Below are 55404 nucleotides of genomic sequence, written 5' to 3' on the forward strand. Positions count from 1 at the left end.
CGCTATGTGGTCCGGCTCCCTGGCGCCGCTATGTGGTCCGGCTCCCTGGCGCCGCTATGTGGTCCGGCTCCCTGGCGCCGCTATGTGGTCCGGCTCCCTGGCGCCGCTATGTGGTCCGGCTCCCAGGTGCCGCTATGCGGTCCGGCTCCCTGGCGCCGACATGTGTTCCGGCTCCCTGGCAACGACATGGTTCCGGGCTCCCGCCTCCGACGCTCAGTCGTCGACCGCCCTTGCCCGGCCGATCTCGAACCCGAGCTAGCCACCACGCACCACGGTCAGTCGCCGCGCAGCCCGCACCAGATCTTGGAATGCAAAACCGATCTAGAGTCTTTTGCATGGCTGTTGTGATGATCGATCGCCATCCCCGGACGGGCGACACGCTTCTGCCGCGCCGAACGGCCGCGCCAAGCATTGCCGGAGGCCTGCCCACCGCCGAACCCGCAGCACCGGCCCACATATTGAGCAGGATTCTCACACCGCAGGAATCCTCAGGGAACAAAGGGCGTAAAAGTCACGAAGCGGGCAGCGAATTGTCAATCTTGTGGACTTAAGGTTCGGAGCTCACCCCACATCAACAAGATCGAAATCTTGCGCGTCGGTAGCGGTCGGCGCGCGGCCCACGTCACTCCGGCGGGCTATTGCCATCGCCCGATACACCAACCACGCAAAAGACTCTCTAGCAGCACCTCAACTCACCAAGATCCGCAATCAGAGCCCTCGTCGACGAGTCCGAGCCCCGGCACGTGCTGTGGCAGTGGCTCCTGGCCAGCGCCCGAGTCCCCACAAGACACACAGGTCGGGCGAAAGTGGCATAACGAGACCTGCAAGTCGCGCAAAAGGGGCAGAGCGAACCAAGGCGCTGCGAGCGGGTGTGGCGGGCGGACATCGGCAGGCGGGCGAGGTGGGGCAGGGCGAGGTGGGGCAGGGCGAGGTGGGGCAGGGCGAGGTGGGGGGTTGCTAGGCAGGGCGCGGCGGGGCAGGGCTGGGCAGGGCAGGGCAGGGCGCGGCTGGGCTGGGCAGGGCTGGGCAGGGCTGGGCAGGGCTGGGCAGGGCGGGGCTGGGCAGGGCGGGGCTGGGCAGGGCGGGGCGAGGCGGGCGCTCCACCAAGGCGGGAGAGTTCGGGGGCTGGGCGAGCCGAGGCAGGGTGGAAGGGGCGGCGCGGCAGGGGTAGGGCGCGGCGGGCGGGACTGGCGCGACAGCGCGCGGCGAGGCAGAGCGCGGCGGGTGGAGCGCAGGCGCGGCAGGGCGTGGCGGGGCAGGGCAGGGCGGGGCGACGCGAGGGCGTGGCGGACTGGAAGAAACGGCGAGCTGAGGGCTGGACAAGGCGGGGCGAGGACGAGACGGCGGCTGCGGCGTGCGCTGATAAGCAACCCGCAGGAGGCGTCCAGGTGAAACTCATCGCGAGTCGGTCACGCCCAGCGTGACAAGACCGCTGGCCGATCAGCGACCCGAGCCGGCGGAGAGGCAACAAAGCTGACCACAACGGGCTTGGGGGCGGGGATGACCCACGCAGGGACCAAGCCTGACCGCCCGGAGTGGGTTATCCCCGCCCCCAAGCCCCCCATGCAACCACCAGGCAGCGGATAGAACATGCAACCACCCTGCGTTCGGCGGGAGCGACGGTCAGCACCATGCAACCAGGCACGACCGCAATAAAATTCAGACCTTGTCGCCCAATTCCACCTGAGGCTTAGGGACGCGCATCCGGCGGAAGGTCAGCCCGCGCATCATCCCGTAGAGATAAAGCGACCCCATCCGCTGCGAAGTATCCGGGAACCGCTCCGTGACCAGCTTCTTCACCTTGCGGGAGATCAGCACGCTGTCGATGACCACCGCGATGGCCAGGATCGCCCAGAGCAGATTGGCGCCCAGCTGCACCACCGTCGGCATGGCGCCCGTCGAGCCGATGAAGACGATGATCGCGCCCGCGAAGAACCAGGTGCCCGCCGTGCGCTTGGCGTCGACGATGTTGCGGACCAGGGCGCGTTCCGGGCCTCGGTCGCGGGCCAGCAGGTAGCGCTCGTCGCCCGCTCGCATGCCCGCCGCGGACTCCGCCCGCTCGACCTTCTGGCGTTCGCGCATCTGCTTGTACGCCTCGCGCCGGTTGGCCGGGGCCTGCGCCTTGTCGTGCCGGCGCTGGGCGCTCGTGCGCTTCGGCGTGGCGACGCCGAGTTCCTTCTTCGAGGGCGTGTAGGCCTTGGGCTTGGACGTGGCCGAGTGCTCGGGCTCGGCGGTCACCGTGGCGGTGGCGTCGGAGACGAGGTCGGTGGACTTTCGGCGAAACAGCGAGGGCACGTGAGCAGCGTAGCCAAGTCGGCCGGAAAACCTGAAACCGCGCCGACCAGCGGCCGGCGCGGTTTCGGGAAAAGGGAACTCAGACGCGCTCGACCAGGGCGCCGAGGGCGGCCAGCTTGCCCTCGAAGTCCTCGTAGCCGCGGTTGATCAGGTCGACGCCGTAGACCCGGCTCGTGCCCTCGGCGGCCAGCGCCGCGATCAGGTGGCTGAAGCCGGCCCGCAGGTCCGGGATCACCAGGTCGGCCGCGTGCAGCTTGCTCGGGCCGGCGATGACCGCGGAGTGCTTGAAGTTGCGGCGGCCGAAGCGGCACGGGGTGCCGCCGAGGCAGTCGCGGTAGACCTGGATGGTCGCGCCCATCGCGTTCAGCGCGTCGGTGTAGCCCAGGCGCTGCTCGTACACCGTCTCGTGCATGATCGACAGGCCGCGGGCCTGGGTCAGGGCCACCACCAGGGGCTGCTGCCAGTCGGTCATGAAGCCCGGGTGCACGTCGGTCTCCAGCGCCACGGCGTTGAGCTCGCCGCCCGGGTGCCAGAACTTGATGCCGCCCTCGACGCCGGTCACGCCGGTGCGGGCCACCCGGGCGTCGGTGATCTCGAACTCGCCGCCGATGGAGCGGAAGACGTTCAGGAACGTCATCATGTCGGCCTGCTGGGCGCCCAGCACCTCGATCTCGCCGCGGGTGGCGAGCGCGGCCGCGGCCCAGCTGGCGGCCTCGATCCGGTCCGGGATCGGCTTGTGGTTGTAGCCGTGCAGCTTCGGTACGCCGAGGATCTCGATGACCCGGTCGGTGTGCACCGTGATGATCGCGCCCATCTTCTGCAGCACGCAGATCAGGTCCATGATCTCCGGCTCGATGGCCGCGTTGCGCAGCTCGGTCACGCCCTCGGCGCGCACCGCGGTGAGCAGCACCTGCTCGGTGGCGCCCACGCTCGGGTACGGCAGCTCCAGCTTCGTGCCGTGCAGCCCGTTGGGCGCCGTCAGGTGCATGCCCTCGGGCGTCTTGTCGACGACCGCGCCGAACTGGCGCAGCGCCTGGATGTGGAAGTCGATCGGGCGCGGCCCGATGTGGCAGCCGCCCAGGTCCGGGATGAACGCGTGCCCGAGACGGTGCAGCAGCGGGCCGCAGAACAGGATCGGGATCCGGCTCGAGCCGGCGTGCACGTTGATCTCGTCGCTGCTGGCGCTCTCCACGTTCGTGGGGTCCATGACCAGCTCGCCGTCGTCGGCGCCATCGGTGACGATGACCCCGTGCAGGCCGAGCAGGCCGCGGACGACCTCCACGTCGCGGATGCGCGGCACGTCGAAGAGCCGGCTGGGGGTCTCGCCCAGCAGGGCGGCCACCATGGCCTTGGAAACCAGGTTCTTGGCGCCACGGACCCGGATCTGCCCGTGCAGCGGCGTACCGCCGTGTACGGCCAGGACGTCGTCGGTCAACGCAACCTCCAGAGGCGGGCGCGTCAGCGCGCCCGGATGCGGTCAGGGGGTGCAGCCGACGATGGGGGACCGGCGGCTGCCGCCCGGGCAGCATAGCCCTGCGTGACCAGAGCAGAAATCATCACAACGCCCAAGGCGGCACGAATTGCTGATGATTAAGCCAAGAAAAAGGTACGGCCGTGCGCTCGGCTCATCGACAGTTACTCAGAGTGAGTTTTTACGGGAGCGCCAGCATCTTGTCGAGGGCCACCCGTGCGTACTTCGTGGTCTCCGGATCGACGGTGATCTGGTTCGGCACGCGGCCCGCGACGAGCTCCTCGAGCGCCCACACCAGGTGCGGCAGATCGATGCGGTTCATCGTCGAGCAGTAGCAGACCGTCCGGTCCAGGAAGGTGATGTGCTTGTCCGGATGGGCGAGGGCCATTCGGCGTACCAGGTTGAGTTCGGTGCCGACCGCCCAGGCCGAGCCGGCCGGCGCCGCGTCGAGGGCCCGGATGATGTATTCCGTCGAACCGACCTCGTCGGCCGCGCGGACCACCTCGTGCTTGCACTCGGGGTGGACCAGCACCCGCACGCCGGGGACCCGCTCGCGCACCTCGCGCACGCTGTCGATGGTGAACCGGCCGTGCACCGAGCAGTGCCCGCGCCAGAGGATCATCTTGGCGTCGCGGAGCTGCTCGGCGGTGAGGCCGCCGTCCGGCTTGTGCGGGTCGTAGAGCACGCAGTCGTCGAGCTCGAAGCCCATGTCGAGCACCGCGGTGTTGCGACCCAGGTGCTGGTCGGGCAGGAAGAAGACCTTCGGGCTGCCTTCAGTCCGGTCAAGGGCGGTGGTGGGGTGGTCGGACGGGCCCCGCTCGAAGGCCCAGTCCAGGGCCCGCTTGGCGTTGGACGAGGTGCACACCACGCCGTTGTTGCGCCCGACGAAGCCCTTGATGTCGGCGGAGCTGTTCATGTAGGTGACCGGGACGATGTCGCCGGCGATGCCCAGGTCGGTGAACTGCTCCCAGGCCGTCTCCACCTGGCCCAGCACGGCCATGTCGGCCATCGAGCAGCCGGCCGCCAGGTCGGGCAGGATCACCTGCTGGCTCGGGCCGGTCAGGATGTCCGCGCTCTCGGCCATGAAGTGCACGCCGCAGAAGACGATGAACTCGGCCCCGGGCCGGGCGGCGGCCTCGCGGGCGAGCTTGAACGAGTCGCCGGTGACGTCGGCGAACTGGATGACCTCGTCACGCTGGTAGTGGTGGCCCAGCACGAAGACCCGGTCGCCGAGCGCGGCCTTGGCCGCCGTGGCGCGGGCGACCAGGTCGGGGTCGCTGGGCGCCGGCAGATCACCGGGGCAGTCGACGCCACGCTCGCTGGCGGGATCGGTGCCGCGGCCGAGCAGCAGCAGCGCCGTGGCGGTGTTTCCGGGTTCGGTCCAGGTCGACGTCACGGCAACCATGTTTCCACAAGGTTGCCGCGCCGTCGGCCGAGGAGAGAGTGTCCTAGGGCACTCAGCGCCGGCGGCCCTGGAACTTGGTCGCGAGCCGGCGCAGCTTCTCCTGGTTCTCCGGCTTGGCCAGCTGACGCTGGCCCTGCTGGACGATCTTCTGCCCCTTCGGGCTGCGCAGGAACATCTGCAGTCGCTGCATGAGAGTGGCCATGCCACCCAGCGTGACACCGCCACCTGTGCGATACCTGTACTTTCGCAGCGTGCGCGTATTGATCTGCCCCGACAAGTTCGCCGGCACGCTGACCGCCTCCGAGGTCGCCACCGCGGTGGCCGAGGGCTGGCACGCCACCGCGCCCGGCGACGAGACCGTGCTGCGCCCGCTCTCCGACGGCGGCCCCGGCTTCGTCGAGGTGCTCGGCACCGCGCTCGGCGGCCGCCGGCTCCCGGTCGACACCGTCGACCCGCTGGGCCGCCCGGCCCGTGGCGAGGTGCTGCTGGTCAACGGCACGGCCTACGTGGAGAGCGCCCAGGCCTGCGGCCTGCACCTGCTGAGCAAGCAGGAGCGGGACGTCAACACCGCTACCTCGTACGGGCTGGGCCTGCTGCTCGCCGCCGCGGTGGAAGCCGGCGTCGCCGAGATCGTGGTGGGCCTCGGCGGCTCCGCGGTCAACGACGCCGGCGCCGGGATGCTGGCCGCGCTGGGCGCCGCCCCGATCGACGGCAACGGCTACGCGCTGCCGTACGGCGGCCGGCCGCTGATCACCGCGGCCGCGATCGACGGCACCCCGCGGCTGCGGAACGCCCGGATCGTGGCCGCCACCGACGTCGACAACCCGCTGGTCGGCCTGCACGGCGCCAGCAACGTCTACGGCCCGCAGAAGGGCGCCACCCGCGAGGACGTGCTGCGGCTGGACGCGGCCCTGGACCACTTCGCCGGCGTGCTGGAGCAGGCGTTCGGCGTGCCCGACCTGCGGACCCTGCCCGGCGGCGGCGCGGCCGGCGGGATCGGCGCCGCCCTGCTCGCCCTCGGCGGCCGGGTGATCTCCGGCATCGGCCTGGTCACGGCGTTGATCGGGCTCGAGGAGCAGCTCGACGCGGCGGACCTGGTGATCACCGGCGAGGGCTCGTTCGACCACCAGTCGCTGCGCGGCAAGGTCGCCGCCGGCATCGCCAACGGCGCCCGCGACCGCGGCCTGCCCTGCGTGGTCATCGCCGGGCGTAACGAGACCGGCCACCGCGAGGCTGCCGGCGCCGGCGTCACCGAGACGTACGCGCTGGTCGAGCACTTCGGCTCCGAGGCGCAGGCGCTGGCCGAGCCCGCCCGTGGCCTGCGTGAGGTCGCCGCGAGCCTGGCGCGGCAGTGGAGCAGGTGACCCGTGGGCGACATCTCGGCCCCGGCAATTGGGAATACACCCGAACAGAGTTAGCGTTGGCCGGTACGGCACATCACCGGACCGGCAGGAGAACCGCACCGTGACCACTGAAGCGCACACCGAGTCGACCGAGGCCACCACGGCCGCGCCGACCGGCGTCATCTTGACCGACGTCGCGGCCGCCAATGTCAAGCGTCTCATCGCGCAGGAGGGTCGCGACGACCTGCGCCTGCGCATCGCCGTACAGCCCGGCGGCTGTTCCGGCCTGCGGTACCAGCTCTTCTTCGACGAGCGGTCGCTGGACGGCGACATCGTCGCCGACTTCGACGGCGTCGAGGTCGTGGTGGACCGGATGAGCTCGCCGTACCTGGCGGGTGCCACGATCGACTTCGCCGACCGTATCGACGCCCAGGGTTTCACCATCGACAACCCGAACGCGCAGAACTCCTGCGCCTGTGGTGATTCGTTCCACTGATCCGCTTTCCCAACGGCCGTCCCCTCGCTGGAGGGGGCGGCCGTTGCGCATGTCCGCCAGGTGACGCCCGGATGTCGGCGGAGTCGACGGCCGGTAGGCTCACCCGGTAATCGCACCCGACCTCGAGGGCCGACATGAAGATCGCCGTTACCGGCTCGATCGCCACCGACCACCTGATGCACTTCCCCGGCAAGTTCGCCGAGCAGTTGATCGCCGACCAGCTGCACAAGGTCTCGCTCTCGTTCCTGGTCGACGACCTGGTCGTGCGGCGCGGCGGCGTGGCGTCGAACATCGCGTACGGCATGGGCAAGCTCGGCCTGCGCCCGATCCTGGTCGGCGCGGTCGGTGCCGACTTCGCCGACTACCGGTCCTGGCTCGAGCGGCACGGGGTCGACTGTGACTCGGTGCACGTCAGTGAGGTCGCGCACACGGCCCGCTTCGTCTGCACCACCGACGACGACCTGAACCAGATCGCGTCGTTCTACGCCGGCGCGATGAGCGAGGCGCGCAACATCGAGCTGGCCCCGGTCGCCGAGCGCGCGGGCGGTCTCGACCTGGTGCTGGTCAGCGCGAACGACCCGGCCGCGATGATCCGCCACTCGCAGGAGTGCCGGACCCGCGGCTACGCGTTCGCCGCCGACCCGTCGCAGCAGCTCGCCCGGATGGAGGGCACCGACGTGCTGACGCTGATCAGCGGCGCGGAGTACCTGCTGACCAACGACTACGAGCGCTCGCTGCTGGAGACCAAGGCCGGCCTCACCGGCGAGCAGGTCCTCGAGCAGGTCCGGGTCCGGGTCACCACGCTGGGCAAGGACGGTGTGGAGATCACCGGCCGGGGGATCGAGCGGATCCACGTGCCGGTCGCCCGGGACGTCGTCCCGGACGACCCGACCGGCGTCGGCGACGGCTTCCGGGCCGGCTTCTTCGCCGCCCTGGGCTGGGGCGTCGGCCTCGAACGGGCCGCGCAGGTGGGCTCGCTGATCGCCGCGCTGGTGCTGGAGACGGTCGGCCCGCAGGAGTACGACGTCAAGATCGACTACTTCCTCAAGCGCCTCGCCGACTCCTACGGCGACGAGGCCGCCGCCGACGTCCAGCCGCACCTGCCGGCCGCGAACTAGCCGCATGCAGGTCCTCGCCGTCTTCGCCGGCCTGCCGGGCGTGGGTAAGAGCACGCTGGCCGAGCAGGTGGGGACGGTGCTGCCGGCCGCCGTGCTGGCGGTGGACACGGTCGACTTCACGATGGGCGCCTACGACGTCACCGAACCCCGGCCCGGCTACGCCGCGTACGGGGTGGTGGCGGCCCTCGCGGAGACCCAGCTGCGGATGGGCCACCACGTGATCATCGACGCGGTGAACCCGGTGAAGGCGGCCCGGCAGCTCTGGGTCGAGCTGGCGGAGCGCCTCGGCGTGCCGTTGCGGGTCGTCGAGGTGGTCTGCGGCGACGACGCCGAGCACCGCCGCCGGGTCGAGACCCGGTATGCGGCCCGCACCCACGATCGCCATCCAACCGCCCCGCCCGCCACCCTAGAACGGACTAAAGGCGACATCCCGGACTGGGTGCGGGTGCTGGAGCGCCAGACCGAGTACGAGCCCTACCTGGGCCCGCGCCTGGTGGTGGACACGCACCTGGCCACGGACCCGGTCGGCCCGGTCGTCGACTACCTGACCCTGCGCACCTCGTAGACGTCCGGGGCCGGGCTGCCCACGTACTCCTGGCCCTTCAGCCGGCACCACGCCGGGATGTCGTTGGCCGCCGCCGGGTCGTCCGCCAGCACCCGGACGACCGCGCCGACCGGCACCGACGGCATCCGCCGGGCCAGGTCGATGATCGGCAGCGGGCAGCGCCGGCCGCGCGCGTCCACCTCGATCACATCCCCGCCTCCCGCCGGATCGCGGCGACCGTGCCGGGCAGGACCGTCAGGAACCGGTCCACCTCGGCCTCGGTCGTCCGCCGGTGCAGCGACACCCGCACGTTGCCGTGGCTGAGCACCCCCATCGCCTCCAGCACGTGACTGGGCCGCAGCGTCGAGGCCGTGCAGGAGGAGCCCGACGAGACCGCGAAGCCCTGCCGGTCGAGCGCGTGCAGCAGGGCCTCGCCGTCGACGTACAGGCAGGAGAACGTGACCAGGTGCGGCAGCCGCCGCGCCGGGTCGCCGACCACCTCGACGTCGGGCACGGTGGCCGCGACGGTCGCCCGGATCCGGTCCACCAGCGCGGCCAGCCGGACGGCCTCGGCCGGCGCCTCGGCCAGCACGGCCCGCAGCGAGGCCGCGGCCGCGACCACGGCCGGCAGATCGAGCGCGCCGACCGGCCGCGGCCGGTGACGATCATCACCCGGGTACGGCGACAGCCACCGCACCCCCTTGCGCACCACCAGCACGCCCACCCCCGGCGGCCCGCCCCACTTGTGCGCGCTGGCCGTCAGCAGTGACCACCCCGGCGGCACCGGCACCCGGCCGACCGACTGTGCGGCGTCGACGAGCAGCGGGACGCCGTGCTCGGCGCACGCCTCGGCGGCGGCGGTGACCGGTTGCACGGTGCCGACCTCGTGACTCGCGCTGATCAGGGCGGCCAGGGCCACCCCGTCCGCGCCGACGGCCGCCCGCCACGCGTCCACGTCGAGCCGGCCGGCGAGGTCGACCCCGACCGGCACCGCCGTGCCCGCCCGCGCCGCGGCGTGCAGCACCGCCGAGTGCTCGATCGCCGAGTGGACCAGGGTGCGGCCGGCCCGGGCCCGCCCCGCGAGCCCGCCCAGGACGGCGGCGTGCACCGCGGCCGTGCCCGAGGACAGGAAGGACACCTCGTCGGGGCGTACCCCGAGGGATTCGGCCATGCTGGCGTGCGCCGCCTCGCGAAGCTGCTGGGCCCGCCGGCCGGCGGCATAGAGCCGGTCGGGATCGGCCCAACCGTCGGCCAGGGCGGCGAACAGAGCCTCGCGGGCGACCGGATGCAGCGGAGCCGCACTGGCCGCGTCGAGGTACGCAGGATCGGGCGTGTTTTCCACCCTCCGAACGGTATCGTCCACATGATCAGGGGTTTCGGGGGCAGCCCGAAGATCCGACCCCCGGTCCCCGGGGGACCCGGCCAGGTCGAGTAGTGTGCGACCGTCGGTGACACCTTGCCGCTGGTGTCCGGATTCGGCGCACCGGGCGGTGCTTCAGGGAGGCAGGAGCAGGTGGTCTCAAGGAGTTCGGTCGCGCGACCGCGTGTCGTACGGCTCGCCGGGCTCGGTGTCGGTGGTGCCATGCTGCTGGCCCTGCTGTCGGGCTGTTCGCTGAACGGCGTCGGCGGAGCCTTCGGCGGTTTCGGCTGGCCCGAGGGCGGCATCAGCCTGCAGGCCCACAAGATGTACGACCTCTGGATCGCGTCGACGATCGCGGCCCTGGTGGTCGGCGTCTTCGTCTGGGGCCTGATCTTCTGGTGCGTCATCCGGTATCGCAAGCGCGGTGACAACCTGCCCGTGCAGACCCGGTTCAACATGCCGCTCGAGGTCCTGTACACGGTGACCCCGGTGCTGATCGTCGCGGTGCTCTTCTACTACACGGCGATCGTGCAGACCGACGTGGACAAGCTGTCGGCCAAGCCGGACATGACCGTCGAGGTCGTCGCGTTCAAGTGGAACTGGCAGTTCAACTACCGCGACGCGCCCGGCGCGGAGGCGAAGACGGTCGCGTCGACGCTCGGCTCGACCGACGTCATCCCGCTGCTGGTCCTGCCCACGGGCAAGAAGATCCGCTTCGAGGAGACCAGCCGCGACGTCATCCACTCGTTCTGGGTGCCGGAGATGCTCTTCAAGCGTGACGTGTTCCCGGGCAACGTGCGCAACACCTTCGAGGTGACCCTCGACAAGGAGGGCCGCTACGTCGGTCGCTGCGCCGAGCTCTGCGGCACCTACCACGCCTTCATGCAGTTCGAGCTGGTGGTCGTCTCCCCGGAGAAGTTCGACCAGTTCCTCGCCGCCAAGGTGGCCGGCGGCTCCACCCAGGACGCCATGGGTGCGATCGGCTACACCGGCGACCAGAGCTTCGCCACCACCACGCAGCCGTTCGACAGCCGGCGGACCGACCAGGGCTGGAACCAGTCCGGCGCCACCGCGGCGGGGAAGTAGGGGCCCGAGTTGAAGACCGAATACAAGATCTTCGCCGGCGTCGCCCTGTTCCTGTTCGGCGCGGCCGTGGTCTACGCCTTCTACACCCGCGCCGAGGTCGGTCAGCTCGAGTGGATCGGCTTCATCGCGCTGTCTCTCTCCGCCCTGCTCTGCGCGATGTGCGGTGGCTTCTTCTGGTTCGTGGCCCGGCGCATCGACCTGCGGCCCGAGGACCGCGAGGACGGCGAGATCGCCGAGGGCGCCGGCGAGGTCGGCTTCTTCAGCCCGGGCAGCTACTGGCCGTTCGGCCTGGCGCTGGCCGCCTCGACCGCCGCTATGGGCCTGGTGTTCTGGCAGTGGTGGCTGGTCGCGTTCGGGTTGGTCCTGGTGATCTTCGCGGCCTGCGGCCTGCTGTTCGAGTACTACTCGGGCACCCGCCACCCGGCCGAGCACTGAGCGGCCCGCAACGTCCGGAAGGCCCGCACCCCTCGGGGGTGCGGGCCTTCCGTTTTGCCGTTGAGTGCTGCGATCCGCTCAGCACGCCGCTGCCGGTCCGCTCCCGCCGACCGGCACTCCGGGTGTGGGTCAGGCCGCCCGGCGCTGCTGGGGGGCCACCCGGGACCCGCCCGCGGACAGCAGCACGCGGATGGTGACCGGGGCGACGATCTCCGCCGCGCCGCAGCGTGTGCAGAGCAGCTCGGGGCACTCCTCGTCGTGGCCGTCGACGCAGGGTGGCGTCTCGAACGGCAGCTCGATGTCGCAGATGACGCAGCGCAGTTCGCGATCTCGCACGGGTGGCTCCTCTTCGCCGGAAGGTGGATTGACCCGAATGTCGTTCAAACGTTGTCACGGGCCCGCCGCGGACCGGAGGAACCCGGCCCGGCGTGTCAGGAAAATTTTGGCCGGCCGCCGGACCGGTCAGGCGGGCTCGGCGGCCTTCGCGGCCTGAGCGGCCTCGACCCAGCGGCCCAGCAGCGCGGTGGCCGCTCCCGAGTCCACTGTCTGCGCGGCCCGGTCGATGCCGGCCCGCATGGCGTCGGCGAAGGCGCCGGGGAAGCCCGCGTGCGCCGTGAACGCGGCCGCCGCGTTGAGCAGGACCGCGTCGCGGACCGGGCCCTTCTCGCCGGCGAACATGCGCCGCGCGGCGTCGGCGTTGAAGGCCGCGTCGCCGCCGCGCAGGTCGCCCGGGTTGCTGCGGGGCAGGCCCAGATCAACCGCGTCCACGACGGTTTCGGTGACCACGCCGTCCTTGGCCGTCCAGACCCGGGTCGGCGCCGCGGTGGTGAACTCGTCCAGGCCGTCCTCGCCGCGCATCACCAGCGCGGAGTCGCCGCGCCGGGCGAAGACCTCGGCCATCACCGGCGCCATCCGCCGGTCGAAGCAGCCGACCGCGGCGGCGCGCGGCCGGGCCGGGTTGGTCAGCGGGCCCAGCACGTTGAAGAACGTGGGATGGCCCAGCTCACGCCGGGTCACCGCGGCGTGCCGCATGCCGGGGTGGAAACGGGCGGCGAAGCAGAAGCCGATCCCGGCCTCGCGGACCGTCCGGGCCACGCCCTCGGGGCCGAGGTCCAGCGGGATGCCGAAGAACTCCAGCAGGTCGGCGGTGCCGCAGGCGGACGAGGCGGCACGGTTGCCGTGCTTGACCACGGTGACCCCGGCGGCCGCCGTGATGATCGCGGCCATCGTGGAGATGTTGACCGTGTGGGCCCGGTCGCCGCCGGTGCCGACCACGTCCACGGCGCCGGCCCGGACCTCCTCGGGCAGGTCGACCACGGTGGCGTTGGCCAGCATCGCCTCCACCAGCCCGGCCAGCTCACCGGGCGTCTCGCCCTTGGCCCGCAGCGCGACCGCGAAACCGGCGACCTGCACCGGGGTGGCGTTGCCGGCCATGATCTCGCCCATGGCCCAGGCGGTGTCCTGCGCGGTGAGCTCCTCCGCCCGCAGCAGGACGCTCAGCAGGTTCGGCCAGGTCGGTGCTCCCATCCGGGGCACTCCTTCGGGGGGAGGTTTTGATCAGCCTTCGAGGGAGGGGTTCATCAGCCCAGCGTGCCCATGGTGCCCAGCGGGACGACGCCGTTGCGGCGGCCGCGGAGCATGCCGGCGATGGTCTGCCCGGTGGTCACCGGGTCGAGCGGGTGCACCAGGGTGGCGTCCACCTGGGCGAACGCGGCCAGCCAGCGATCGGCGGCGCGGGCGATCACCACGCAGGTGGGCGGCGGGGTCGCGTACTCGTCCTTGGTCTGGCGGGCGATGCCCAGACCGCCGGCCGGGGCCGCCTCGCCGTCGAGGACCATCAGGTCGATCTCGTAGGTGTCCAGCAGGATCCGGCACTCCTCCCAGGTGGAGGCGTCGACGAACTCCACGGACAGGTCGGCGGCGGGGCGGACGCCGATCGCCAGCCTGAGCTGGTCGCGGACCGCGAGGTCGTCGCTGTACAGCAGGACTGTGTACTTGTCCGGCTGCGGCTTGTTGTCGTCGCTCATGTATGCCCCGGTTCCCACGCTGGTAGGTGCTCGCTGATGGTACCGAACCGGCTATCGCGCGTCCGGCTGTGGTCGTACCGTCGGGGCCGGCTCTGTGATCTTGGTCGCCGCCGCCGGGCCCGCGGCAGCCGGGTGACCCTCCCCGGCCTCGGCGCCGGGCTCGCCGCGGCGTTCCTGTTCGGCCTCCGCGCGGTCCAGCGCCCGGTCGATCCGCCGGGCCTCGCGCTCGGACTGCTTGATCCACTGCAGCACCAGGATGCCCAGCATGGTGACGCTGACGATCTCGCCGCCGGCCCACAGCACGCCGCCCGCCACCACCTGGTCGTTCCACGGGTCCGACCAGGCCAGGTTCAGGCTCGGGTACCAGTCGCCGCCGAGCAGCGTGCGGCTCTGCATGATGGTCAGCCCGAGCACCGTGTGGAACGGCACGGACAGCACCATGAGCAGCGCCCGGGCCGGGTACGGCCAGCGGTTCGGCAGCGGGTCCAGCCCCAGCAGCGGCCAGAAGAACAGACATCCGGTGACGATGAAGTGCACGTGGATGAACTCGTGCAGCCAGGCGTGCTCCAGGGTGGCCCGGTAGAGCCCGGTGAAGTAGAGGACGAACGGGTTCGCGACGAAGATCCCGAACGCGACCAGCGGGAACGTCAGCACCCGGGCGACCCGGCTGTGCAGCACCGCCAGCAGCACCTTGCGGTTCGCGGCCGGCAGCGTGCGCAGCGCCAGCGTCACCGGCGCGCCCAGGGCCAGGAAGATCGGGCCCACCATGGACAGGACCATGTGCTGCACCATGTGCACGCTGACCAGCGCGGTGTCGTAGGCCTCCAGGCCGGTCACGGTGACCGCGGCGATCGAGCCCAGGCCGCCGGCCAGGAACGCGACCGTGCGCCCCCGGGACCAGTCGTCGCCGCGCCGGCGCAGCCGGTGCACGCCGTACAGGTAGACGGCGCCGGCGATCACCAGGAACAGGGCGAGCAGGCTGGTCAGCCGGACCTGGGTGAAGATCTCGGCGACGCTGAACGGCGGCAGGACAGTATCCCCCGCGGCCGCCGCGAGCGTGGTGGATTCGACGGGCTGCACCCTTCGAGGCTAGGCCCCCGGGGGCGGCCACCAGCGCACGGGGAGTGGAGTCGCACCGGATTGGGCCCCCCGCGACATCTTCGAGTGATCGCGGGGCAATAATGAGCCCGTGACTGCGGCAGCCATCGACAAGAGCCGGATCCACTCGCTGACCCGACCCAACATGGTCAGCGTGGGGACCATTGTGTGGCTCTCCAGTGAACTCATGTTCTTCGCGGCCTTGTTCGCCATGTACTTCTCGATCCGCGCCGCGGCTCCCGAGATGTGGGCGGAGCACACCGAGGTACTCAACGTCCCGTACGCCACCGTGTTCACGGTGGTCCTGGTTCTCTCCTCGGTCACCTGCCAGCTCGGTGTCTTCGCGGCGGAGAAGGGCGACGTGTTCGCGCTGCGGCGCTGGTTCACGCTCACCTTCGTGATGGGTCTGATCTTCGTGCTGGGCCAGGCGAACGAGTACCGGACGCTGGTGCACGAGGGCGTGACGCTCAACGGCGACGGGTACGGCTCGATGTTCTACCTGACGACCGGGTTCCACGGTCTGCACGTCACGGGCGGTCTGATCGCCTTCATCGTCTACATGATCCGAACCACCATGGGCCGGTTCACCCCGGCGCAGGCGACCTCGGCGATCGTGGTGTCGTACTACTGGCACTTCGTCGACGTCGTGTGGATCGCGCTGTTCGCCATGATCTATTGGCTGCAGTAGTCGCCCGCCGCCCGTGAGTTTCAAGGTCGAGAACCCAGAGGACACAGCCCATGACTTCTGACACCCCCGCCGGCCGGCGTTTCCGGGTGTTCAACCGGCGGCGGTCGGCGCCCAGCCGGGTGCGGCGCCGGCTCGGCGCCGCGGCCCGCATGCTCGCGGCGCTCGCGCTCGCCGGTGGCGTCTACACCGCCTTCGCCCCGGGTGCGTTCGCCGACGACGACCGCCAGCTCTCCGCGTCCGCGCAGGAGGGCAAGGCGCTCTTCGACAACAGCTGCATCACGTGCCACGGGCGCAACGCCGAGGGTGTCGAGGGCCGCGGGCCGAGCCTCATCGGCGTAGGTTCGGCGTCGGTCGAGTTCCAGGTGGGCACCGGCCGCATGCCGATGACCCGCCAGGAGGCCCAGGCCGAGCAGAAGCCGCCGCAGTTCGACAAGGCGCAGACCAAGCAGCTGGGCCAGTACATCCAGGAGCTGGGTGGCGGCCCGCAGGTGCCCAGCGGTGACCTGACCGTCACCCTCGAGGAGAACCCCGAGGCGCTGGCCCGCGGCGGCTCGCTGTTCCGGGTCAACTGCACCTCGTGCCACGGCTTCGGCGGCGGCGGCGGCGCCCTGTCCTCGGGCAAGTACGCACCGAGCCTGCACGACGCGACGACCGAGCAGATGTACGCGGCGATGCTCTCCGGGCCGCAGAACATGCCGGTCTTCGGCGACAACGAGCTCAGCCCGGATGAGAAGCGCGAGATCATCACGTACGTGAAGATGCAGCTCCAGGATGAGAAGGACCCGGGCGGCCTGTTCAACCTGGGCCGGTACGGTCCGGTCACCGAGGGGCTGGCGATCTTCGTCGTCGGCATCACGATCCTGGTCTTCGCGGCGCTGTGGATTGCGGGGAAGTCATGACCGTTGTGAAGGAGCCGCACGGCGCGCACGGGACCGGCACCGAGCCGGTCGACGTGAACGATCCCCGGCTGACGCGCTTCGACATCGTCCGAGAGGGCGCGCGGCGCGACGACATCGAGATCGTCACGTACGAGTCGCAGTTCGAGGGCACGAACAGCAAGGCCGAGAAGCGCGTCGTGCGCAACATCGCCTTCCTGTTCCTGTTCTCGGGCGCGGCGGCGCTGGTCTTCCTGGTCTTCTACATCGTCTGGCCGTGGGAGTTCGAGCTGGGCCAGGCCCGGAGCGACTACTTCACCCCGATCCTGGGCATCTCGCTCGGCCTGTCGCTGCTCGCGCTGGGCTTCGCGATCCTGGCCTGGGCCAAGAAGCTGCTGCCGCACGAGGTCTCGATCCAGGACCGGCACAACACGCCGTCCAGCGACGACGACCGGCTGATCACCGGGCAGACCATCGCGTACCTGGGCGACGAGCTCAGCGTGGCGCGCCGGCCGCTGCTCAAGGGCGCGATCGGCCTCGGCCTGGCGCCGCTCGGCCTGGTCGCGGCCGCGCCGCTGATCGGTGGCCTGATCGAGAACCCGCACAAGGGCGACGAGCCGATGATGTTCCACACCGGCTTCGACCCGGTGGCCAACGACGGCAAGCTGGTCCGGCTCACCCGCGACGACGGCACCCCGATCCGGCCCGAGGACGTCAGCGCCGGCGGCCAGATCACGGTCTTCCCGGGCATCCCGCACGGCGCCACCAACGAGTACGCGGACTCGCCGACCCTGCTGATCCACCTGCGGCCCGACGACGCCGCGGACGCGCAGGCCAAGAACGCGGGGGATACGATCAACCGGGACTCGATGTGGGGCAACTACATCGCGTACTCCAAGATCTGCACCCACGCCGGCTGCCCCGCCAGCCTGTACGAGCAGCAGACCAACCGGTTGCTCTGCCCGTGCCACCAGTCACAGTTCATGATCACGGACAATGCGCGCCCGATCTTCGGTCCGGCCAGCCGCCGCCTCCCGCAACTGCCCATCCAGGTGGACGCCGAGGGGTTCTTCGTGGCAGCTTCGGACTACAAGGAAACCGTTGGGCCAGACTTCTGGGAGCGGCCATGAAGCGCCGAAAGCTCGACCTCGCGCAAGTTCCCGCTAACGTCGGCAAGGGGCTGGACGACCGCTACAAGGCGGCCACCCCGCTGCGCGGCCTGCTGAACAAGGTCTTCCCGGACCACTGGTCGTTCCTGCTGGGCGAGATCGCGCTGTTCTCGTTCATCGTCCTGCTGCTCACCGGCGTCTTCCTGACCCTCTTCTTCGATCCGTCGATGAAGGAAGTCGCCTACGACGGCTCCTACCCGGCGCTGCGCGGCACGATGATGTCCGCGGCGTACGAGTCCTCGCTGAACCTCTCGTTCGAGGTGCGCGGCGGCCTGTTCATGCGGCAGATGCACCACTGGGCGGCGCTGCTGTTCATGGCGTCGATCGTGATCCACATGGCCCGCGTCTTCTTCACCGGCGCGTTCCGCAAGCCGCGCGAGGCGAACTGGGCGATCGGCGTCGCGCTGTTCCTGCTCGGCTTCCTGGCCGGCTTCACCGGCTACTCGCTGCCGGACGACGGCCTGTCCGGCACCGGCCTGCGCATCGCCTCGGCGATCATGCTGTCGATCCCGGTCATCGGCACCTGGGTCTCCGCCTCCATCTTCGGCGGCGAGTTCCCGGGCCACCTGATCATCGGCCGCTTCTACATCGCGCACGTGCTGCTGATCCCGGGCGGCCTGCTCGCGCTGATCAGCGTGCACCTGGGCCTGGTCTTCGCGCAGAAGCACACCCAGTGGCCCGGCCCCGGCCGGACCAACGACAACGTCGTGGGCGAGCGCATGTTCCCGCGCTACGCGCTCAAGCAGGGCGGCTTCTTCATGGCCGTCTTCGGCGTGATCGCCCTGATGTCGGGCCTGTTCCAGATCAACCCGATCTGGCTGTTCGGCCCGTACCGCGCCTCCGAGGTGTCGTCGGCGAGCCAGCCGGACTGGTACGTCATGTTCATGGACGGCCTGGTCCGCCTCATGCCGGCCTGGCAGATCGACATCCCGATCGGCGACGGCTACGTGATCCCGCCGCTGTTCTGGCCGGCGGTCGTCGGCCTGGGCGCGCTGATGATGGTGCCGATGTTCTACCCGTTCATCGAGGCCCGCCGGCTCAAGGACAAGACGTCGCACCACCTGCTCCAGCGCCCCCGGGACAACCCGGAGCGCACCGGCCTGGGCGCGATGGCCTTCACGTTCTTCATCATCGCCACCCTCTCCGGCGGCAACGACGTGATCGCCGACAAGTTCCACATCAGCCTGAACGCGATGACCTGGGGAGGCCGCATCGGCCTGGTGATCCTGCCGCCGCTGGCGTACTACCTGGCGGTCCGGATCTGCCTGGGCCTGCAACAGCACGACCGCGAGGTGCTGGCCCACGGCGTGGAGACAGGCATCATCAAGCGCGCCCCGGACGGCCGCTTCTACGAGGTCCACCAGCCGCTGGGCCCGGTGGACGACCACGGCCACCCGCTGCCGCTGGACTACGCGGGCTGGGTCGTCCCGAAGAAGATGAACCGCCTCGGCGCGTTGGCGCCGGCGGTGAAGGGCTTCTTCTATCCGGTGGAGAAGCCGGCCGAGGCGCCGGTTTCGCCTGGCATGCCGCCGGTGACCGCGCGCGAGGAGCGCGAGGAGATCACCTCCGGTCGGTAGTCGGTCTTCTGCGGGGAAGGGGTCCTTCGGGGCCCCTTCTTTTTTGTTCTTTGGTCGTGCCTGGTTGCATGGTGCTGACCGTCGCTCCCGCCGAACGCGGGGGTTCTGTGGCGCTGCTTTGCAGGCTGCCTCGTTCGCGCAGCGCGGCTTGGCCTTGCCTTACTCGGGTTCGGCTCGGCCGGCGTGGTTTCGCTCCGTCTTGGCGTCATTGTCGTCGTGGGCGTGTTGCTCGACGGTGCTTGCAGCGCTCGGGGCCGGTGCCGCGGGGAGGGCGTTGTTGATGAGGACGGCTGCGATGGTGGCGGCGGTGGTGAACGTTTCCGTGTTGAGGACTCGGCTGCGGGCCGAGGCGCCGTCCAGGAGCAGCGCCAGCTGCTCGCCGAGTTGTTCGGGGCTGGTGGCTCCGGCCTCGCGGGCGGTATCGGTGAGCCGGGCGGCAAAAGCTTTCTTGTAGTCGCGGGCGTATACGCGTGCCGGGTGGTCCGGGTCGGGGATTTCGACGGCCGCCGCGATGAACGGGCACAGCGGCGCGTGCACCTCGAACGCGGCGAGAAGGCGTTCGCGAGGTGTGAGGTCGGTGCGGTCGAACACCTCGGGCAGGATGTCCGGATCGAATCGGCGCAGGCATTCGGCGATCAGCTCGTCCTTGCCGGCGAAGTGCTGGTACAGCGTGCGCTTGGACACCTCGGCCACCGCGCAGAGCTGGTCCATGCCGGTGCAGTTGATGCCCTGGTCGCGGAACAGTTGTTGGGACGCGCCGACGATGCGCTCCCGTGCGCCCCGGCCGCGGCGCAGGCCACGCGGCCCCTTCTCCAACTCTGTCACGGGCCCAGCGTAGCCCACTTGGGTACCGACCGGTGTGCATAGCTTGCGCCCGGCGTCACCGGTCGGTACGTTAAGCAGGCAGATCGGTGTACATAACATCGGCACGGCGGGTGGACGGAGCGGTTGTGGGAAAGCTCGATGGCAAGGTTGCGGTGATCACCGGCGCGACAAGCGGGATGGCGCTGGCGGGTGCGAAGTTGTTCGTCGACGAAGGAGCTCACGTCTTCATCTCGGGCCGGCGGAAGGACGCGCTGGACGAAGCCGTCAAGCTGATCGGCCGGAACGTGACCGGGGTGCAGGCCGACTCGGCCGACCTCGATGACCTGGACCGTCTGTTCGAGACGGTCAAGCAGGAAAAGGGCGCGGTCGACGTGTTGTGGGCAAGTGCTGGGACGGGCGAGCAGGGCAGGCTCGGTGAGATCACCGAGGAGCAGTTTGATGGCGCCTTCTCGCTGAACGCGCGCGGCACGCTGTTCACGGTCCAGAAGGCGCTGCCGCTGTTCAACGACGGCGGCTCGATCTTCCTGACCGGGTCGAACGCGTCGCTCCGGGGCTACCCCGACTGGAGTGTCTACGCGGCGAGCAAGGCCGTGCTGCCCGCCTACGCGCGGGTGTGGGTGTCCGAGTTGAGGGACCGGAAGATCCGGGTGAACGTGCTGACCCCCGGCCAGGTCGCCACGCCGATTCTGGCGGAGGTGATGGACGAGCAGATGAAGGCGCAGTTCGAGTCCGTGATCCCGCGGCGGGAGATGGGCCGCCCCGAGGAGATCGCGTCGGTCGCGTTGTTCCTCGCCTCGGACGACTCGAGCTACGTCAACGGCATGGAACTGGTGGTCGACGGCGGCACCACAGTGATCTGAACTTTCGCCGATCCACACCCAACAAAGGGGCACACCTCATGAGCACCATCAGCATCATCGGCTCGGGCACCATGGCCGCCGCCATCGGCACCCGGGCGGCGAAGCACGGCCACACCATCGAGTTCATGAGCCGCAACACCGCCAAGGCTCAGGCGCTCGCCGACCAGATCGGCAACGGAGCCACCGTCGGCACGTTCGGCGCCCGGCCGGCGGGTGACATCGTCATCGTGGCCGTCCTGTACGCCGGCGCGGTTGACGTTGTCACGCACTACGGCGATGCGCTGGCCGGCAAGATCCTGGTCGACATCACCAACCCGTTCAACGCCGACGCGAGTGGACTCGTGACCACCCAGGGCAACTCGGTGTCGCAGCAGATCGCCACCGCCGCCGCCGAGGGCGCACACGTCGTGAAGGCCGTCAATTCGATCTTCGGCGGCGTCCTTGCCGGGGACGGGCCCCTGGACGCGTTCTTCGCCGGCGACAGCGCCGAGGCGAAGACACGTGTCGCGGCGTTCCTGGTGAGCCTGGACATGCGGCCTCTCGACGCGGGAGGGCTCGAGATGGCCCACGCCCTGGAATGGGCCGGCATCCTCCTGGTGGGCCTGGCCCGCAACGGTGCCGGCTTCGACATCGCCCTGGGCGCCGCGGTCCGCTGACGATCCCGCCAGGGGTGATCAGCCCGGCGGGGACGTCAGTCGGCGGTGGGGAGGCCGATGGCGAACGCGTCTTCCAGGTCGTGCTTGGAGTAGGCGCGGAAGGCGATGTGGGATTCCGTGTTCAGGACGCCCGGGGTCTTGGAGATACGGCCCGCGATCACCTCGGCGATCTGGTCGAACTGGGCGACCCGGACGATGGCGATCAGGTCGACGTTGCCCGCGACCGAGTAGACCTCGCTGACGCCGGGCAGGGCGGCCAGGGCCTCGGCGACTTCCGGAATCGAGTCGGTGGCGCAGTCGATGTGCACGATCGCGGTGTTCACGCGGTCTCCTCGGCGATGAGGCGGATGGGTGTGGTGAGTCGGTTCATGCTATCCACGCGGGCGGGGACGGTGAGGTTTTCGCCGGCGCGGACGGCGTCGTGCAGGGTTTCGCCCTCGTGCACGGTTGCGCCCGGCCAGATCACGCAGCGGGTGACGGTGCCGTGGACCGCGGCGTGGGCGCCGATCACGGATTCGGTTGCCCGGCCGGTCAGGGTGGCCGTCGGGTCGGTCAGGCCGGCCGCGGCGTGCAGGTTGGCCGTCAGGTAGTCGGCCGGGGTGCCGGTGTCGACGTAGAGACCGTCGTAGGTGATCAGTTCCAGCTCGCCGGCCGCCTCCGCCGGGCGCCAGGCCGTACGGACCAGGTTGCCGGGCTGGTCGGGGAGGACGCGGACGTACCGCCAGGGCAGCAGGGAGAAGCCGGCGAAGCGGTGGCCGCTGAAGCCGCCGGTCGCGCCTTCGGGCATGGGGCGGGTCAGCATCCGTACCGTGTCGCCGGTCCAACCCTCCAGCAGTGCCGCGATGTCCTTGCCCGGCTCCCGCCGGGGGTCCGCCAGGTAGGCGTCCGCGTTGCCGATCAGCGCGCCGCGGCCGTCGATCCACCCGCGCAGCCGGCCGATGCCGCCGGAGGTGCCCAGCGGGCCGTCCGGCTCCACGGACAGGTGCGCGCGGTCACCGACGTGTGCGACGACCTGCTCGGCCAGGTAGGCCGCGTTCACGGCGACCCGGGCCGGTCCGGTCAGGCCGAGCCCGGCGATCCGGGTCAGCGCGCGATCCAGCAGGGCGACGTTGCCGACCGGGCAGAGCGCCTTGGGGAGCAGCTCGGTCAGCGGTCGCAGCCGCTGGCCCTCGCCGGCCGCCAGCACGACCGCGCAGACCTCAACGCCGGTCACGACGTCAGCCGGCCCGCGAGCAGGCCCATGCCGTAGCGGCCGGGCGCGACCTCGACGGCGGTCACGACGGCACCCGGCCCGCGAGCGGGCCCATGCCGTAGCGGCCGAGCACGACCTCGGTGTTCGGGGTGAGCCGGGGCAGGTCGTCCAGCGGGAACCAGCGTGCCTCCAGGACCTCGCCGCCGTCCACGATCAGCGGGGTCGTCGACGCCGGCACCGAGCCCAGGAAGACCGTGTCCACCCAGCCCTTGGGGTGCACTATCGCGTTCGGGACGGCCGGTTCCAGCTCCTCCGGGGCGATGGTGACGCCCGACTCCTCCTGCAGCTCGCGGGCCGCGCCCACCACCGGCGCCTCGCCCTTCTTCAGCAGGCCGGCCGGCAGGCCCCAGCCGCGGCCGGGCGGCTGGCGCAGCAGCAGCAAGCGGCCGGGCTCCGGCGCCTCGGCGTCCCGGACGATCGTCACCGCGCCGACCAGATACTTGGGCACGATCAGGCGGACGATGCGGCGGCGCACGGGGTGCGGCAGCCGGTAGAACGTCTGGTACGCGACGCCACGCAACCGCCGGTGGATGTTCACCCCGCCAGGCTATCGGCCGCTCGCGATGCGCTCGGTGCGGGTGGTCAGTCCGGGTGATCGACGAGCGCGATCAGCTGCTCGACCACCTGGTCGGGCTCCAGATTGCGTTCGGTGACCGCGACCAGCATGGTCTCCAGGTCGGGATAGCCCAGCTCCTCGGCCAGCCGGCGGAGCGGGACCTCGCTGGCCAGGCCCCGGTCGTGCTTGCGCAGGGTCAGCCCGATCGTCGCGCGGCCCAGCCGGACCTTGTCGGCGATGCTGATGCCGGGGGAATTCTCCTCGGCGAAGTAGCGGTTGATCTGCATCTGCGCCTGGGTCGACTTCACGAAGCCGAGCCACTCCTTGCGCGGCCCGCGCGGCGCGGTGCCCGGCGCGACCTCGACCGGGCCGTCAGTCTCGGTGAAGATCTCCACCACGTCGCCGTCGCGCAGCGGTGAGCTCAGCGGGGCGAGCCGGCCGTTGATCGTCGCGGCGAGCGTCTGGTCGCCCTTGGCGGAGCTGACCTCGTACGCGAGGTCGACCGGTGTGGAGCCGGCGGGCAGGTCGAAGGTGTTGCCGTGCGCGAACACCTGGATCTGGCCCTCGGCGAGGTCACAGCGCAGCGACGCGAGGAACTGGCCGGCGTCCGTGGTGTCCTGCTGCCAGTCCAGCACCCGTTTGAGCCAGGTGAGCTGGTCGGCGCCCGGAGCCTCGGCGCCCTCCGGTGACTTCGGGTAGCGGTAGCCGGTGGCCACGCCGTACTCGGCGCAGCGGTGCATCGAGACCGTCCGGATCAGCACCTCGACCAGACGTCCCTCGGGGCCGGTGACCGTGGTGTGCAGGGAACGGTAGAGGTTGTTCTTGGGTGAGGCGATGAAGTCCTTGAACCGGCCGGCGACCGGGCGCCACTGGCCGTGGATGGCGCCGAGCGCGGCGTAACAGTCGGTCTCGGGCCCGTCCACGATCACCACGATCCGGGGCAGGTCCAGCGGGACCGCGTGGCCACCGGCGACGGTGTCCTTCCAGATCGAGTAGTAGTGCCGGGGGCGCGGGGCCACCTCGGCGTCCACCCGTGAGCGGCGCAGCGCGGCCTTGGCCTTGACCCGGACGTCGTCGAGGTATTCCGACCAGCCGGGGCGGTTCTTCACGTGCTCGTCGATCCGGGCGAACGAGTCCGGCTCCAGGTGGTAGAGCACCACGTCGTCGAGGTCGCGCTTGAGCGCCTGGATGCCGAGGCGGTCGCAGAGCGGCACCAGCACGTCGAGGGTGGCGGTCGCGATCCGGGCCCGGGAGGCGGGGGAGCGGGCGTCCAGGGTGCGCATGTTGTGCAGCCGGTCGGCCAGCTTGATCACCAGCACCCGGACGTCCTTGCCGGCGGCGACGATCATCTTGCGGATCGTCTCGGCCTCGGCGACCTTGCCGTAGAACGCCTTGTCGAACTTGGTCACGCCGTCGACCAGGTGGGTCACCTCGGGGCCGAAGTCGCCGTTGAGCGTCTCCAGCGTGTAGCTGGTGTCCTCGACCGTGTCGTGCAGCAGCGCCGCCACCAGCGTCGTGGTGTCCATGCCCAGCTCGGCGCAGATCTGCGCGACCGCGAGCGGGTGGGTGATGTACGGGTCGCCGCTCTTGCGGAACTGGCCGCGGTGCATGTTTTCCGCGACCGCGTAGCTGCGGCGCAGGACACCCGCGTCAGCCGAGGGGTGGATGTGACGGTGGGTGCGCGTGAGCGTGGTCACCGGGTCGTCGTCGTTGCCCTGAAAGCTCAGGAACGAACGCAGCCGGCGCGAAAGTGGGATCTCCCCGGGAGACGGGGACAGGGCACGTCCAAGGGCGGCGCCGTGGCCGGCGTCGACGTCCACTCGGACACCCCCTCACCGATCGACCGTGCACTACGCACGGATCCCACCGATTTTCACGGCTTCGCGCGCCGTGTGCCTTACAGCCTAAGCGAGCGAGCGTCATCCGAACGGACAGTTACCGATGAGCGAACGGACGAGTCTCTTCTCGACGCCGCGGCTTCCGCCCTGGTGAGCAGGGTAGTGAAGCGCGCAGCGCCACGCGCCGGTGACACCCAGTCGCCGGAAGTTTCCACCAGCCGGGTGTCCGGTCGTTCCAGCCAGGCCAGGATCCGCTCGGTCTCCTCCGCCGAGGCGGCCGGCACCGGGCCCGGTCCTGCTAGGACCGTCTCCGCGGTGGCGCGGGCCAGGTCGAGGGTCGGGCGCGGGTGCAGCCGGGGTGGCGAGGTGGCCGCCGCGGCGAGCCGGCCGTGCCGGACCACGATGATCTCCCACCCGTACGTGTCGTTGCGGCGGGCGGCCACCAGCTCGCCGATGCTGGTCAGGGCGCCGAGGCGCTGCATCCGGACGGTGGCCCGCAACAGGGCCACGAGCCGGGACCGCAGCACCGCCGCCTCCTCGTAACGCTGCCGGTCGGAGAGCGCCTCGATGCGGTTGAGCAGGGCCTCCACCAGGGGCTCGGGGTCGCCGTGCGTCGCGGTGCGGAACGGCAGGGCGGCTCTGCGGGCGTACTCCTCCGGGGTGATCTCGTGCTCGCAGGGCGCCGGGCATCGGCCCAGCTCGGCCAGCGCGCAGGCCGGCGTGCGGGTCTTGAGCGACAGCTTGTGGGTGCACTGGCGCAGCGGCACGGCGTCGTAGACGCCCGCCGCGGCCAGCTCGGCGGTGCGCCGCGAGGAGAACGGGCCGAGATAGGCGGCGTCGTCGTCGGCCAGCGCCCGGACCACCGACAACCGGGGGTACGCCTCCGCGGTCAGCTTCAGCCAGACGACCCGCTCCGGATACTTCGACCTGCGGTTGTACGGCGGTGCGTGGGCCGCGATGAGGCGCAGCTCACGCACCTCGGCCTCGAGCGAATGGGCGCACTCGACCGCCTCCACCCGGACCGCCGCGCCGATCATCTCGGACATCCGGGCCCGCTTCTCGGCGGCGGTGAAGTAGCTGCGCACCCGGGTGGCGATGTCGACCGAGGTGCCGACGTAGAGCGGCCGCTCGTCGGCGGCGCGGAAGACGTAGACCCCCGGCACGTGCGGCAGGCCGTCGGCGAGGTGGCGCTGGCGGCGCTGGGTCGGGGTGACCGCCTTGGCGAACTCGATGGCGTCACCCAGGGTGTGCACCTTGTAGCTGCCCAGCCGCTCGATCAGCCCGTGCAGCACGTCGACCGTGGCCCGGGCGTCGTCCAGCGCCCGGTGGGTGGGCTGGACCGCGGCCCGGAAGAACTGGGCGAGCGTGCCGAGCTTGCGGTTGGGCACCTCGTCCCTGGTCAGCGCGCGGCGGGCCAGCGCCGCGGTGTCGAGCACCCGCAGCTGCGGCCAGGGGTGCCCGTGCCGGGCGCAGGCGGCCTTGAGGAAACCGACGTCGTAGGGCGCGTTGTGGGCGACCAGGACCGCACCCCGCAGGAACTCCAGCAGGCTCGGCAGCACCGCCTCGATCGGCGGCGCCGGGGCCAGCATCGCCTCGGTGATGCCGGTCAGCACGGTGATGAACGGCGGGATCCGCTCACCGGGGTTGACCAGCGTGCCGAGCACCCCCAGCTCCTCGCCGGCCCGCACCTTGACCGCGCCGATCTCGGTGATGCCGCCGCCGTCCGGCGCCCCGCCGGTCGTCTCCAGGTCGAGGACCACGAACGTCGTGTCTTTCAGGGACAACGCCGCCGGATCGACGGAGCCGTCGGCGCTCAGGAGGGTGTCCAGAGTGCCCTGCACGTATGCGGGTTGTGCCACGACGGGCAATTTAGAGAGGGGGTATGACAAAGTCCGGGTCGCGGCGGGAAAAGATCACTTGTTACCGCAAGCTTTTCCGCTGCCCACGGTGGGAGAATAGGAAAATGTCCGCGCCGCCGCCCTCCGACGACCGCCCCGCCGAGGGGCCGGCTCGCGAGGCGGAGCGTGCCCGGCACCGGTCCGTCGACGGCGATCCGCAGCCGGAAACGGGCCCCGCCGCCGGTGCGGACTCCCTTGCGGCGGGCCGCTGCCCCGCCGACGAGGAAGCCGGTTCGGGCGGCCTGCCGGCCGCCGACGAGGAAGCTGGTTCGGGCGGCGACGAGGAGTTCGGTTCGGGCGGCCTGCTTGCCGCCGATGAGGGCTTTGCGGCTGATGAGGAGTCCGGTCCGGGTGACGGGTCGGAGCCGGCGGGGGATGTGGGCCCCGAGCCGACCCTGCCCGAGGCCGTCCGCCAGCGGATCACCGTGCTCGCCGCCGCCGCGCTGCCCGGGCTGCCGGCCGAGGAGACCCCCGTGCCGTTGCGCCGGGTTGCCCGGTTCGCCCCGCACCGCCGGGCCCGGCTCGGCGGGCAGGTGATCGCCGCGCAGCTCGCCGCCGACCCGCTGTTCCGCCAGCGGATCAGCGGCCGGATCGTCACCGACGCCGGCGACCTGGGCGCCGCCGTGGCGGGTGGCATGGCGCCCGCCGCCGCCGATCCGGTGGAGGTCGCGGCGCTGGCCTACCTGGCCCGGCCGGACGGCTGGCGGGAGCTGATCGAGGCGGCGGGCGAGTCCGTGCGCGCCGAGGCCGACGTGGCCGCGATCGCCGGCCAGATCCGCGACGCCGAGCACCGGGCCGCCCGCGCCGAGCACGACCGCGCGGTCGCCAAGGTCGAGGCCGACAAGCTCCGCGACGAGCTGGCCCGGGTCCGCGAGGAGCTGGGCCAGCTGCGCGAGGAGGCCCGCGCCGCGTCCCGCGCGCTGCGTGAGACGCAGATCGCGCAGAAGCGCGTCGCCGACCTGCTGGCGACCGAGAAGGGCCGCGCGGCCAAGGTGACGGCCGATCACGATGCCGAGGTACGGCGTCTGCGCACCAGGCTCGCCGAGGCCGAGGCGGCGGCCGCCTCCGGCAAGCAGAGCGCGAGGGACGCCCGGGCCGCCGACGAGACCCGCCTCTGGCTGCTGCTGGAGACGATCGGGCAGGCCGCGTCCGGGCTGAAGCGCGAGCTCGCCCTCGGCCCGACCGACAAGCTCCCGGCCGACTTCGTCGCGGACACCGCGGCCGACCGGCCCGGTGCGCTCGAACGGTCGCGCCCGCGCGCCCAGGACACCGACGACCCGGGCCGGCTGGACCAGCTGCTCGCGCTGCCCCGGGCCCACCTGATCGTGGACGGTTACAACGTGACCAAGCGCGGCTTCGCCGAGATGTCCCTCGAGCAGCAGCGCAAGCGCCTGATCACCGGGCTCGGTGGGATCGCCGCGCAGACCGGCGACGAGGTCACGGTGGTCTTCGACGGCGCCGAGCGGGTGCACGGGCTGCCGCCCGCCCCGCGCGGCGTGCGGGTGCTCTTCTCGCACAAGGGCGACACCGCCGACGAGCTCATCCGCCAGCTGGTCCGGGCCGAGCCGGCCGGGCGGCCGCTGGTGGTGATCTCCTCGGACCGCGAGGTCGCGGACGGGGTACGCCGGCACGGCGCGTACCCGATGGGAGCCGATTCACTGCTGCGCCGGCTCGCCCGGTCCTGATTTTTGTCATACCCCCTCCATAGCGTGACTGTCACCGATGGTGGTCGGTCCGCGACAGCTCTACTTCCCCCTGCGCGGGCCGCACCGCCAGGCTGAGGAGGAAATGATGATCATCGACTGCGGGCGCTGCGCCGAGCGGACCGATGAATGCAACGGATGCCTGGTCAGCACGTTGTACGACACCCCCGACGGCATCGCCGACCTCACCCCGGGCGAGCTGCGGGCGATCGAGACCTTCGAGCTGGCCGGCTTCGAGGTGGAGCTCCTGGAGACCCCGGAGCCACCGGTCGCCGTCCCGCTGTACCCGCGCCGCCGCCACGTGGCGTGATCACCTCTCTAGGATGGCCCGATGACTCCCCGGCTGTGGGCGGCGTGCGCGCTCGGCGTGGTCCTCGTGGCGCTGGTCGCGTACGCGGGCCTGGTGATCCCGTGGCACCGGCCGCCGGCGCCCCGGGCCGACCAGCTCGACGCCCTGCGCGCGCTCCCGGGCGACCAGGTGCAGCGTGCCCGGGCCTTCCACGCCGAGCTGCGCCCGAGCTCGTACGGCGCCCTGGCGGTCGGGCTGGCGGGCGCGCTGGTGCTCGGGCTCACGCCGCTGGGCGCGCGGCTGGTGTCGCTGGCCGGGCGCCCGTTCGGTGATCACTGGATCGCCCAGGCGGTGCTCGGTGGCCTGCTGATCGTGCTGGCCGGCGAGGTGCTCACGCTGCCGTTCGCGGCCTGGCGGCACACCGTGGTGGTGCGTTACGGCATCTCCACGCAGACCTGGGGTGCCTGGGCGGTCGACCTGGCCAAGTCCTATGCGGTCGGCGCGGTGATCGGCGGGCTGGCCCTGCTCGGCTTCTACACCGTGGCCCGGCTCGCCCCGCGCTGGTGGTGGGCGTTCGGCGCGGCCGGTGCGGCGGCGCTGGTGGTGCTGCTGTCGTTCGTGCTGCCGGTGCTCGTCGAGCCGATCTTCAACAAGTTCACCCCGATGGCCCAGGGCCCGCTGCGCACCGAGCTGATGAGCCTCGCCGCCCGCGACGGGGTGCCGGTGCGGGACGTGCTGGTCGCCGACGCCTCCCGCCGCACCCGGGCGGTCAACGCGTACGTCTCCGGGTTCGGGCCGACCCGGCGGATCGTGGTCTACGACACGATGCTCACCGAGGCGACGCCCGCGGAGGTGGTCTCCGTCGCGGCCCACGAGCTCGGCCACGCCAAGCGCGGCGATGTGGTGATCGGCACGATCATCGGCGCGCTGGGTGCGGCGGCTGCGGTGATCGCGCTCTATTTGCTCGGCTCGCTGGGCTGGCTGCTGCGGCTGGCCGGCACCGAGTCGATGGCCGAGCCGCGGACGCTCGCGCTGCTGCTGGCGCTGGTGACCCTGGCCGGGCTGGCCGGCGGGCCGGTGCAGGCGCTGGTGTCGCGGCGCATCGAGGCCCGGGCCGACGCGCACGCCCTGGCGCTGACCGGCGATGCGGCTACCTTCGAGGCCATGCAACGCCGGCTCGGCTCCGTCAACCTGTCCGACCCCGACCCACCGACCTGGGAGCACGTCATCTTCGCCTCGCACCCATCCACCGTGGAGCGGATGGCCGCCGCCCGCGCGTACGCCCGCGGGGAGCGCTGATGGCCCGCACCCTGCTGGTCACCAACGACTTCCCGCCCCGGCCGGGCGGCATCCAGCAGTTCGTGCACAACCTCGCGGTCCGCCAGCCGCCCGGCTCGGTGGTGGCGTACGCCTCCAGCTGGAAGGGCGCCACGGCGTTCGACGCCGAGCAGCCGTTCGAGGTCGTCCGGGAGAAGACCGGCGTGCTGCTGCCGACCCCGGCGGTCGCCCGGCGGGCCGCGGAGATCGCCCGGTCGCACGGCTGCGACAGCGTCTGGTTCGGTGCGGGGGCGCCGCTGGGCCTGCTCGCCGACGGCCTGCGCCGGCGCGCGGGCATTGAGCGGGCGGTGTCGCTGACCCATGGGCACGAGATCGGCTGGGCCGCACTGCCCGGCGCGCGCCAGTTGCTGCGCCGCATCGCCCGGGGCAACGACGTGGTGACCTACCTGACGGAGTTCCAGCGGGTGCGCCTCGACCGCGCGCTGCACGGGCTCACCACGCTGGAGCGGCTGACGCCGGGGGTGGACGTCGAGGCGTACCACCCGGGGGTGGACGGCTCGGAGGTGCGCGCGCGGCACGGGCTCGCCGACCGCCCGGTGATCGTGTGTGTGTCACGCCTGGTCCCGCGCAAGGGGCAGGACATGCTGATCCGCGCGCTGCCGACGATCCGCCGCCGGGTGCCGGGCGCGGCGCTGCTGATCGTGAGCGGCGGGCCATACCGGGAGAAGCTGCGGGCCCTGGCCCGCGCCGAGGGCGTCGAGTCCGACGTGGTCTTCACCGGCTCGGTCCGCTGGGAGGAGCTGCCGGCGCACTACGCGGCCGGCGACGTGTTCGCGATGCCGTGCCGCACCCGGGGCGCCGGCCTCGACGTGGAGGGCCTCGGCATCGTCTACCTGGAGGCGTCGGCGACCGGGCTGCCGGTGCTGGCGGGCGACTCCGGCGGCGCGCCGGACGCGGTCCGCGAGGGCGAGACGGGCTTCGTGGTCGGCGGCAGCGACGTGCCGGCGATCGCGGGACGGCTGGCGGATCTGCTGGCGGACCCGGACCGGGCACGGGCGATGGGCGCGGCCGGGCGGGCCTGGGTGGAGCAGGAATGGCGCTGGGAGACCAAGGCCGCGAGGCTGACCGAGCTGCTGCGGGAGGGTGTCCGAAGTGGCATGAATGAGTAGTCACTCCTGGTATTGGGATGGACACCCTGTGTGGAATTAGCGTAGGAACGGCTGAGAGCCCACGGGACGGGAGCCGTCGATGGCGCAGGGGGAGGACGGGGCGCCGGCCGCTGACGCCGAGCCGGGGCGGGTGCCGGATGTCGACGCGGATTCCGGGGGTGACGGTGAGTGGTCCGACGATGGTGAGCTGGCCCTGCCCTACTGGCTGACCAGCACCGAGGAGGCCGCCAACACCTCGTTCCTGCGGATGTTCCGGCGGCTGCCGCGGTTGCTGCGGTCGGCCTGGTCGCTGGCCTGGCAGGCGAGCCGGCGGACCACTGTCGCCGTGGTCGCGCTGCAGCTTGCCGCGGGGGTGGCCAGCGCGATCGGGCTCATCAGCGTGGTCGGGGTCTTCGACGGGCTGTTGCGGGAGGCGCCGACGCCCGAGCGGGTGCGGGCCGCCGTACCCTCGTTGGTTCTGCTGGTGGGGTCCGCGGTCGTGCGGGGATTGCTCACCTCGGCCGCCGCAGCGGCCAACGGCCGGTTGTCGCCGAAGGTTTCGCAGGCCGCGCAGATGCGGTTGCTGGACCTGACCACCCGCGTAGATCTGTCCACCTTCGACGATCCGGGGTGGCGGGACGCCATGGAACGCGCCCGCGACCGGGGGATCGATGCCGCTCAGTACCTGGTCGACCGGGCGATCGAGCTCGGCACCAACCTGATCGGGCTGGTCGCGGCGGCCGGGGTGCTGGCGGTGCTGCACCCGGTGCTGCTGCCGCTGCTCGTGCTCGCGGTGGTGCCGATCGGCTGGGCCGCGGTGCGTTCCGGGCGGCTGCGGTATCGGCGGATGCTGCGGCTCATCGCCGTCTGGCGGCGCCAGCGGATGCTCGCCGAGCTGCTCGCCGCCCGGGAGCCCGCGCCCGAGCTGCGCGCGTTCACCGTGCGGGAGTACCTGCTGGCCGAGGTGCGGCGGCTGCTCGCGATCTCGACCAGCGAGGAGATCCGGATCACCACCCGGCAGATCCGGCTGAACCTGATCGGCACCGCGCTGAGCAGCGTCGCCACCGGGCTCACCTATGCCACGCTGCTCTGGCTGCTCTGGACCGGGCGGATGGAGCTTGCGGTCGGTGGCGCCGCCGCGTACGCGATCAGCATGGGGATCGGCAAGCTCACCGAGCTCGCGCACAGCGCCAACCGGGTGTTCGAACAGGGCCTGTACTTCGCCGACTTCCAGGGGTTCTGCGACCTGTCCCTGGCCCGCACCGAGCCCGCGCCCGGCGCCGCCGCGCCCGCGCTGTTCCGGGAGATCCGGCTCGACGGCGTCACGTTCAGCTATCCCGACGCCGACCGCCCGGCCGTCCGCGACGTCAGCATGACGCTGCGCCGCGGCGAGATCATCGCGCTGGTCGGCGAGAACGGTTCCGGCAAGTCCACGCTGGCCGGCCTGCTCGCCGGCCTCTACCGGCCGCAGCGCGGCAGCATCAGCTGGGACGGCGTCGACCTCGACCGCTACGACCCGGAGACGGTCCGCGGTCAGGTCGCGGTGGTGATGCAGGAACCCACCCGGTGGCCGCTCTCCGCGCGGGCCAACATCACCATCGGACGGTACGACCACAGCGTCGAAACCGCCCGCGTGCTCGGCGCGGCCCGGGCCGGCGACGCCCACGACTTCGTGATGGAGCTGGCGAGGCAGTACGACACGCTGCTGTCCCGGCACTTCACCGACGGCGCCGACCTGTCCGGCGGGCAGTGGCAGCGGCTGGCGGTGAGCCGGGCGTTCTACCGCGACGCCCCGCTGCTGATCTGCGACGAGCCGACCGCGAACCTCGACGCCCGCGCCGAGCACGACGTGTACCAGCGGCTCCGGGAGCTGGCGGCGGGCCGCACCGTCGTGCTGATCACCCACCGGATGGCGAGCGTCCGCGAGGCGGACCGGATCTACGTGCTGGACCACGGCGCGGTTGTCGAGGAGGGCGACCACGCGACGCTGATGGCGGCGGACGGGGTTTATGCGCAGCTGTTCATGCTGCAGGCCAGCGCGTATCAGTCGGCGGCGTAGGTCACATCGCGGCGGGCGCGGGGGCGTGCCAGAGTGGGCGGATGGACACCACCGGGCTGATCGTCGTCGCGGCGGTGCTGGTGCTGGGGACCGTGGCCGGGTTGTGGCGGCGGCGGACCGATGGGCGGTTCTTGTCGGTGGTGGGGTCTGCTGTGAGTTCGGTGCCGGAGGCTTCCGGCGGGCGGGGTGCCGGGGAGCCCGCCTCGGGCGGGCCTGGTGCCGGCGATGCCAGTGCGGCCGGTCAGCGGATCGATCCTGGGCTGCTCGCGCGGCTGGGGGTTGAGCCCGCGCCGGCCACGCTGCTGCAGTTCTCGTCGGCGTTCTGTGCGCCGTGCCGGGCGGTTCGGCGGGTCAGCGGCGAGGTCGCCGGTCTGCTGCCCGGCGTGCGGCACGTGGAGGTCGACGCCGAGAGCCACCTGGAGGCCGTTCGCGCGCTGGGCATCTGGCGCACTCCGACGCTGCTCGTGCTCGACGCCGAGGGGCGGGTCGCCAAGCGGGCCACGGGCGTGCCGGCGAAGGCGCAACTCATCGCCGTCCTCGGCCCTCTGCTCCCGGCCGCGCCACCCGCCTGACCTGCGAATCTGCACCCGCACGGCGGTGATGGGACTCACCACGCCGAGGCCGTCCGCGCGTGCGAGGCTCACCCCATGCAGCTTGATCCGCGTGGTCCCCGGTTCGCCGCGGCGGTGACCACCGTTGTCCTCGTCGCGGTGCTCGCGACCGGCTGGGGATGGCTGGCGCTCGCCCAGACCGCCGTCTTCGCGCTCACCGCGGCGGATCCGCGCCGGGGGCCCTATGCGCTGCTCTACCGCTATCTGGTCGCGCCCCGGCTGGGCCCGGCGACCGAGCGGGAGGACGCCGCGCCGGTCCGTTTCGCGCAGCTGGTGGGCTTCGGGTTCCTGGGCGTCGCGTCGGTGGGCTATCTGTCCGGGGCGGCGGTGGTGGGGGTGGTGTGCACGGGGTTCGGGTTGCTGGCGGCCTTCCTGAACGCGGTCTTCGGCCTCTGCCTCGGCTGCGAGGCCTATCTTGCCGCCCGCCGGCTCGCCGCGAGGCGCGCCTGACGGCTCCCCGCGCAGGCCGCCGGCTGAGTAGAAACACCGCGCATCCCTACCTCGACCGGGCTGAAAATAAGTAGCGTCCGGAAACGCCCAAGATGTCGTTCAGATCCCCGGAAAGACAGATCCGCCCGCCACCCTCAGCGAGGGCGACGAGCGGATCCCGTGCGGAACTCAGAACTTCGGCGCGTCCGGAGCCTCCAGCAGGCCCAACCGCAGCGCCGTCATCAGCGCCTGGGCCCGGTTTGCCGCGCCCAGCTTCTCGTACAGCTTCGAGATGTGGGTCTTGGCCGTGGACTCGCTCACGAACAGCTGCTTGGCGATGCCGGCCACGCTCATGCCGTCGGCCAGCAGGCGCAGCACCTGGCCCTCGCGGGGGGAGAGCTGCGGGCCGGACGGAGCCAGCCGTCGCTTCATCGCCTCGGCCAGGTCGGCCGCGGTGAACGCGCTCGGTGCCGAGGCGGCGTGCCGGGCGGCGGCCACGACCTCGTCCGCCGGGGCCGTCTTGGGCACGAACGCGCTGGCCCCGGCCTCCAGGGCGCCGAAGAGCTGGTCGTCGCCCGCGTACATGGTGAGCACCACGATGCCCATGTTGGCGTTGTTCTTGCGCAGCGCGCGGGTGGCCTCGAGGCCACTGCCGTCGGGCAGGCGCAGGTCCATGATGACCACGTCCGGCTGCAAGGCGCCGGCCTGCCGGACGGCCTCGGCGGCCGTGGCGGCCTCACCGACCACCTCGAACTGCCGGTCCCGCTCGAACGCGTGCCGCAGCCCCTTACGGATCAGGTCGTGATCGTCGACGAGCAGCACCTTGGTGCGGGTCGTCGGCATCGGACTGGTCGACATGCTCGGGTTACTCCCCTTCTGGTGCGGAAACGCTATCCCGCACGCTATCGCGCCGAGTGGAGGTTCCGAGCACTACCGCAACGGTTGTCCCGCTGGGGTGTCGCGGTCTGATCTCCAGCCGGCCTCGGATACGTTCCGCCCTCTCGGCCATGATCGCAAGGCCGTACCGTCCGTCCGGACGATCATCGGCGAAGCCCTTGCCGTCGTCGGTGACCTCGATCTCCGCGTACGGCGGGTCGACCGTGCACGTCACCCACAGGTTGGACGCTCCCGCGTGCTTGCGGGCGTTGGTGATCGCCTCCTGGGCGATGCGCAGCAGCTCGGCCTCCGTCGCGGCGGGCAGCCGGGCGGTGGACTCGTCGAAGGTGAAGTGCACCCGCAGGCCGGCCGAGGTGCCCAGGGTGCGGGCGTACTCGGCGATGGCCGCGGCCAGCCCGCCGTTGCGGTCCACCTCGGAACGCAGCTCGAACAGGCTCAGCCGCAGCTCGGTGATCACCCGGGTCACCTCGCCGCGCAGCGTGCGCAGCTCCTCGGCCGTCTCGTCGGCGCCCTCGGGCAGCGTCGCCTGCGCGTTGTCGATGCCGTAGCCGACCATGACCAGCTCCTGGGCCACGCCGTCGTGGATCTCGCGGGCCAGCCGCTGACGCTCCTCATTGGTCGCCAGCGAGCGCACGTCGTCGAAGAGCAGCGCGGCCTCGAGCCGGAGCGCGGCCGGCCCGGTCACCCCGAGCACCTCGGCGACGACCGAGGACGGGTACGCGTTCTGCACGTCGGCCTCGAGGATCACCAGGCCGATCGTGCGCACCCCGGCTACCAGCGGCACAACCAGCGACGAGGCGTCCCCGCCGCGGTGCGACCGGGCCTGCGAGCGCGAGGCGGTCTGCGGCTGCTGCGAGGCCCAGGCGTCGGCGATCGCGGAATCGGCGTCGAGCGTGACCTCCCAGTCGACCCGTTCGGCGCCGGTCTGCGCGAGCACGACGAGCCGGCCGCCACCGCTGGCGGACAGCACCGCGGCGCGGTGACCGGGCGCGACCTGGCGCAGCTCCTCCAGCAGGTGCTCGGAGATGCCGCCGGGGTCGAGCGTGGCGCCGGGCAACGACCGGGCGACGCTGCGCAGCTGGGTCAGCAGGCGGGTCGCTTCGGCGTACGGCTGCGGTTTGTTCTCCACCGGGGTCATGAGCTGCCGCATGGTGTCGGCGGCGAAGGTGACGATCGCGCCCAGCACCAGCCACTGCCCGCACGCGGCGAGATAGCCACCCTGGCTGATCACCGTGTCGCCGTCCCCGGTCACCAGCCCGCCGGCGACCATCGCGACGGCGGCGACGCCGAGCAGCGCAGCGCCCTCCGTGGCGCGGCGCAGCAGCCCGGCGGTCAGCAGCGGCACGACGAGATAGGGCAGGATCGCCTCGGCGCCGAAGCCGGCCAGGATGGTGCCGGTCTCGTTCGCGGCCACGGCGACCGACCCGGCGGCCAGGCCGGTGATCGCGGCCTCGGCGAACCGCCCGAGCGGCGCGGCGATCCGATGGTCCGGGGCGAGCACCGCCGGCAGGGCGGCGACCAGCAGCAACGCGATCCAGCGCAGCTGCCCGGGATCCCGGGTGGCAATGAGCGTGAGGGCCGCGACCAGGGCGAGCACGATGAGGCGGGCCGCCACCGCGAGCGGATGGACGCGCGCGGGGACGCTGGCTGAGGCTGGCACGTGACGGATCGTAGCCGCACCCCCGGGTAACAGCCCATCGGCGACTCGGCCGGGCGACGGGAGTAAGCGGTCAGAAGATCAAATTCTTCCTGGGGTACGCCGCCTTGGGGTGATCCGGGCCTTCGCGGTGACCACGTGTCGGGAGCGTTTCGCTGAGTTGCCGCCGAGCCTGGCGAGGGGTGGGCTGGTACCTGCCGGGTTTGTTGTTGTGGCGGTGCCGGTGAACCGCTTCTCGTTCCTGGCAGTGCGCGGATCCAGCCGACACCGCCGGTCCGAGCCAGGCCGGCTGATCATGCGAGTGCTCATGAACAAGACCCATCCCCCAGGCCGGCACCAGCAGCAGCGCTGCGCGGTCGAGGATCAAGATCGTTCACCACGTCCACTCCCAAGCGGATCTTGATGAGCTAGAACGATCCAGCCGAAGCACCACGCCACAAGATCCACCAGTCACGTACCTTTCCTCCTGATATGCCCCGGCGCCGACCTTGCGAGCACGCGGTCGCCGAGCCGGCCGGGGTGCGTGGCGCGCACCGGCGCCGCACGAATCGCGGCGGCGCACCGGCGCCGCACGAACCGCGGCCCCAGAGGGGCCGAAGACCACCGAGATCCATCGAACCGCGGGCTGCCGTCCGCGCCGCGAGCGAGCTCGGGCTCGGTGCCCGGCGGCTCGCCGTGGCCGCGCGGGCCGGCCTGGTGGTGGCGGGGGATCGTGTGGGGTGGGGTGCGATCGGGTGGGGTTTGTGTCCACATTTGGCTGGCGGGTGGAGCCGGGTGGACCCGACCCGCCGCCGGGCGGTCCCCGGTGGTCCGGATCTGTGCTCGTACCGGGTAGCCTGCCAGCCATGGCGGACACCTCGACGCAGTCGATCCAGGTCCATGCGCCCCTCGCTCAGGTGGCCGCGGTGATCTGCGACTTTCCGCGCTACCCGGAATGGGCGGACGCGTTCAAACAGGTCGAAGTGCTCGAGGAGTACGAGGACGGTTACGCCGCCCAGGTCCGGTTCGTCATCGACGCGGGGCCGCTCGCGGACGACTACACGCTGGACTACGCCTACGCGGAAGACCTGTCGCGGATCGAGTGGCACCTGGTCGCGCCGTCGAAGATGCAGCGCACCCTCAACGGTTCCTATGACCTGGCCGACAACGGTGACGGAACGACAACGGTGACGTACATGCTGGAGGTGGAGCTCTCCATCGGGATGCTCGGCATGTTCCGCCGCAAGGCCGAGAAGATGATCATGGATACGGCGTTGAAGGAGCTCAAGCGCCGCGTCGAGAGCCTCGCCAAGGCATAGCGGGCAGGACGGCCGGCCGCGCCGCACAAGACGGCCGCGCAAGCAGGGAGCAGGACATGGCAGAGCCCACAGGTACGGCACGCGAGGAGGCCGAACGACTGGTCGCCACGGTGCTCGCGATGGCGTCCCAGGCCGGGCTGGGCGGCCCGCCGAAGGACCCCGACCGCGACCCCGACTCCGCCGCCGGTTCGTCCGGGCTGGGTGAGATGCTCACCGGCCTGGTCGGCCAGTTCCTGGGCGGCAATCCCGCCGGCCCGGCACCCACCGCCGAGCACCAGCACACCGAACCGGACCAGCACACCGAACCGGATCGGCAGGCCACGGACCGGCAGGCCACGGACCGGCAGGCCACGGACCGGCAGGCTACGGACCGGCAGGCTACGGACCGGCAGGCTACGGACCGGCAGGCCGCCGAGCCGCAGGCCGCCGAGCCGCAGGGTGATGATCGGCGGGGCGGTGATCCGCACGGGCGGGACTCGGGCGGCGGTGGGCTCGGTGGGCTCTGGCAGACCGCCGCCCAGCAGTTGTGGCAGGACGTCGGGCGGCGTAACGGCTGGTCCACGGGCACCGCGGAGTGCTGTGTCTGTCCGATCTGCCGGGCGATCGCCAGCCTCCGGGACCCGAGTCCCGAGCAGGCGGAGCGCCTGGCGGCGGGCGCCGGCGACTTCGCCAGCGGGGTGGCGAGCCTGCTCCGGGCGTTCTCGGTGGTGACCGGCACGACGGGCACCGCCGGCCGCCATAAGCCGCCGGCCCGTCCGACGACCACGCCGGACCAGGCCTGGTCCGCCGCGACCCGCACCACCCAGCCGGCCGACCACACCCCGCCGGATCGCGAGGTCCGCGAGGGCGACGACCCATGGACCGCGGCCACCCGCGCACCCGGGGCGGCAACGCAGCCCGGGGCGGCAACGCAGCCCGGGGCGGCAACGCAGCCCGGGGCGGCAACGCAGCCCGGGGCGGCAACGCAGCCCGGGACGGCAACGCAGCCCGGGGCGGCAACGCAGCCCGGGGCGGCAACGCAGCCCGGGACGGCAACGCAGCCCGGGACGGCAACGCAGCCCGGGACGGAGCCCGGGACCGCGGCAACGGACGAGCCCGGACCCGCGGCACCCGAATCCGGCGCCTGGGTCGTGACACCCGGCGGCTCGGTCTCCGAGCCCGCCGATGCCCCGGCGCCGGAGCCGGAGCGGACCGACCCCGACGTGTCGGCCGGCACCCGGCCGTACGGTGATCCCTGGGCCGCGGCCACCCGCGCGCCTGCGCGCCCCGCGCCGTCCCGGAAAGCGGCCGCACCCCGCGGGAGCACCGCACACCCCGCCCCCGCCGGGAAGGCCCAGCCCGCCGCTGACGGTGCCGGAAGCGCCACCCCGGAGCCGCTCCGGGACTTCGTCGCTGCGGTTGGGGAAGTCGTCGCGCGTACCGGAAAAGGCACTGCCGGGACCGGCCGCCGAGCGGGATCGGCCGGTCGCGTGACCGGGGCCACCGATGTCTGGGCGGCGGCAACCGCCGCAAATGACGACACGGCCGGTTATACCGGCGTGGCGGATACGCCCAGCGTGGATCATGATGTTCCGGGCACTGCGCCGGCCGCTCCGGTGGCCGAGGACCGTGGTGCCGGGCTGGGCGACGACGCCCGGGCCGGCGACGCGGTGTGACACAACAGAGGGGACGGGCAGCGTGACGCTGACCATCGGAGTCGACGTCGGCGGCACGAAGGTGGCCGGTGGGGTGGTGGACGATCGGGGCGTGGTGCTGGCGCAGACCCGGCGGGAGACGCCGGCCGACGATCCGGCCGGCACCCGGGACACCATCGTGGCGGTCGCCGCCGAGCTTGCCGCCGCCTATCCCGAGGCCAAGGCTGTCGGGATCGGTGCCGCCGCCTGGATCGACGCCGCCGGGGCCACGGTGCTCTTCGCGCCCAACCTCGCCTGGCGGGACGAGCCGGTGCGGGACTACGTCGCCAAGGCCGTCGGGCTGCCCACCGTGCTGGAGAACGACGCCAACGTCGCCGCCTGGGCCGAGTTCCGGTACGGCGCCGCGCGGCTCGCCGACGACTCGATGGTGATGATCACCGTGGGGACCGGGATCGGTGGGGGCGTCGTGCTCAACGGCGGGTTGTGGCGGGGTGCCAACGGCATCGCCGGGGAGCTCGGGCACATCCAGTCCGTCAACGACGGGCATCCGTGCGGGTGCGGGCGGCTCGGCTGCCTGGAGCAGTACGCCAGCGGCAACGCCCTGGTCCGGTTCGCCCAGGCCGGCGCGCGGCAGGAGCCCGACCGGGCGACGCTGCTGCTGGAGCTCGCCGGTGGCGACGCCGCCGAGATCAGCGGACGGATGATCACCGCGGCCGCGCAGGGCGGGGACGGGGTGGCGCGGGACGCGTTCGCGCAGATCGGCTATTGGCTCGGGGTTGCGATGGCCGACCTGGCGCAGACCTTCGACCCGCAGGTGTTCGTGGTCGGCGGCGGCGTGATCGACGCCGGGGAGCTGCTGATGGGACCCACCGAACGGACGTACCGGGATCAGCTGGCACAACGTGGCCGGTTTCCGGTCGCGGAGATCAGGGCAGCCGAGACCGGTAACACGGCGGGTGTGCTCGGCGCCGCCGATCTCGCCCGACGTATCTGACCAGCGACGAGGAGTACGAGTGTCCGGGGTCCCGCTGCGGGTGTTGAGCTACAACGTGCACGGCCTGCGCGACGATCGGGCGGCCCTGACCGGGCTCGTCCGCGACCTCGCCCCCGATGTCGTGGTCGTGCAGGAGGCGCCGCGCCGGTTCCGCTGGCGGACCAAGTGCGCGGCCCTCGCCGACGACTTCGGCATGGTGGTGGCCGCCGGTGGGCTGCCCTCGCTGGGCAACCTGCTGCTGGTCAGCCTCCGGGTCCGGGTGCACGACCAGTGGTGCCTGCGCTATCCGCTGACGCCCGGCCGGCACCTGCGCGGCGCCGCCTTCGCGCGCTGCACGGTGCGCGGCGCACGGTTCACCGTCTCCGGCTCACACCTGGCCACCGACGCCCAGGAGCGCCCCGACCAGGCCGCCCGCTGGAAGGAAGCCCTGTCCGCGGTCGAGGGCCCGTTGATCGCGGCCGGCGATCTGAACGAGGGGCCGGGCGGGGGCGCCTGGCGGACGGTGGCCGACGGCCTGAGCGACGCGGCCGGCGCCTCCTCGCCGCTGACGTTCCCGGCCACGCTGCCCCGGCTGCGCCTCGACGGGATCTTCGTCTCGCCCGACATCGGGGTCGAGCGGTACGAGGTGGTGGAGACCGATCAGGCCCGGCGGGCCAGCGACCACCTGCCCGTTCTCGCGGAGCTGTCCCTACCTTCCGAGTAAGTCTCGCTTCTGCGATCATCTCCGGGTGCCCGACACCCCTGACATCGCCGACCGGCACGACGCGGTCTGTGTGATCGGCGCCGGCGGCAGCGGCCTGGCAGCGATCAAGAACCTGCGCGAGCAGGGCTTCGCCGTCGACTGCTACGAGCGCGAGACCTCGGTCGGCGGCGCCTGGAACTGGCGGCACGACCGCAGCCCGGTGTACGCCTCCACCCACCTGATCTCGTCGCGCCCGCTCACCGAGTTCCCCGACTTCCCGATGCCCGACGACTGGCCGGACTACCCGCACCACAGCAAGCTGCTGAGCTACCTGGAGCGCTACGCCGAGCACTTCGGCCTCGGCGACAGCATCTGGTTCGGCACCGAGGTCGTCGCGGTCACGCCGGTCGGCGACGGGCGCTGGGACGTCACCACCCGCAGCACCGGCGGCGGCGCCGAGCGGATCCAGCGGTACGCGGCCGTGGTCGTCGCCAACGGGCACAACTGGTCGCCGAAGCCGCTGCCGGTGGACACCTCGGCGTACCGGGGGCAGGTGATCCACTCGTCGGCGTACAAGGATCCGGCGCAGCTGCGGGGGCGCAAGGTGCTGGTCGTCGGCGGCGGCAACACCGGGTGTGACATCGCGGTGGAGGCCGCCCAGCAGGCGAGCGCGGTCTGGCACTCGACCCGGCGCGGCTACTGGTACGCCCCCAAGTACGTCTTCGGCCGCCCCGCCGACCAGGTCAACGACAAGATGCTCCAGCTGCGCCTGCCGCTGCGGCTGCGTCAGTGGATCTTCCGGCGCACGCTGCGGCTCACCGTCGGCGACCTCACCCGGTTCGGCCTGCCCGCCCCCGACCACCGCCCGTACGAGAGCCACCCGGTGGTCAACAGCCAGCTCGTCTACTACCTGGGCCACGGCCGGATCACCCCGGTGCCGGACGTGACCCGGCTGGAGGGCTCGACCGTGGAGCTGGCCGACGGCCGCCGCGTCGAGCCGGACCTGGTCATCACCGCGACCGGCTACCTGCCCCGGTTCGAGTTCCTCGCCCCCGAGCTGCTCGACCTCGACGCCGACGGCAAGCCCGACCTGCACCTGCACGCGTTCGCCCGGAACCATCCGACGCTCGCCGTGATCGGTCTGCTCCAGCCGGACGCCGGGCTCTTCCCGCTGGCCCACTGGCAGAGCGTCGCGGTGGCCCGCTGGCTGCGCCTGCGGGTGACCGATCCGGTACGCGCGGCAGCCGTCCAGCAGAAGGAGTCGGCGCGCCCGCTGCGGTCGTGGACCCGGCTGCGCGTGGTGCCGTCCTCGCGGCACTGGTTCGAGGTCAGCCACACGAACTACCTGCGCACGCTGGAAGACCTGCTGAAGCAGATGGAGTCCGCATGACCGACTGCACCGGACGGAGGCCACGGAGGCCACGGATGCCACGGAGGCAGGGCCGGGAGGGCATGCGAAAGGTGGGCACAGCATGAGGTCGCAGGTGTTGCGGTTCGTGGACTGGACCTCGCCGGTGCCGCCGGTCGCCCGGGAAGTGCTCAGCGTGCTGCCGGAGGCCGCCGCGGACCACCCGCCGGTGCTGTTCGTGCCGGGGCTGGGGCACGGGGCGTGGGCGTTCGCCGAGCACTGGCTGGGGCACACCGCGTCGCGGGGTTTCGCGGCGCACGCGGTGAGCCCGCGGGCGGAGGGGTCGCTGCGGGCGTACGTGCACGACGTGGTCCAGGTGGCGGCGAGCCTGCCGCGGCAGGCCGTGCTGGTGGGCCACGGCGCGGGCGCGCTCGTGGTGACGCACGCCCTGGCCCGGTACCCCGCCCGGGCCGCGGTGCTGGCCGCGCCGGTGCCGGCGGGCTGGTCGGCGCTGGGCGCGGCGCTGCGGGCCAACCCGTTCGGCACGGTGCCGGCCCTGGTCGGCGCGGCGCCCCGGTTGAGCCGCAGGCAGCTGTTCAGCGCCGGGCTGCCGGAGGCGGAGGAGTACCGGGCCAGGCTGGTGCGCACCCCGGCGGCCGTCTACCGGCAGGTGCTGTTCGCGTCCCCGCCGGCCGCGCCGGTCGGTGCGCCGCCGGTGCTGGTGGTGGGCAGCCCGGACGACCGGGTGGTGCCGCGGGCCGCGCTGGACCGGACGGCCGGAAGCTTCGGCGGCGCGCCGCTGCTGTTCCCCGGGATGGCCCACGACCTGATGCTCGACACCAGCTGGCGCGAGCCGATCGACGCGATCCTGGACTGGCTCAGCAAGGAACTGGCCGCCTGATCAGCCGGCCTGCGCGTACGCGGCGAACTGGTCGAGCAGGCTCTGCGGGGCGGTGTCGTCGAAGCACAGCGCCAGGTTGCGGGCCGCTTCCGAGGCGGCCTCCGCGCTGCGCGGGAACAACGCCTGCTCGTACGCGGCCAGCGCGCCCTCGACGTCGCCGGGGTGCGCGGCGAGCGCCTGACCGAGCTCGGCGCCGTCGAGCATGGCCAGGTTGGCGCCCTCGCCGGCGAACGGGGACATCAGGTGCGCGGCGTCGCCGAGCAGCGTCACCCCGGGTACGCGCGCCCAGCGGTGCTCGACCGGCAGGGCGTTGATCGTGCGGGGCAGCAGCGCGCCGTCCGCCTCGGTGAGCAGGGCCAGGAGTTCGGGCGCCCACCCGGCGAACTGGTCCACCAGCACGGCCTTGGCCCGCGCGGGGTCGGTGAAGTCGACCGTGGAGATCCACTCCTCCGGCGTGCGGAGGGCCGCGTACACGTGCAGGCTGCCGTCGGTCTCCCGGTGCGCGAGGAAGCCGCGGCCCGGGCCCAGCGCGAACAGCATGCCGGCGCCGACCACCGCGGCCGGGCCGGGGTGCCGGGCGTCGGCGTCGAGCAGGTCGACCTCGACGAACGAGATCCCGCTGTAGTCCGGCCGGGCGTCGGACAGCAGCGGCCGGATCCGGGACCAGGCGCCGTCCGCGCCGACCAGCACGTCGCTGACCACCGTGGCGCCGTCGGCGAAGCGCAGCTCGTGCCGGCCGGCGCCGAGCGGGCGCACGCCGGTGACCTTGCGTCCCCAGTGGATCGTGCCGGCCGGCAGCGAGTCCAGCAGCAGCTGCCGCAGCTGGCCGCGGTCGACCTCCGGCCGGTCACCGTCGCCGTCGTCGGCTTCCTCCCACCGCAGGGTGTTGTGCCGGTCCAGGATGCGGGTGGCCTCGCCGCCCGGGTGCACGATCCGCCGGAACTCCTCGATCAGGCCGGCGGCGCGCAGGGCGACCTGGCCGTTGGTCCGGTGGATGTCCAGCATGCCGCCCTGGGTGCGGGCGGCCGGCGACTCGTCCAGCTCGTAGACGGCCGCGGGGATGCCGTGCACGTGCAGCACCCGGGCGAGGGCAAGCCCGCCCAGTCCGGCGCCGACGATGGTGATGACGGGTGTGGTCATGGTGACTCCTTAGAACATGTTCGTGACGAACGCGTTTTTGATGGGCATGGGTCAGGACCCGGGTGCGGTGCGGCGTATTCCTTCGATGACGGCGGTCAGCGCCCAGTGCGCGCGCTGCTCGCCGGTGCCGGAGAAGAGCTCGTCGCGGACCTGGTTGATGTGCGGGTAGGTGGCCGGATCGGCCTCGCGGACCACGGCCAGCAGTTCCTCCTCCTCGCCCGCGGCCGCCGCGTCCTCGTCCCGGCTGCCGTGCTCGGCGGCCGTCGCGGTCGCGTGCTGGAGCAGGACGTCGGCGCCCCAGGCGGCCTGCCGGGCGGGCACGCCGCCGGCCAGCAGCAGGCCGAGGATGGTGTTGATCAGACCCAGGTAGCGCGGCCCGCTGGGCCGCAGCGTCAGCACCGACCGCGCCAGGCTGGGATAACCGAAGAGCATTTCCGTGTACGCCGTCAGCAGCCCGATCAGCTCGTCACGCCAGGCGCCGGCGGCGGGTGCGCCGGGGTGGTGGCCCAGGTCGGCCAGCAGCTCGTCGAGCAGGGCGCCGTGCAGCTCGGCGGTGTTGCGGACGTACACGTACAGCGAGGCCGGGCCGGTGTCCAGCTCGGTCGCCAGCCGGCGCATGGTGACCCGTTCCAGGCCCTCCTCCCGCATGATCCGCAGCGCGACCGCCACCAGACCCGCCCTGCTCAGCGGGGCCTTGGCCGGCCGGTCACGGCGGCTCACGGGTACCCGACGCTGACTCATAACGCGATCGTAGCGAACATGTTCGTCAGGCGCCAGTGCGGATCAGCGGTGCAGCCCGACGGTCAGCCGGCCGGAGTGGTCCAGCGCCGTCAGGTAGGCGCGGGCCCAGGCCAGGATGTCGTAGCGGGCCAGGTGCTCGCGCATGCCTCGCATCCGGCGTCTCAGGTCGGCCGGGTCGGCGTTCATCGCGTCCAGCAGGGTCGCCTTCAGCCCGTCCACGTCGTGCGGGTTGACCAGGAACGCGTCGGAGAACTCGGCGGCCGCCCCGGCGAACTCGCTGAGCACCAGCGCGCCGGTGCCGGCCGAGCGGGCGGCCACGTACTCCTTGGCGACCAGGTTCATGCCGTCGCGCAGCGGCGTCACCACCATGACGTCGGCGGTCTGGTAGAGCGCGGCCAGGTCGGCGCGGCCGAACGGCTGGTTCAGGTAGTGGATGGCCGGCTCGCCGACCCGGCCGTACTCGCCGTTGATCCGGCCGACCTCACCCTCGATCCGGTCACGCAGCTCCCGGTAGCTGTCCACCCGTTCCCGGCTCGGCACCGCCACCTGCACCATCACGGTCTCCCGGACCCGCACCCGGGCGTCCCGCAGCAACTCGCTGTACGCCGTCAGCCGGTGCTCGATGCCCTTGGTGTAGTCCAGCCGGTCGACGCTGAGCAGCACCCGGCGCGGCTGCCCCAGGTCGGCGCGCAGCTGCCGGGCGCGCTCGACCACGTCCGGGCGGGCGGACAGCGCCTGCATCTCGGTCACGTCGATCGAGACCGGGAACGCGCCGGTGCGCACCGCCCGGCCGTCCAGGGTGATCTGGTCGTCGACGCAGCCGGCGCCGAGCAGCTTGGTGGCCAGCTGCGCGACGTTGTGCGCGGCCTGCGGGCGCTGGAAGCCGACCAGGTCCGCGCCGAGCATCCCGCGCAGCAGCTCGACCCGGCGGGGGAGCTGCATGAACAGCTCCGGCGGCGGGAACGGCACGTGCAGGAAGAAGCCGATCAGGACGTCCGGGCGCAGCTCGCGCAGCAGCTGCGGGACGAGCTGGAGGTGGTAGTCCTGGACCCAGATCGCCGCGCCGGGCTCGGCCACCTCGGCGACCGCCTCGGCGAACCGCCGGTTGACGTCCTGGTAGGTCTCCCACCAGCCGCGATGGAAGACGGGCTGCTCGACGGCGTCGTGGTAGAGCGGCCAGAGGGTGGAGTTGGCGAAGCCCTCGTAGTAGCCGCGGAGATCCATCTCGGACAGCGCGACCGGGCGGATCCGCAGCCTGCCGATGTCGGGCACCGAGGGGGCGCTGTCGACGCCGCCGTTCCAGCCGACCCAGGTCGCCGGGGTCTGCTCCAGGATCGCGTGCAACGCGCTGGCCAGGCCGCCGGGGCTGCGCCGCCACTCGCACGCCCCGTCCGGGGCGGCACTGTCATCAAGCGGGAGGCGGTTGGCGACGACCACGAGCGAGCTCTGGCGCATCCACGAAAGGTTACGCGATGGCTACCCAGCGAAACAACGCCGGTGATCTATGTCGCCTCAGACGACCGCGCCGTCGTCGAAGTCATCGTCGTCGTCACCCGAGCGCAGCCGCCAGACCAGCGTCACCGCGCCGCCCACGATCGCCGTGAAGCCGATCAGGGTCACGAAGTTGCGCTCGATCGGCAGCAGCCACGGGAACAGGAACAGCACGAAGCCGAGGACCACGCCGAGCACGCCGGCGACCGCGTACTTGGAGATGTGCGGCAGCGGCGGCGGGGGCGGCGGGGTGTAGCGCTCGTCCTCCTCGCCGCCGCCGTCGTCGGTGCCGGTGCCGAACGTGTCCAGCCCGTCGAGCAGCGACGGCTCGTCGGTGCGGCGGCGGTTGAGCGAGACGCCGGAGAAGTCGGCGGCCGAGGGCAGCTTGCCGTCCGGCCGGCGCGGCTGCTCCGGCGGGTCGTTGGGCGGCGGGTCGGGCGCGCGGGTCGGATCCACGCCCTCGGAGGCCGGCCACGGCGGGGCGGTCGGGTCGGTCGGGGTGTGGAAGCCGGCGACGATCTTGGCCCACTCGGCGTCCACGGAGCTCTGGTCGGTGCGGACCTCCGGCTTGGCCACGGCCGGTGTCGGGCCCAGGCCGCCGGTCAGCTTGTCGAGGTGCTCGCGGGCGGTGTCCAGATGGGTGCGGTCGACGTAGAGCCGGTCGGTGGGCCGGGCCGGGAAGGTGGTGGCGCGCAGGATCGGGTTGAGGTCGGCGGAGGGCTGCAGGTATGCGGCGATGCCGCCGGCGGCCAGCACGTCCAGCAGGTGTTCACCGACGCGCGGATCCACGTCGCCCGCGGCCGCGTAGTCGGCCGCGTCGAGTCCGTTGTCCCGCCGCCCGCGGCGGGCGCCACCCGCTGACACCCTGCTCACTCCTCGCTTCGCGCCGTAGCGCGCTGTGCCGCCCGGTACGGCGGTGCCTTGAATGGTGACACGTGACATGCCGGTTCCGGGAGTGCGTTGTGGCGTGCCGCTCCTGCTTCGTACGCTTTCGGTTGCCACAAGACCGTGGCGCGCGGGAAAGGACACCGGTGTTCTACTGGCTGCTCAAGTACGTTGTGCTGGGACCCGTCCTGAAATGCCTCTTCCGCCCCGATGTGGAGGGCCTGGACAACGTGCCCCGGAGCGGACCGGTGATCCTGGCCTGCAACCACCTCTCCTTCTCCGACTCGATCTTCACACCGCTGCTGGTCAAACGCAGAGTGACGTTCGTCGCCAAAGCGGAGTACTTCACCGGTAAGGGCATCAAAGGCTGGCTCATGCGACAGTTCTTCGTCAGCACGGGGACGATCCCGGTGGACCGTTCGGGTGGCAAGGCGGCCCGGGCGGCCCTGGACACCCAGCTGCGGGTGCTGCGCGAGGGCGGCATCGCGGGCATCTACCCGGAGGGCACCCGCTCGCCGGACGGCCGGCTCTACCGCGGCAAGACCGGGGTGGCCCGGCTGGCCCTGGAGAGCGGAGCGCCGGTGGTGCCGGTCGCGCTGCTCAACACCGACGAGATCCAGCCGACCGGCAGGCTGATCCCCACGATCAAGCGGGTCCGGATCCGCTTCGGGGCCCCGCTCGACTTCTCCCGGTACGCGGACCGGGCCGGCGACCGCTTCGTCGAGCGCGCGGTCACCGACGAGATCATGTACGAGCTGATGACGCTGACCGGCCGCCCGTACGTCGACGTCTACGCGGCCAGCCTCAAAACCGCGATCGTCGCCCCCAGCCCGACCCGGACCGCGCCCGTGGTCGCCGAGAGCTGATCGGGTTTGAGGCGAATCTTTCCGGTACGCGTGCCGGGGTGACCAACCGCAGCCCGGGGCTGGAGTGCCTCAGCTTCTGAGGTCCGTGCCGGTCCAGGCCGGGGGATCGGCCGCCGGGCTGGGGCTGCGGCGGAGTTATCTGTCGGCCATGCCGGCTCTGCGGCGCAGGGCCGACACGTCCGTGACGACGATGCGGCGGCCCTCGGTGCGCAGCCAGCCGCGGCTGGCGAAGGAGCCGATCGCCTGGTTCACGCTCTGCCGGGAGCCGCCGGCCATCTCGGCCAGCTGGCTCTGGTTCAGCTCGATGGTGATCATCGGGGCCTGGCTCTCGCCGGCCAGCCGGACCAGGGTCTTGGCCACCCGGCCGGGCAGGTCCAGGAAGACGTGGTCGGCGTTCTGCTCGGTGAGCCGGCGGATCAGCGCGCCCACCGAGCGCATCACCGCGTCCAGGATGCGCGGGTTGGAGTGCACCAGGTCGATGAACGCGACCCGGGACAGGGCGAGCGCCTGGCTGTCCTCGATCGCCTCGGCCGACGCCGAGCGGGTCAGCGCGTCCAGCAGCGAGACCTCGCCGAGCACGTCGGGCGGGCGCACCACGGTCAGCACGGCGCGCTCGCCGGTCGGCGCGGTGCGGAACACGGCGATCGCGCCGCGGCGCAGGATGATCAGGGAGTCGCCGGGGTCGTGCTCGACGAAGAGGATCTGACCCTTGCGATAGGTGCGCGGCACCGCCGCCGCGAGCACCCGCTGGCGTACGTCGGGCTCCAGCCCGGCGAACATCTCCACGCCGGTGAGCGCGTCACCCTGCTCCGCCAGTCGATGATCCACGGCCAGTCCCTCCCCGATCGGGACCCCCGTGGACACAGTTGTCCGGCGCCGGCCCCACGACGCGAACGATCACTCTTAGCATGAAGAGCACCGCCGACGCCATTTGATACATCCAGCAGACACTTCCGATCATCCCGCGCGCGTCGCTATCTGTACACCCTCTAATCGCCGCGTGTGACTATCGCCCACGGTGTCCGTCTTGATTACGGTCCGTACCGGGATAATCGCCGCCGTGCCGGATGACGACATTCTTCGATCGACGTTGCGCGACCAGTGGCACCTCGTGCCCGCCGAGATCTCGGCGCTGCCGGGGGGCCTGCTGTCGCACGGCTGGGACGTGACCGCGGGCGGCGAGCGCTTCGTGGCCCGCCTGGCCGACCACGCCTGCCGGCTGCCCGTGGAGGCGGGCCTGGCCGCGGCCGAGCACCTGCGCGGCACCGGGATCGAGGCAGGTGAGCCCGTACGGACCCTGGCCGGCGGGCTGACCGCGGAGACCCCGGTGGGCGCGATGGCGGTGCTGCGCCGGGCGCCGGGCCGTACCCTCGACGGCCGCGACCCGATCGACCAGCAGTTCTGGGGCGACCGCCTGGGCGCGGTGCACCGCCGGCTGCAGGGCTTCCACCACGGGGGGCTGCGCCGCTGGAACCTGCTCGACCCGGAGGCGCCCCATCTGGCGATCCAGCCCTGGCTGCGCCCGGCGGTCACCGAGGCGGTGACCGCGATGACCCGGCTGACCGTCACCGACCGGCTGACCTACGGGGTGCTGCACGGCGACCCGGCCCCGGAGATCTTCCTGGTCGACCCGGCGACCGGCCGGGCGGGCCTGCTGGACTGCGGCGCCAGCGGCACCGGCCCGCTGCTCTACGACGTGGCGGCGGCGGTGGTCTACGCGGGCGGCCCGGACACCGCGGCCGAACTGGTGGACGGCTACCTGGCGGCCGGCCCGGTGGACCGGGGCGAGCTGCACGCGGCGCTGCCGGTCCTGCTCCGCTTCCGCTGGGCGGTGCAGGCCGACTGGTCGGCGCGGAAACTGGTCCGCGGCGAGCGGGACGGCACCCGGGAGGCGCTGGAACGGGCGAGGGAGGCCCTGGCGGAGACGTCCGGCGCGGCATAGGCAAGGATGTCCGCGATGGCCTACCGGTATTTCTACGACTGCGAATTCATCGAGGACGGCCGCACCGTCGACCTCGTCTCGATCGGCATGGTGGACGAGTTCGGCCGCGAGTTCTACGCGGTCTCGACCGAGTTCGACGACACCCGGGCGGTGCCCTGGGTGCGCCGCAACGTGCTCGACAAGCTGCCGTCCCCGGCCGACCCGGCGTGGCGCTCCCGCGAGCGCATCCGCGACGACCTGCACGCGTTCATGCGCGAGCCGATCCAGGGCCGCGACGAGACCATCGAGCTGTGGGCCTGGTACGCGGCCTACGACCACGTGGCGCTGGCCCAGCTGTGGGGCGCGATGCCGGCGCTGCCGCGCGAGATCCCCCGCTTCACCAAGGACCTCCGCCAGCGCTGGGACGACCTCGGCCGGCCGGCCCTGCCGACCGCCGAGGGCCGCCACGACGCCCTGGTCGACGCGAAGCACAACCTCGCCCGCTGGCGAGCCATGGGCGGCTGAACCTCCAGATCAAATTCCGGATGTCGTGCCTGGTTGCATGGCACAGACCGTCGCTCCCGCCGAACGCAGGCTGGTTGCATGGTTTCTCCGCTCAGCCGCCGGTTGGGTGCATGGTTTCTCCGGTCTGCCGCCGGTTGGGTGCATGGTGGGGCTGGTCACCCTCGCCGATCTTGGAGCACTGGGGTGCGCCGAGCGGGCCGCGGGGCGACAAGGCCCACCACGCCGCGGCTGCCCGTTGTGCCTGGCCTGCGGTGCCTCGACTGCTCGCCGTGCCGGCCGGCCATCGACCGATCCGGGTGGTCGTGTTGGCTGTGCCTCGCCTGCCGGGCCGTCGCTGCGTTTCGGTTTGGATCTTGTAGCGGTGGGGTTCGCTCGACTTTCGCCGTGCAGTGCCGTCGCGGCCTCAGCGGCAGCCTTCCTGCAGATCTTGGTGAGCTAAAACGATCCAGCCGAACCACACCGCTACAAGGTCCACAACTCACGCCCCTTTCCTCCTGATATGACGCTCTCCGCCCTCGCCAACGCCACACACCTCCAGAGGTCATATCCCTCATGCCGGATGAAAACGGCAACCAGCCGAGGCGCGGCGGGCCGTGATCCAGGAATGGTGAAAGTCGAGGGGTGTGGAGCGAGCCGTAAGTGCTGCAAGGTCCGCCGATTTGCCTCGGGCGATGTCTGTCTCGCCGAGAGACGGGGGATTCGTCAGTCGCGTAACCGTCGCGCTGACCGCGATGCGGTGCTGATGTGTCGGTCTGTCGGCCACCGGCGCTCGACGCGGCCAGGTTCGCGTCGCCGGCCGGGTTCCGATCGCCGCCGTCCTGGACGATCTTCTCGCGGTGGTCGATGACGCCGTGCTGGTTCGCGAGGAGTCCATCGTGCTGGGCATGCGGATGCTGCTGGAGCGGGCCGGCCTGGTCGTCGAGCCCTCGGCGGCGCTCGGTGTCGCGGCCGTTCTGGAGGACCGTGACCGCTTCGCCGGCCGGCACCTCACCACCATCGTCTGCGGCAGCAACGTCGACCTGGACGCCTATCACCGGTGGGTCCGCTGATCCGGCTCGCCGGTCAGCGGCGGCGGGCCCACTTCAGGTAGACGATCGGGCCCACCGGCTGGACGAGGATGCCCAGCCACCACAGGGCCTTCGGGCCGCGGATCCGGTCGGCCGGCCGGCGGGCCAGGTCCACCGCCGCGGTCACCGTGAGGATCACTTCGATGGGGGCCAGCACCAGGGTGCCGATCTGCTGCCATCGGGGGAGTTCGCTGAAGGGGTGCTTCGCCATGATGCCTCCCGGTCGCTTTCCGTCACCTTAGCGACGCGGGGTTGTCCCCGCACGGACCTCGCGTTCGGCGGGAGCGACGGTCTGTGCCATGCAACCAGGCACGACCGGGCCAAGGTCGAGGAGCTGTGGAATCCCATGCTCAAGGCCTGGTTCCCGGAGGGCCTGGAAACGCCGGACCTGAGGTTGATCAAGGTGCATGCTGAAACCGCCGAGTGCTGGTGCGGGCGGGAACGAAACCGTGCGGTTGTAGCGGGGCGTTTTGGCTCGGGTGGGGCGCGGCGACTACAGTGCGCTTGCGGCCCGCCCCGGGACCCCGGCAGTGCAGCCGGACGACCGTTCTCCTGGTGAAGGCGGGCATCTCGCGACCCGATCAGGGAGGACGAGCATCATGCGTATCGGCGTGCTCACCGGCGGCGGCGACTGCCCCGGTCTGAACGCGGTGATCCGGGCGGTGGTTCGTAAGGGCGTAGCCACTTACGGACACGAGTTCGTCGGATTCCGCGACGGGTGGAAGGGCCCCCTGGAGGGCCTCACGAAGCCCCTCGGCATCGCCGAGGTCCGGGGGATCCTGCCGCGCGGCGGCACCATCCTGGGCTCTTCCCGCACCAACCCCTTCAAGATCGAAGGGGGTGTCGAGCGGATCAAGGCCAACCTGGCCGAGCAGGGCGTCGACGCGCTCGTCGCGATCGGCGGCGAGGACACCCTCGGCGTCGCGACCAAGCTCAACGACCTGGGCGTGAACGTCGTCGGCGTGCCGAAGACGATCGACAACGACCTGAACGCCACGGACTACACCTTCGGCTTCGACACCGCGGTCAACATCGCGATGGAGGCCATCGACCGGCTGCACACCACGGCCGAGTCGCACCACCGCACGCTGGTGGTCGAGGTCATGGGCCGGCACGCCGGCTGGATCGCGCTGCACGCCGGCCTCGCCGGTGGCGCCAACGTCATCCTGCTGCCGGAGCGCAACTTCGACGTGGAGCAGGTGGCCACCTACGTGACCAAGCGCTTCCAGGTCGAGTACGCCCCCATCGTCGTGGTCGCCGAGGGCGCGCAGCCGCTCGAGGGCCAGATGGTGACGCACAACCAGGAGCTCGACGCGTTCGGCCACGTCCGCCTCGGCGGCATCGGCCAGTGGCTCGCCCAGCAGCTGGAGGAGAAGACCGGCAAGGAGGCCCGCACGGTCGTCCTCGGTCACATCCAGCGCGGTGGCACCCCCACGGCGTTCGACCGGGTCCTCGCGACCCGCTTCGGTCTGCAGGCGATCGACGCCGTCCACGAGGGCGATTTCGGTAAGATGATGGCGTTGCGTGGCACCGACATCGTCCGCGTCCCGCTCGCCGACGGCACCGGTGAGCTCAAGACCGTGCCGATCTCGCGGTACGACGAGGCCGAGGTCTTCTTCGGCAGCTGAGCCGACGGTTCTTCATCAAGGGGGCGGCCGTCGGTCGCCCCCTTTTTCCGTTCCGAAGGGTCCCGATGGGCAACCACATGATCGCGGTGATCGGCGCCGGCAAGCTCGGCGAGCTGGTCCTCTCCGGCCTGCTGCGGGCCGGCTGGCCGGCCAATCAGCTCATCGCCACCACCCGGCGCCCGGAGCGGGCCGCCGAGCTGGCCGAGCGGTACGGCATCCGCCCCACCCTGAACCTGACCGCCGTCACCCAGGCCGACGTGCTGCTGGTGGCGGTCAAGCCGCAGGACGCCGGCAAGCTGCTGGACGAGTTCGGCATGAAGGTGCCGCCCGGCAAGCTGGTGGTGTCGCTCTGCGCGGGCCTGCCGACGAGCTTCTTCACCGAGCGGCTGCCCGGTGGCATCCCGGTGGTGCGGGTCATGACCAACACCCCGGCGCTGGTCGACCAGGCGATGACGGTGATCTCCGCGGGCCCGTACGCGACCGACGAGCACCTGGCGCTGACCGAGGAGATCTTCCAGCCGCTCGGCAAGACGCTGCGGGTGCCCGAGAGCCAGCAGGACGCGGTGACCGCGTTGTCCGGTTCCGGCCCCGCCTACTTCTACCTGCTGGTCGAGGCGATGATCGACGCCGGCATCCTGCTGGGGCTGCCGCGGCAGGTGGCGCACGACCTGATCGTGCAGACCGCGATCGGCTCGTCCATCATGCTGCGCGACTCCGGCGAGCACCCGGTGAAGCTGCGCGAGGCGGTCACGTCGCCGGCCGGCACGACCATCTCGGCGATCCGCGAGCTGGAGAAGCACGGGGTCCGCGCGGCGATGCTGGCCGCCCTGGAGGCCGCCCGGGACCGGGCGCGGGAGATCGCGGCGCAGGCGAACTAGTACCAGATGGCGATGCGGGTGCCGTTGTTCTCCTCCGGCGGGCTGGGGTGGCTGAGCGCGGCGCCCGTGGCCATCCGGTGCGCGCTCCAGGCCACCGCGGCCGCGTCCAGGATGTCGTCGGGCGGGGCCTGACCGGCCGGGCCGAGCTGGTCGGGCAGCTTGATGCCGTGCCGGGCCAGCAGTTCCCGGCGGCGGGCCTGCCCGGTCCAGGTCTTCTTCGCGTACGCCAGCGGCTCGCCCGCCATCTGCCGGAACGACACCTCGGGGTGCGCCTCGAAGAGCAGCCCCGGGTGCCGTTCCCAGATGGCGTTGGCCTCGAGCAGCTTGGGCCGGATCGCCCAGGACTGGCGGCTGAGCCCGGCGCCGGTGAGCTCGCGGCAGCGCCGGTTGGCGGCGGCGAAGTCGCCCTCCTGCCAGACCGCGCGCGGCGGCACCCGGAAGATGCTGCTGCGGCGCGGGCCG

Annotated in this window: 57 protein-coding genes (1 of these 57 only partly in view); 32 read left to right on the top strand and 25 right to left on the bottom strand. The window is 71.9% G+C overall.

Features of this window, described 5'->3' with window-relative positions:
- Nucleotides 1-1659: 1659 nt before the first annotated feature.
- From ACIBQZ_RS33270 to ACIBQZ_RS33285, 4 genes are all read right to left on the bottom strand, one after another.
- Nucleotides 1660-2295: a DUF3043 domain-containing protein gene (locus tag ACIBQZ_RS33270; RefSeq protein ID WP_396092802.1), complete on the bottom strand. Its 636-nt coding sequence runs from the start codon at nucleotides 2293-2295 to the stop codon at nucleotides 1660-1662.
- A gap of 79 nt (nucleotides 2296-2374) precedes the next feature.
- Entirely contained in the window at nucleotides 2375-3730 is a 1356-nt protein-coding gene (murA, locus tag ACIBQZ_RS33275; RefSeq protein WP_396092803.1) for a UDP-N-acetylglucosamine 1-carboxyvinyltransferase, read from the bottom strand.
- A 217-nt stretch (nucleotides 3731-3947) separates the two neighbouring features.
- Complete coding sequence (gene nadA, locus ACIBQZ_RS33280) at nucleotides 3948-5162, bottom strand: quinolinate synthase NadA (protein WP_396092804.1); 1215 nt, start codon at nucleotides 5160-5162, stop codon at nucleotides 3948-3950.
- Nucleotides 5163-5223: 61 nt separating this feature from the next.
- The gene (locus tag ACIBQZ_RS33285; protein WP_212990411.1) at nucleotides 5224-5373 is read right to left on the bottom strand and encodes a hypothetical protein; all 150 of its coding nucleotides are present in this window, start codon (nucleotides 5371-5373) and stop codon (nucleotides 5224-5226) included.
- 49 nt (nucleotides 5374-5422) lie between these two features.
- On the opposite strand from ACIBQZ_RS33285, the gene ACIBQZ_RS33290 reads away from it, so the two are divergent.
- The 4 genes from ACIBQZ_RS33290 (at nucleotide 5423) to ACIBQZ_RS33305 (ending at nucleotide 8693) form a co-directional block, all read left to right on the top strand.
- A complete protein-coding gene (locus ACIBQZ_RS33290; RefSeq protein WP_396092805.1) occupies nucleotides 5423-6535 on the top strand; it encodes a glycerate kinase in 1113 nt (370 codons plus the stop codon).
- Between the two features lie 100 nt (nucleotides 6536-6635).
- Nucleotides 6636-7010 (top strand): iron-sulfur cluster insertion protein ErpA, encoded by a 375-nt coding sequence (gene erpA, locus ACIBQZ_RS33295; RefSeq protein WP_203776979.1) that lies wholly within the window; start codon nucleotides 6636-6638, stop codon nucleotides 7008-7010.
- Between the two features lie 134 nt (nucleotides 7011-7144).
- Nucleotides 7145-8128 (top strand): carbohydrate kinase family protein, encoded by a 984-nt coding sequence (locus ACIBQZ_RS33300; RefSeq protein ID WP_396092806.1) that lies wholly within the window; start codon nucleotides 7145-7147, stop codon nucleotides 8126-8128.
- Between the two features lie 4 nt (nucleotides 8129-8132).
- Nucleotides 8133-8693 (top strand): AAA family ATPase, encoded by a 561-nt coding sequence (locus ACIBQZ_RS33305; protein ID WP_396092807.1) that lies wholly within the window; start codon nucleotides 8133-8135, stop codon nucleotides 8691-8693.
- Here the strand turns inward: ACIBQZ_RS33305 and ACIBQZ_RS33310 are convergent.
- Entirely contained in the window at nucleotides 8669-8881 is a 213-nt protein-coding gene (locus ACIBQZ_RS33310) for a sulfurtransferase TusA family protein (protein WP_396092808.1), read from the bottom strand. The two genes, ACIBQZ_RS33305 and ACIBQZ_RS33310, sit on opposite strands and share 25 nt — an antisense overlap.
- The gene (locus ACIBQZ_RS33315; protein WP_396092809.1) at nucleotides 8878-10014 is read right to left on the bottom strand and encodes a cysteine desulfurase family protein; all 1137 of its coding nucleotides are present in this window, start codon (nucleotides 10012-10014) and stop codon (nucleotides 8878-8880) included. The genes ACIBQZ_RS33310 and ACIBQZ_RS33315 overlap by 4 nt, the downstream gene beginning before the upstream one ends.
- 240 nt (nucleotides 10015-10254) lie before the next feature.
- Between ACIBQZ_RS33315 and coxB the strand changes: the two genes are divergently transcribed.
- Together coxB and ACIBQZ_RS33325 are read left to right on the top strand one after the other, a co-directional pair.
- Nucleotides 10255-11118 carry a cytochrome c oxidase subunit II gene (coxB, locus tag ACIBQZ_RS33320; RefSeq protein WP_396092810.1) on the top strand — a complete coding sequence of 288 codons (864 nt, stop codon included), beginning with the start codon at nucleotides 10255-10257 and terminating at the stop codon, nucleotides 11116-11118.
- Between the two features lie 9 nt (nucleotides 11119-11127).
- The gene (locus ACIBQZ_RS33325) at nucleotides 11128-11553 is read left to right on the top strand and encodes a cytochrome c oxidase subunit 4 (protein ID WP_396092811.1); all 426 of its coding nucleotides are present in this window, start codon (nucleotides 11128-11130) and stop codon (nucleotides 11551-11553) included.
- A gap of 129 nt (nucleotides 11554-11682) precedes the next feature.
- On the opposite strand, the gene ACIBQZ_RS33330 is transcribed toward ACIBQZ_RS33325, so the two are convergent.
- The 4 genes from ACIBQZ_RS33330 to ACIBQZ_RS33345 form a co-directional block, all read right to left on the bottom strand.
- Nucleotides 11683-11889, bottom strand: coding sequence for a hypothetical protein (locus ACIBQZ_RS33330; protein ID WP_396092812.1), 207 nt, complete (start codon nucleotides 11887-11889; stop codon nucleotides 11683-11685).
- A 126-nt stretch (nucleotides 11890-12015) separates the two neighbouring features.
- Nucleotides 12016-13080, bottom strand: a complete 1065-nt coding sequence (trpD, locus tag ACIBQZ_RS33335; RefSeq protein ID WP_396092813.1) for an anthranilate phosphoribosyltransferase — start codon at nucleotides 13078-13080, stop codon at nucleotides 12016-12018.
- Between the two features lie 53 nt (nucleotides 13081-13133).
- The gene (locus ACIBQZ_RS33340; protein WP_396092814.1) at nucleotides 13134-13580 is read right to left on the bottom strand and encodes a hypothetical protein; all 447 of its coding nucleotides are present in this window, start codon (nucleotides 13578-13580) and stop codon (nucleotides 13134-13136) included.
- Between the two features lie 51 nt (nucleotides 13581-13631).
- Complete coding sequence (locus ACIBQZ_RS33345; RefSeq protein WP_396092815.1) at nucleotides 13632-14660, bottom strand: cytochrome c oxidase assembly protein; 1029 nt, start codon at nucleotides 14658-14660, stop codon at nucleotides 13632-13634.
- 109 nt (nucleotides 14661-14769) lie between these two features.
- Between ACIBQZ_RS33345 and ACIBQZ_RS33350 the strand changes: the two genes are divergently transcribed.
- From ACIBQZ_RS33350 to ACIBQZ_RS33365, 4 genes are read left to right on the top strand one after another with little or no spacing between them, the layout of a single operon-like run.
- Nucleotides 14770-15366 carry a heme-copper oxidase subunit III gene (locus tag ACIBQZ_RS33350; RefSeq protein ID WP_396092816.1) on the top strand — a complete coding sequence of 199 codons (597 nt, stop codon included), beginning with the start codon at nucleotides 14770-14772 and terminating at the stop codon, nucleotides 15364-15366.
- Nucleotides 15367-15416: 50 nt separating this feature from the next.
- Nucleotides 15417-16265, top strand: a complete 849-nt coding sequence (locus ACIBQZ_RS33355) for a c-type cytochrome (protein ID WP_396092817.1) — start codon at nucleotides 15417-15419, stop codon at nucleotides 16263-16265.
- A 5-nt stretch (nucleotides 16266-16270) separates the two neighbouring features.
- Nucleotides 16271-17371: a ubiquinol-cytochrome c reductase iron-sulfur subunit gene (locus tag ACIBQZ_RS33360; protein WP_396092902.1), complete on the top strand. Its 1101-nt coding sequence runs from the start codon at nucleotides 16271-16273 to the stop codon at nucleotides 17369-17371.
- The gene (locus tag ACIBQZ_RS33365; RefSeq protein WP_396092818.1) at nucleotides 17368-18987 is read left to right on the top strand and encodes a cytochrome bc complex cytochrome b subunit; all 1620 of its coding nucleotides are present in this window, start codon (nucleotides 17368-17370) and stop codon (nucleotides 18985-18987) included. The genes ACIBQZ_RS33360 and ACIBQZ_RS33365 overlap by 4 nt, the downstream gene beginning before the upstream one ends.
- 159 nt (nucleotides 18988-19146) lie before the next feature.
- On the opposite strand, the gene ACIBQZ_RS33370 is transcribed toward ACIBQZ_RS33365, so the two are convergent.
- Nucleotides 19147-19812: a TetR/AcrR family transcriptional regulator gene (locus ACIBQZ_RS33370; RefSeq protein WP_396092819.1), complete on the bottom strand. Its 666-nt coding sequence runs from the start codon at nucleotides 19810-19812 to the stop codon at nucleotides 19147-19149.
- Between the two features lie 125 nt (nucleotides 19813-19937).
- Between ACIBQZ_RS33370 and ACIBQZ_RS33375 the strand changes: the two genes are divergently transcribed.
- Nucleotides 19938-20672 carry an SDR family NAD(P)-dependent oxidoreductase gene (locus ACIBQZ_RS33375; protein ID WP_396092903.1) on the top strand — a complete coding sequence of 245 codons (735 nt, stop codon included), beginning with the start codon at nucleotides 19938-19940 and terminating at the stop codon, nucleotides 20670-20672.
- Nucleotides 20673-20710: 38 nt separating this feature from the next.
- Nucleotides 20711-21328: an NADPH-dependent F420 reductase gene (locus ACIBQZ_RS33380; RefSeq protein ID WP_396092820.1), complete on the top strand. Its 618-nt coding sequence runs from the start codon at nucleotides 20711-20713 to the stop codon at nucleotides 21326-21328.
- A 35-nt stretch (nucleotides 21329-21363) separates the two neighbouring features.
- On the opposite strand, the gene ACIBQZ_RS33385 is transcribed toward ACIBQZ_RS33380, so the two are convergent.
- The 5 genes from ACIBQZ_RS33385 to ACIBQZ_RS33405 all read right to left on the bottom strand — a co-directional run bounded on the left by ACIBQZ_RS33385 (nucleotide 21364) and on the right by ACIBQZ_RS33405 (nucleotide 26833).
- The gene (locus ACIBQZ_RS33385; RefSeq protein WP_396092821.1) at nucleotides 21364-21651 is read right to left on the bottom strand and encodes an Lrp/AsnC family transcriptional regulator; all 288 of its coding nucleotides are present in this window, start codon (nucleotides 21649-21651) and stop codon (nucleotides 21364-21366) included.
- Nucleotides 21648-22541 carry an NDP-sugar synthase gene (locus tag ACIBQZ_RS33390; RefSeq protein WP_396092822.1) on the bottom strand — a complete coding sequence of 298 codons (894 nt, stop codon included), beginning with the start codon at nucleotides 22539-22541 and terminating at the stop codon, nucleotides 21648-21650. The genes ACIBQZ_RS33385 and ACIBQZ_RS33390 overlap by 4 nt, the downstream gene beginning before the upstream one ends.
- A 61-nt stretch (nucleotides 22542-22602) precedes the next feature.
- Nucleotides 22603-23118, bottom strand: a complete 516-nt coding sequence (locus ACIBQZ_RS33395; RefSeq protein ID WP_396092823.1) for an NUDIX hydrolase — start codon at nucleotides 23116-23118, stop codon at nucleotides 22603-22605.
- 44 nt (nucleotides 23119-23162) lie between these two features.
- Nucleotides 23163-24956 carry a RelA/SpoT family protein gene (locus tag ACIBQZ_RS33400; protein WP_396092824.1) on the bottom strand — a complete coding sequence of 598 codons (1794 nt, stop codon included), beginning with the start codon at nucleotides 24954-24956 and terminating at the stop codon, nucleotides 23163-23165.
- A 77-nt stretch (nucleotides 24957-25033) separates the two neighbouring features.
- Nucleotides 25034-26833, bottom strand: a complete 1800-nt coding sequence (locus tag ACIBQZ_RS33405) for a DEDD exonuclease domain-containing protein (protein WP_396092825.1) — start codon at nucleotides 26831-26833, stop codon at nucleotides 25034-25036.
- A gap of 104 nt (nucleotides 26834-26937) precedes the next feature.
- Between ACIBQZ_RS33405 and ACIBQZ_RS33410 the strand changes: the two genes are divergently transcribed.
- The 7 genes from ACIBQZ_RS33410 (at nucleotide 26938) to ACIBQZ_RS33440 (ending at nucleotide 34410) form a co-directional block, all read left to right on the top strand.
- A complete protein-coding gene (locus ACIBQZ_RS33410) occupies nucleotides 26938-28557 on the top strand; it encodes an NYN domain-containing protein (RefSeq protein WP_396092826.1) in 1620 nt (539 codons plus the stop codon).
- A gap of 37 nt (nucleotides 28558-28594) precedes the next feature.
- Complete coding sequence (locus ACIBQZ_RS33415) at nucleotides 28595-28885, top strand: hypothetical protein (protein ID WP_396092827.1); 291 nt, start codon at nucleotides 28595-28597, stop codon at nucleotides 28883-28885.
- 21 nt (nucleotides 28886-28906) lie between these two features.
- A complete protein-coding gene (locus tag ACIBQZ_RS33420) occupies nucleotides 28907-30163 on the top strand; it encodes a M48 family metallopeptidase (RefSeq protein WP_396092828.1) in 1257 nt (418 codons plus the stop codon).
- Nucleotides 30163-31311 carry a glycosyltransferase family 4 protein gene (locus tag ACIBQZ_RS33425; RefSeq protein ID WP_396092829.1) on the top strand — a complete coding sequence of 383 codons (1149 nt, stop codon included), beginning with the start codon at nucleotides 30163-30165 and terminating at the stop codon, nucleotides 31309-31311. Before ACIBQZ_RS33420 ends, ACIBQZ_RS33425 begins: the two co-directional genes overlap by 1 nt.
- Nucleotides 31312-31390: 79 nt before the next feature.
- Nucleotides 31391-33349 (top strand): ABC transporter ATP-binding protein, encoded by a 1959-nt coding sequence (locus tag ACIBQZ_RS33430; protein WP_396092830.1) that lies wholly within the window; start codon nucleotides 31391-31393, stop codon nucleotides 33347-33349.
- Between the two features lie 41 nt (nucleotides 33350-33390).
- Complete coding sequence (locus ACIBQZ_RS33435; protein WP_396092831.1) at nucleotides 33391-33921, top strand: TlpA family protein disulfide reductase; 531 nt, start codon at nucleotides 33391-33393, stop codon at nucleotides 33919-33921.
- Nucleotides 33922-33996: 75 nt separating this feature from the next.
- Nucleotides 33997-34410, top strand: coding sequence for a DUF4395 domain-containing protein (locus tag ACIBQZ_RS33440; RefSeq protein WP_396092832.1), 414 nt, complete (start codon nucleotides 33997-33999; stop codon nucleotides 34408-34410).
- Nucleotides 34411-34578: 168 nt separating this feature from the next.
- On the opposite strand, the gene ACIBQZ_RS33445 is transcribed toward ACIBQZ_RS33440, so the two are convergent.
- Together ACIBQZ_RS33445 and ACIBQZ_RS33450 are read right to left on the bottom strand one after the other, a co-directional pair.
- Nucleotides 34579-35247 carry a response regulator gene (locus tag ACIBQZ_RS33445; RefSeq protein WP_023359837.1) on the bottom strand — a complete coding sequence of 223 codons (669 nt, stop codon included), beginning with the start codon at nucleotides 35245-35247 and terminating at the stop codon, nucleotides 34579-34581.
- A gap of 7 nt (nucleotides 35248-35254) precedes the next feature.
- Complete coding sequence (locus ACIBQZ_RS33450) at nucleotides 35255-36946, bottom strand: GAF domain-containing sensor histidine kinase (protein WP_396092833.1); 1692 nt, start codon at nucleotides 36944-36946, stop codon at nucleotides 35255-35257.
- Between the two features lie 842 nt (nucleotides 36947-37788).
- Here ACIBQZ_RS33450 and ACIBQZ_RS33455 point away from each other — a divergent pair.
- From ACIBQZ_RS33455 to ACIBQZ_RS33480, 6 genes are all read left to right on the top strand, one after another.
- Nucleotides 37789-38241: an SRPBCC family protein gene (locus ACIBQZ_RS33455; RefSeq protein WP_396092834.1), complete on the top strand. Its 453-nt coding sequence runs from the start codon at nucleotides 37789-37791 to the stop codon at nucleotides 38239-38241.
- 56 nt (nucleotides 38242-38297) lie between these two features.
- A complete protein-coding gene (locus ACIBQZ_RS33460) occupies nucleotides 38298-39896 on the top strand; it encodes a hypothetical protein (protein ID WP_396092910.1) in 1599 nt (532 codons plus the stop codon).
- A gap of 22 nt (nucleotides 39897-39918) precedes the next feature.
- Entirely contained in the window at nucleotides 39919-40869 is a 951-nt protein-coding gene (locus ACIBQZ_RS33465) for an ROK family glucokinase (RefSeq protein WP_396092835.1), read from the top strand.
- Nucleotides 40870-40888: 19 nt separating this feature from the next.
- The gene (locus ACIBQZ_RS33470; protein WP_396092836.1) at nucleotides 40889-41572 is read left to right on the top strand and encodes an endonuclease/exonuclease/phosphatase family protein; all 684 of its coding nucleotides are present in this window, start codon (nucleotides 40889-40891) and stop codon (nucleotides 41570-41572) included.
- Between the two features lie 25 nt (nucleotides 41573-41597).
- Nucleotides 41598-42941 carry a flavin-containing monooxygenase gene (locus tag ACIBQZ_RS33475; protein ID WP_396092837.1) on the top strand — a complete coding sequence of 448 codons (1344 nt, stop codon included), beginning with the start codon at nucleotides 41598-41600 and terminating at the stop codon, nucleotides 42939-42941.
- An 82-nt stretch (nucleotides 42942-43023) separates the two neighbouring features.
- Nucleotides 43024-43800 carry an alpha/beta hydrolase gene (locus ACIBQZ_RS33480; protein ID WP_396092838.1) on the top strand — a complete coding sequence of 259 codons (777 nt, stop codon included), beginning with the start codon at nucleotides 43024-43026 and terminating at the stop codon, nucleotides 43798-43800.
- Here ACIBQZ_RS33480 and ACIBQZ_RS33485 read toward each other — a convergent pair whose 3' ends face one another.
- From ACIBQZ_RS33485 to ACIBQZ_RS33500, 4 genes are read right to left on the bottom strand one after another with little or no spacing between them, the layout of a single operon-like run.
- A complete protein-coding gene (locus ACIBQZ_RS33485; protein ID WP_396092839.1) occupies nucleotides 43801-44940 on the bottom strand; it encodes an FAD-dependent oxidoreductase in 1140 nt (379 codons plus the stop codon).
- A gap of 51 nt (nucleotides 44941-44991) precedes the next feature.
- Complete coding sequence (locus tag ACIBQZ_RS33490) at nucleotides 44992-45681, bottom strand: TetR/AcrR family transcriptional regulator (RefSeq protein ID WP_396092840.1); 690 nt, start codon at nucleotides 45679-45681, stop codon at nucleotides 44992-44994.
- A 42-nt stretch (nucleotides 45682-45723) separates the two neighbouring features.
- A complete protein-coding gene (locus ACIBQZ_RS33495) occupies nucleotides 45724-47136 on the bottom strand; it encodes a trehalose-6-phosphate synthase (RefSeq protein ID WP_396092841.1) in 1413 nt (470 codons plus the stop codon).
- Nucleotides 47137-47193: 57 nt separating this feature from the next.
- Nucleotides 47194-48036: a DUF308 domain-containing protein gene (locus ACIBQZ_RS33500; RefSeq protein WP_396092842.1), complete on the bottom strand. Its 843-nt coding sequence runs from the start codon at nucleotides 48034-48036 to the stop codon at nucleotides 47194-47196.
- A gap of 167 nt (nucleotides 48037-48203) precedes the next feature.
- On the opposite strand from ACIBQZ_RS33500, the gene ACIBQZ_RS33505 reads away from it, so the two are divergent.
- Entirely contained in the window at nucleotides 48204-48923 is a 720-nt protein-coding gene (locus tag ACIBQZ_RS33505; protein ID WP_396092843.1) for a lysophospholipid acyltransferase family protein, read from the top strand.
- Nucleotides 48924-49058: 135 nt separating this feature from the next.
- Here the strand turns inward: ACIBQZ_RS33505 and ACIBQZ_RS33510 are convergent, their stop codons facing one another.
- Nucleotides 49059-49751, bottom strand: coding sequence for a Crp/Fnr family transcriptional regulator (locus tag ACIBQZ_RS33510; protein WP_396092844.1), 693 nt, complete (start codon nucleotides 49749-49751; stop codon nucleotides 49059-49061).
- 190 nt (nucleotides 49752-49941) lie between these two features.
- Between ACIBQZ_RS33510 and ACIBQZ_RS33515 the strand changes: the two genes are divergently transcribed.
- The 3 genes from ACIBQZ_RS33515 (at nucleotide 49942) to ACIBQZ_RS33525 (ending at nucleotide 52418) form a co-directional block, all read left to right on the top strand.
- Nucleotides 49942-50865, top strand: coding sequence for a phosphotransferase enzyme family protein (locus tag ACIBQZ_RS33515; RefSeq protein ID WP_396092845.1), 924 nt, complete (start codon nucleotides 49942-49944; stop codon nucleotides 50863-50865).
- A gap of 15 nt (nucleotides 50866-50880) precedes the next feature.
- Nucleotides 50881-51369 carry a polyadenylate-specific 3'-exoribonuclease AS gene (locus tag ACIBQZ_RS33520; RefSeq protein WP_396092846.1) on the top strand — a complete coding sequence of 163 codons (489 nt, stop codon included), beginning with the start codon at nucleotides 50881-50883 and terminating at the stop codon, nucleotides 51367-51369.
- Between the two features lie 806 nt (nucleotides 51370-52175).
- Nucleotides 52176-52418: a pyridoxal-phosphate dependent enzyme gene (locus ACIBQZ_RS33525; protein ID WP_396092904.1), complete on the top strand. Its 243-nt coding sequence runs from the start codon at nucleotides 52176-52178 to the stop codon at nucleotides 52416-52418.
- Between the two features lie 13 nt (nucleotides 52419-52431).
- Here the strand turns inward: ACIBQZ_RS33525 and ACIBQZ_RS33530 are convergent, their stop codons facing one another.
- The gene (locus ACIBQZ_RS33530; RefSeq protein ID WP_396092847.1) at nucleotides 52432-52647 is read right to left on the bottom strand and encodes a PLDc N-terminal domain-containing protein; all 216 of its coding nucleotides are present in this window, start codon (nucleotides 52645-52647) and stop codon (nucleotides 52432-52434) included.
- Between ACIBQZ_RS33530 and ACIBQZ_RS33535 the strand changes: the two genes are divergently transcribed.
- From ACIBQZ_RS33535 to proC, 3 genes are all read left to right on the top strand, one after another.
- Nucleotides 52636-52995: a pyridoxamine 5'-phosphate oxidase family protein gene (locus tag ACIBQZ_RS33535; protein ID WP_396092848.1), complete on the top strand. Its 360-nt coding sequence runs from the start codon at nucleotides 52636-52638 to the stop codon at nucleotides 52993-52995. The two genes, ACIBQZ_RS33530 and ACIBQZ_RS33535, sit on opposite strands and share 12 nt — an antisense overlap.
- A 40-nt stretch (nucleotides 52996-53035) precedes the next feature.
- Nucleotides 53036-54064, top strand: a complete 1029-nt coding sequence (locus ACIBQZ_RS33540; RefSeq protein WP_396092849.1) for a 6-phosphofructokinase — start codon at nucleotides 53036-53038, stop codon at nucleotides 54062-54064.
- Nucleotides 54065-54129: 65 nt separating this feature from the next.
- Nucleotides 54130-54942, top strand: coding sequence for a pyrroline-5-carboxylate reductase (proC, locus tag ACIBQZ_RS33545; protein WP_396092850.1), 813 nt, complete (start codon nucleotides 54130-54132; stop codon nucleotides 54940-54942).
- Here proC and ACIBQZ_RS33550 read toward each other — a convergent pair.
- On the bottom strand, nucleotides 54939-55404 hold the 3' portion of the coding sequence (locus tag ACIBQZ_RS33550; protein WP_396092851.1) for a DUF429 domain-containing protein. Its footprint extends 212 nt past the window's final position; the window shows 466 of its 678 coding nt (coding positions 213-678); its start codon lies off the right edge, out of view; it ends in the stop codon at nucleotides 54939-54941. The two genes, proC and ACIBQZ_RS33550, sit on opposite strands and share 4 nt — an antisense overlap.

It is taken from the genome of Actinoplanes sp. NPDC049599 (assembly GCF_044465625.1).
In the GTDB taxonomy this organism is placed as follows: Bacteria; Actinomycetota; Actinomycetes; order Mycobacteriales; family Micromonosporaceae; genus Actinoplanes.

Excerpts from the sequence above, each read along its gene's own strand:
- ACIBQZ_RS33340 (WP_396092814.1), bottom strand. The coding sequence starts at position 13,580 with ATGAGCGACGACAACAAGCCGCAGCCGGACAAGTACACAGTCCTGCTG.
- ACIBQZ_RS33495 (WP_396092841.1), bottom strand. The coding sequence starts at position 47,136 with ATGCGCCAGAGCTCGCTCGTGGTCGTCGCCAACCGCCTCCCGCTTGAT.
- ACIBQZ_RS33380 (WP_396092820.1), top strand. The coding sequence starts at position 20,711 with ATGAGCACCATCAGCATCATCGGCTCGGGCACCATGGCCGCCGCCATC.
- ACIBQZ_RS33430 (WP_396092830.1), top strand. The coding sequence starts at position 31,391 with ATGGCGCAGGGGGAGGACGGGGCGCCGGCCGCTGACGCCGAGCCGGGG.
- ACIBQZ_RS33540 (WP_396092849.1), top strand. The coding sequence starts at position 53,036 with ATGCGTATCGGCGTGCTCACCGGCGGCGGCGACTGCCCCGGTCTGAAC.
- ACIBQZ_RS33420 (WP_396092828.1), top strand. The coding sequence starts at position 28,907 with ATGACTCCCCGGCTGTGGGCGGCGTGCGCGCTCGGCGTGGTCCTCGTG.
- ACIBQZ_RS33480 (WP_396092838.1), top strand. The coding sequence starts at position 43,024 with ATGAGGTCGCAGGTGTTGCGGTTCGTGGACTGGACCTCGCCGGTGCCG.
- ACIBQZ_RS33410 (WP_396092826.1), top strand. The coding sequence starts at position 26,938 with ATGTCCGCGCCGCCGCCCTCCGACGACCGCCCCGCCGAGGGGCCGGCT.
- ACIBQZ_RS33300 (WP_396092806.1), top strand. The coding sequence starts at position 7,145 with ATGAAGATCGCCGTTACCGGCTCGATCGCCACCGACCACCTGATGCAC.
- ACIBQZ_RS33460 (WP_396092910.1), top strand. The coding sequence starts at position 38,298 with ATGGCAGAGCCCACAGGTACGGCACGCGAGGAGGCCGAACGACTGGTC.
- proC (WP_396092850.1), top strand. The coding sequence starts at position 54,130 with ATGGGCAACCACATGATCGCGGTGATCGGCGCCGGCAAGCTCGGCGAG.
- ACIBQZ_RS33490 (WP_396092840.1), bottom strand. The coding sequence starts at position 45,681 with ATGAGTCAGCGTCGGGTACCCGTGAGCCGCCGTGACCGGCCGGCCAAG.
- ACIBQZ_RS33445 (WP_023359837.1), bottom strand. The coding sequence starts at position 35,247 with ATGTCGACCAGTCCGATGCCGACGACCCGCACCAAGGTGCTGCTCGTC.
- ACIBQZ_RS33365 (WP_396092818.1), top strand. The coding sequence starts at position 17,368 with ATGAAGCGCCGAAAGCTCGACCTCGCGCAAGTTCCCGCTAACGTCGGC.
- ACIBQZ_RS33305 (WP_396092807.1), top strand. The coding sequence starts at position 8,133 with ATGCAGGTCCTCGCCGTCTTCGCCGGCCTGCCGGGCGTGGGTAAGAGC.
- ACIBQZ_RS33520 (WP_396092846.1), top strand. The coding sequence starts at position 50,881 with ATGGCCTACCGGTATTTCTACGACTGCGAATTCATCGAGGACGGCCGC.
- ACIBQZ_RS33425 (WP_396092829.1), top strand. The coding sequence starts at position 30,163 with ATGGCCCGCACCCTGCTGGTCACCAACGACTTCCCGCCCCGGCCGGGC.
- trpD (WP_396092813.1), bottom strand. The coding sequence starts at position 13,080 with ATGGGAGCACCGACCTGGCCGAACCTGCTGAGCGTCCTGCTGCGGGCG.
- ACIBQZ_RS33485 (WP_396092839.1), bottom strand. The coding sequence starts at position 44,940 with ATGACCACACCCGTCATCACCATCGTCGGCGCCGGACTGGGCGGGCTT.
- ACIBQZ_RS33455 (WP_396092834.1), top strand. The coding sequence starts at position 37,789 with ATGGCGGACACCTCGACGCAGTCGATCCAGGTCCATGCGCCCCTCGCT.
- coxB (WP_396092810.1), top strand. The coding sequence starts at position 10,255 with ATGCTGCTGGCCCTGCTGTCGGGCTGTTCGCTGAACGGCGTCGGCGGA.
- ACIBQZ_RS33530 (WP_396092847.1), bottom strand. The coding sequence starts at position 52,647 with ATGGCGAAGCACCCCTTCAGCGAACTCCCCCGATGGCAGCAGATCGGC.
- ACIBQZ_RS33415 (WP_396092827.1), top strand. The coding sequence starts at position 28,595 with ATGGTGGTCGGTCCGCGACAGCTCTACTTCCCCCTGCGCGGGCCGCAC.
- ACIBQZ_RS33355 (WP_396092817.1), top strand. The coding sequence starts at position 15,417 with ATGACTTCTGACACCCCCGCCGGCCGGCGTTTCCGGGTGTTCAACCGG.
- ACIBQZ_RS33285 (WP_212990411.1), bottom strand. The coding sequence starts at position 5,373 with ATGGCCACTCTCATGCAGCGACTGCAGATGTTCCTGCGCAGCCCGAAG.
- ACIBQZ_RS33440 (WP_396092832.1), top strand. The coding sequence starts at position 33,997 with ATGCAGCTTGATCCGCGTGGTCCCCGGTTCGCCGCGGCGGTGACCACC.
- ACIBQZ_RS33435 (WP_396092831.1), top strand. The coding sequence starts at position 33,391 with ATGGACACCACCGGGCTGATCGTCGTCGCGGCGGTGCTGGTGCTGGGG.